The following is a 57,080-nucleotide window of genomic DNA, read 5'->3' as shown; positions in this document are numbered from 1 at the left end:
CGGCCAAACAAGATGACGCCGCCCGTTAGCGGATGCAAAATACGACGGCGATCTTCGGCGCTTAACTCAAGACCAACGACATCCAATGTAATCGGGCCCGGGTTCATGGTTGACTTACTCATCTCTTCCCCGTTATTTCTCTTTTTAGATCTGATTTAATTTTGCACTTACTTCTGAACGACGATGACATGAGCTATTGCCATATCCTGCTCGTCACTCACTGTTACCTGAGCTTCCCAGTTTTTCTCTTGCATAAATAGCGCTAGTGCCCCCAAATAGGAAGTGACAGGTTTACCGCTGGGTTCATTCAATGTCTGCAAAGAGCGCCAGGTCATGGGCATGCGCATACCCAAGCCAATGGCTTTCGAAAAAGCTTCCTTAGCCGCAAAACGCGTTGCCAAGAATGCAATCCCCCGCTTATGATTTCTGGCAAGACGATGCTTAAAGACCAGCATCTCATCGGGACCCAGAATTCTCTCTGCTAAGCGACCATTGGTGCGGTCATAAGCTGCTTGTAAGCGCTCGATTTGCAGGATGTCTGTACCAATGCCAATGATCATTTTTTATCTGCTTTAAATATTCTAGGACTTTGCTCTGCCCTGAACCATAAGAGCCTTCATATCCACAATGGCTTTTTGCCAACCCTTGAACAAGGCTTCAGCAACAATGGCATGTCCAATATTGAGCTCAGATAATTCAGCAATGGCAGCTATCGGCAATACATTGCCTTCATGTAAGCCATGCCCTGCATTGACTCTGAGGCCAATGTTGACGCCGAACTGTGCAGCTTTTTTAATGCGCTCCAACTCTTGTACTTGAGCATCGCCATCTAGATCTGCGTAACGGCCAGTATGTAATTCCACCACGGTGGCACCAACATCCTTAGCCGCCTGAATTTGCTTTTCTTCTGGGTCAATAAATAGCGATACCCGAATGCCCGCATTTTGTAATTGCGTGGTAGCTGCTTTAACGGCCGCAAAATGGCCTATTACATCTAAGCCGCCTTCAGTAGTGACCTCTTCACGCTTCTCAGGGACCAGACAAACATCATGTGGTTTAACCTGACAGGCAATATTCAGCATCTCTGGTGTTACGGCACACTCGAGATTCATACGCGTTTTGATTAGTGGGCGCAGCGCTAATAAATCCGCATCCTTTATATGACGACGGTCTTCGCGTAAATGTAGAGTGATTAAATCGGCCCCAGCTTCTTCGGCTAAACGTGCCGCTTTGAGAGGATCAGGGTAAATCGTCCCGCGCGCATTACGCAATGTCGCTACGTGATCAATATTGATGCCGAGCTCGAGGGCTTTAGAGTGACTCATTTGAGTAGATTACTAGATTTTCTTGAGATCAATCAAAATTTGACGGGTTGTCAAAACCTGATCTTGCAAGTGCAAGCCCAAAAGGAAGCGCATGAGCTGCTTACTCTCAGAGAGTGTCTCTGGATCAGAAAAATCCCCTACCGCTATCGCTAAAAGAGATCTGCCCGCTAGAGTAGGCCAATGGCCAGGATCATCTGCCTGCAATGGTCGAACGCCACGCTCAGGCTGATAGACATACTGTCGATCAAGCACTGGAGGCTCATTAGTCTCAACACATCGATCCAATGCTGCCGCATAACCCGTCTCTTGCAATAAGGACAGCTCAAACGGTCGAAGGATTTCTTCTAAGCCTTTAGATTCAAACTCTAGATTGGATAGAGCGGAGATAGTTTCCGTATAGCGATCGTAAAGTTTTTCGTAATCATCTTCACGCGCCAGAAATTTAACCAACAATTCATTGAGATAGAAACCACAAAGCAAAGCATCGCCGACTAATGAGGGTGTGCCACCAACCCACTCCGATTTAGTGAGGGTGCGGAGTTCTGATTTACCACTCCAAGATACGAGTAGCGGCTGGAAGCGTTGCAAAACAGGGCGTAAGACAGAGTGTGGACGCTTAGCGCCTTTAGCAATCAAGGCAATGCGGCCATATTGCCGCGTAAACACATCCAGAATTAAGCTAGTCTCTTTATAGGGGATGCTGTGCAATACAAAGGCAGGCTCGTCAGCAACACGAATCGAGGCCATGAGCGTTACTCCAGACCCTGCGCCCGAAGTTCAGCACGATCATCAGCCCAGCCACGCTTCACTTTGACCCAAGTCTCCAGGAAGACCTTGCCATCAAATAGTTTTTCCATATCGATACGGGCATCTGTAGAAATCTTTTTCAGGCGCTCGCCTTTTGCACCAATAATCATCGCCTTGTGGCTGTCACGATCGACCAAAATGGTTGCAGCAATGCGACGCATCTTGCCATCCATCTTGAACTGATCAATGACTACCGTGCTGGTGTAAGGCAACTCTTCACCAGTAAAGCGGAATACTTTTTCACGCAGAATCTCAGCAGCCAAGAAACGCTCACTACGATCCGTTACGGTATCGACGTCATAAATTGCCTCGCCTTCGGGTAAATATCCCTCTAAGACATCTAACAATCTTTGCACATCTGCAGGACTCTTTGCGCTCATTGGCACGATTTCAGCAAACTCACATTTGTCCTGATCTTCGTGGCCACCAAGCTGGCTCCACGGTACAGACATATCCTTCATAAAATTGAGCAGCGCCTGGTCACGCTCCGAAGGCGTCTGAAAACGACTATTAAATAAATCAAGCTTATTGAGCACGAGCACCACTGGTAGATCTGATGGCAACAGCTTTAATACCTTTTTATCATCCTCGCCAAAGTAACCGGCTTCTACTACAAAGCAAGCAACATTGACATCTTGCAATGCGGTGGTGACTGTGCGGTTCAATGCTTTATTCAAGGTGTTCATGAGACGGGTCTGGAAACCAGGCGTATCAATGAAAATGAATTGCGCCTCTTCACGATTCTGAATCCCCAGAATGCGATGGCGCGTGGTTTGGGCTTTGCGTGAAGTAATGCTGATCTTCTGACCAACTAAAGCGTTCAGTAAAGTCGATTTGCCCATATTGGGACGCCCAACAATGGCGATAGTGCCGCATCTAAACACGATTAGCCCTTCAGCTTAAGATTGAACTGCTCTTCGGTCACTTCTTTCTTTGCCGCTTTCTTTTTGGCGGACCGAGTCTTCTTGGGTTTGCGAGATTCTTGTGGCAAAGCTTTCATCATTGCAATTAAAGCCAACTTCGCAGCCGCTTGCTCAGCAGCACGGCGCGAAGCACCCTCACCCTTTACCGCCACTTTATGGCTTGGTATAAGGCACTCAACTTCAAATTGTTGGTTGTGCGCAGCGCCAGTGGTGCCGGTAACGTTATAAGTTGGCAGAGGTAGTTGATAGCCTTGTAAACATTCTTGCAATAGCGTTTTGTCATCTTTACCCAAGGTCTTAGGGTCGACCTGCGACAAAATAACGGAATACAGTTTACGCAAACAAGTCTTGGCAGCATCAAAGCCGCCATCTAAAAAGATGGCACCAGTAACCGCTTCGAGTGTGTCAGCCAAAATAGAAGGCCTGCGGAATCCGCCGCTCTTGAGCTCGCCTTCACCTAAACGCAAGTAATCAGATAGAGATAGGGTTTGTGCAATCTCATATAAGGCCTGTTGCTTAACCAAGTTCGCGCGCACACGAGAGAGATCACCCTCATCTAAGTCGGAGTAGCGCTCGTAAAGCAGATCCGCAACAACGCAATTAAGAATTGAATCGCCCAAAAACTCCAAACGCTCATTATTTTTCTTGCTATGGCTTCGATGCGTCAACGCCTGATTGAGGAGCTCAATCTTTTTAAAACTATACCCAAGCCGCTCTTGTAGCGGTGCAGTATCGATAACGGTGCGCGCGTTCATGATTTACTGAAATCCACCAATACGACTCAATGAACCTAGGTTGAGCCAAACAAAAAACGCTCTACCCACAATGTTTTGGTCTGGCACAAACCCCCAAAAACGGGAATCCGCACTGTTATCACGGTTATCACCCATAGCAAAGTAATGACCAGCTGGGATCTTGCAAATTAAACCTGCATTTTGATATTGGCAGTTCTCAAATCCTGGGAAACGCTCCGCTGGAAAATTACCGGCCGGACGATCAGGATTATTCAGGATCTGGTGACTATTGGCGCCTAAATCAATTGGAAAGGTCTCGGTGAATTCTTTGGCATAACGCATGCTCTCAGGATCGAGATAGGCTTCGCCGCCGCTGTAACCCAAGGGCTGACCATTGATCGTGAGGCGCTTATCTTGATACTCAATAACATCACCTGGCAAACCCACAATGCGCTTGATGTAATCAACGGATTCATCACGGGGATAGCGAAACACCACAACATCGCCACGCTTAGGTGAGCCTAATTCAACTACTTTCTTATTGATGACTGGTAAACGAATCCCGTAAGTGAACTTATTTACCAAAATAAAATCACCAATTTGTAGCGTTGGAATCATCGAGCCAGAAGGGATCTTAAACGGCTCAACCAAGAATGAGCGCAATACAAACACTGCACAAATCACTGGGAAGAAACTAGCCGAGTACTCTAGCCATAGCGGCATGCGCTCAATACCGGCAATGCGTCTTTGCGGTGCAAAGTAGAGTTTGTCAGCAACCCAGGCGATGCCCGAAACAACCACTAGAACAAATAGGGTCAGAGCGAAGTTCATTAACCCTCCACCTGCAAAATAGCCAAGAAGGCCTCTTGTGGAATCTCTACGTTACCGACCTGCTTCATGCGTTTCTTACCTTCTTTTTGCTTCTCTAAGAGTTTGCGCTTACGGGAGATATCGCCGCCATAGCACTTGGCCAACACGTTTTTACGTAATGCCTTCACATTCTCACGCGCCACGATGTTGCTGCCAATCGCTGCCTGAATAGCTACATCAAACATTTGGCGGGGAATAATGCCGCGCATTTTTGCCACAACCTCGCGCCCGCGATGCTGACTATTGCTACGATGAACAATCACCGACAATGCATCAACACGTTCACCGTTAATTAGAATATCGACCTTCACTACATCGGCGGGACGATACTCTTTGAACTCGTAATCCATTGAGGCATAACCACGTGATATGGATTTCATTCTGTCAAAGAAATCCATCACAATCTCGGCCATTGGTAATTCATAGGTCAGCTTTACTTGGCGACCTAAATAATTCATATCCGTCTGAATACCACGCTTACCAACACACAAAGTAATCATCGCGCCAACATACTCTTGCGGCATGTAGAGGTTAACGGTAACGATCGGTTCCAGAATGGTAGCGATCTTGCTAGGCTCCGGCATCTTCGATGGGTTATCCACCATCATCATCGTGCCATCTGACTGCTCCACCTGATAGACCACAGTTGGCGCTGTAGTGATGAGGTTCATGTCGTACTGGCGCTCTAAGCGCTCTTGCACGATCTCCATATGCAGCAGGCCCAAGAAGCCGCAGCGAAATCCGAATCCCAGTGCTTGCGATACCTCAGGCTCATACAGCAGTGATGCATCGTTGAGTTTTAATTTCTCAAGTGATTCACGCAACTGATCGTACTCGCTAGCTTCAACGGGATAAAGGCCAGCAAATACCTGTGACTTCACCTCTTTAAATCCTGGCAAGGGAGCAGCTGCAGGTGTGCGCCCTTGCTGTCCGGGCGCATGGGTAACCGTATCACCCACTTTTGCAGCTTTCAACTCTTTGATGCCAGCAATCACAAAGCCTACTTGACCAGCCGACAGCTCTGGGCGATCAATCGACTTCGGACTAAATACACCAACGTGCTCAACTAAATGTGTTGAGCCATTCGCCATTAATAAAATTTTATCTTTGGGCTTTAAAGTGCCGTTCACCACGCGGATTAACATCACCACACCCACGTAGTTATCGAACCAAGAGTCGATGATCAGGGCTTGCAACGGATCACTAGCGCTTCCCTTTGGCGGCGGAATGCGACGAATCATTTCTTCAATCACTTCGGTCACGCCAAGACCGGTCTTAGCAGAACAAGTAATTGCATCACTGGCATCAATGCCAATCACATCTTCGATTTCTTGTTTAGCGCGCTCAGGATCCGCTTGCGGCAAATCAATCTTATTGAGTACGGGAACAACTTCAACCCCTAGCTCAATGGCGGTGTAGCAATTGGCAACTGTTTGCGCCTCAACGCCCTGACTTGCATCGACTACTAATAGCGCGCCTTCACAAGCAGACAGTGAGCGACTCACCTCATAAGAAAAGTCTACGTGCCCTGGGGTGTCAATCAAATTGATGTTGTAAGTTTTGCCGTCTTTGGCTTTATAACTTAAGGCTGCTGTTTGCGCCTTAATGGTGATGCCACGCTCACGTTCGATATCCATCGAATCAAGAACTTGGGCTTCCATTTCACGGTCAGAAAGTCCGCCGCACAACTGAATAATGCGATCTGCGAGCGTAGATTTGCCGTGATCGATATGGGCGATGATAGAAAAATTGCGGATTAAATCCATAGCGTATTTATTGGTCATTCAAAAAACGCCTTGTCAGAACGCACCACAATGATGCGCTGCAAAAAGTCGTCTTAGAGGGATTGTAATGGGTGGCGCCCGAATGCCGCCGAACCCTCTTTTTTAGCCTAAAAAGGGCTTATTTTGGCTTAACCGGGATAACCAGGGTGCTATCGGCCCGACGTACAAATACCGGCACAGCCTTATTGGCATCTAAGCCTTTTACAAGGGCTTCAAACTGCTTTACCCCAGTAATGTCAGCATCCGCTATGCGAATAATGACATCCCCAGGACGAACGCCTGAACGCGCTAAGGGGCCCTCATTTAAGCCTGTAACCTCAACACCACCCCGAATGTTGAGCTCTTTTTTCTTGGCGTCAGAGACGTCCACGACTGCAACGCCAAAAGCATTAGTACTGCCGCCATTAGAGTTTGGGCTCTCAGGCTTTTTAGCGCCCGCAACAGCAGCCTCACCATCGGTAACTACAACTGTTAGGTCCTTCGTGCTACCTTTGCGCCATACCTGAACCGTGGCACTGGTACCAGGCTTAGTGTCACCAACTACTCTAGGTAAATCTGTCGATTTGGCAATGTCACGGCCATTGAAGTTCAAAATCACGTCGCCAGATTCAATTCCGCCAGTAGCAGCTGGGCCACCAGGCTCAACATTTCGAACATAAGCCCCACGTGGTTTACCCAAACCAAGACTTTCGGCAACCTCTTTAGTCATCTCACCCAAGGCCACCCCAATACGACCACGCACCATTTTTCCGTTGGAGCGCAACTGATCAGCAACACGCATTGCCTCATCAATCGGAATCGCAAATGAAATTCCCATGTAGCCACCAGAGCGACTAAAAATTTGAGAGTTAATACCAATGACTTGACCGGCTGTATTTAACAAAGGCCCACCAGAGTTACCAGGATTGACTGCAACGTCGGTTTGAATGAATGGCAAGTAGTCACCGGTATCACGACTCTTGGCAGAAACAATCCCTGCGGTCACCGTATTCTCAAGACCAAAAGGTGAGCCAATGGCTAGAACCCACTCACCCACTCTGACGCGAGACGAATCGCCTAGCGGTAATTTAGGCAAATCACGCGCATCAATTTTGACAACTGCCACATCAGTACGTTTATCCATACCAAGGAGCTTGGCTTTGAACTCACGCTTATCAGTGAGAGTGACGTAGATCGTAGTGGCACCCTCTACAACGTGCGCATTAGTCAGGACTAAACCATTGGAGTCAATAATAAAACCAGAGCCTACTCCACGATCAGCCTCTTGTGGTTTGCCAGAATTTGGTTGTGATTGCTTTGGCTGATTAGGTATGCCAGGAATAGGTACACCAAAGAAGCGGCGAAAGAATTCTGCTTGATCATCAGGAAGACCAGGAATCCCGCCCTGAGCTTGCTGAACCGCCACCTTTTCGGTAGTGCGAATATTAACCACGGCTGGACTGGCACGCTCAACCAAGTCTGCAAAGTCCGGAATACTCACACGTGGCGTTTCGGCAAATGCGCTCGGAATAAATGAGAGCTGACCCAAGCTAAAAATAGCCAAGATGGCAATAAGATACTTTTTCATGATGCTGTAGACCTAACTAGCAAAAACCAATAAATCAAAGATAAAACTAATATTAGGTCAGTTTGCCAAAAATCAAGGTGCCGTTAGTACCCCCAAAACCAAAGTTGTTTTTCACGGCATGGTCAATCTTCACGTCTCTAGCGGTATTGGCGCAGTAGTCCAAGTCGCATTCAGGGTCTTGATTAAAGATATTGATCGTTGGTGGGGATTTCTGGTTATGTAAAGCCAGAATAGTGAAAACAGATTCCAAGCCGCCGGCACCGCCTAAAAGGTGGCCCGTCATGGACTTGGTGGAGTTAACGAGAACCTTCTTGGCGTGATCGCCTAAGGCTGCTTTAATAGCGCCAGTCTCATTCTTGTCACCCAAAGGTGTAGAAGTACCGTGCGCATTGACATACTGAATTTGCTCGGCGTTGAGGCCAGCATCGCGCATAGCATTCAACATGCAACGGCGTGGACCATCCATATTTGGGGCAGTCATGTGATACGCATCGCCACTCATGCCGAATCCCAAAAGCTCACAGTAAATTTTTGCACCGCGAGCTTTTGCATGTTCGTATTCTTCAATCACCACAACACCAGCGCCCTCGCCCAAAACAAAACCATCGCGGTCTATATCCCAAGGACGTGAGGCAGTTGCAGGATCGTCATTGCGTGTGGATAAAGCGCGTGCCGAAGCAAAACCGCCAACACCTAATGAAGAAATAGTAGATTCGGCGCCACCAGCTACCATCACATCAGCATCACCGTACTGAATTAAGCGAGCCGCCAATCCAATACTATGCAAACCAGTGGTGCAAGCGGTCACAGCAGCGATGTTTGGTCCTTTGAGACCAAACAAAATGCTGAGATGGCCAGAAATCATATTAATGATTGAGCCAGGCACAAAGAAAGGAGAAATACGACGAGGACCACGAGCTAACAACTCAGCGCCAGTCTCCTCGATCATTGGTAAGCCACCAATACCGGAGCCAACCATTACGCCAATACGCTCTGCATTCTCTTCTGTAACCTGAATACCGCTATCGCGAATAGCTTGCGTGCCTGCAGCGATGCCATAGTGGATAAACGTATCCATGTGGCGCGCTTCTTTGGCAGAAACATATTCTTCGACATTGAAATCTTTCACCTCTCCAGCGAAATGCACGCTTAACAGAGAGTGGTCAAATTTAGTGATCGTAGCAATGCCAGATTTGCCCGCGAGCAAATTAGACCAAGCTACATCAACTGAATTACCAACAGGTGAGATGAGGCCTAAGCCGGTGATGACAACCCGGCGTCGGCCATTTGATGCTGACACAGTAATAGCTAAGTATTTACTAAACTAGGGAATTAACCCTGAGCTTTAGATTTAGCGAAGTCGATCGCGAGCTGAACGGTAGTGATCTTTTCGGCTTCTTCATCAGGGATTTCGATGCCAAATTCATCTTCTAAAGCCATTACAAGCTCAACAGTGTCAAGAGAGTCTGCGCCTAGGTCATTTACAAAAGAAGATTCATTCTTGATATCTGCTTCTGCTACGCCCAATTGCTCAGCGACGATCTTCTTAACGCGTTGTTCGATGTTATCCATTAATTCCCCCAAGGGTTGTAAAAAAACGATGGAAGGATTTTATCAGCATGGCGGAGCAAATCAGCAAAATCCGCCAAAAAATGAGTAAATCCTTGCTTTGCCGTTAGGCTAAATATAGTCCGCCATTGACATGTAGGGTATTACCCGTAATGTAACTGGCTGCTGGAGAGGCCAAAAATGCCACCGCCTGGGCCACATCTTCTGGGCTACCCAGTCTGGCCAAAGGAATGTTCACTTTTAGGGCATTTTGCTGCTCTTCGCTCAAAGCGCGGGTCATATCGGTGTCAATAAAGCCTGGAGCTACACAGTTCACAGTAATGTTACGGCTACCGATTTCACGGGCTAGTGCACGGGTCATACCAGAAACACCGGCTTTAGCAGCGGCATAGTTAGCCTGCCCTGGGTTACCCATATGCCCAACGATAGAGGTGATATTGATAATGCGACCGCCGCGCGCCTTCATCATTGGTCGCATCACGGCCTGAGATAAGCGGAAAACAGCGCTCAAATTAGTATCAATCACATCTGTCCACTCGTCCACCTTCATGCGCATCGCCAACTGATCACGGGTAATGCCAGCGTTATTGACCAAAATATTGATGCCGCCGTGTTCTTTCACAATGCGATCAATGATTTCTTCACAAGCATTTGGCGCAGTGACATTCAACACTAAACCGCTGCCGCCCGAAGGCTTTAAACGCTCGTCGATGGCTTTTGCACCGTCAGCAGAAGTGGCCGTGCCAATCACCTTGGCACCACACTTCACTAATTCGTCGGCAATCGCCTGACCGATACCGCGCGATGCGCCCGTAACTAATGCAATTTGTCCGCTGAGGTCGAGATTCATATTTGTCTTCCGTTCTTACTTTGTTCTTTATTTGAAGCTTGCCAACACTTCATTCAAGCTTGCTTCATCAAACACTGGCACACCAGTGACTTGATCGTTAATACGCTTGGTGAGACCAGCCAACACTTTGCCCGGGCCACATTCCACCACTTGCGTAATACCCTGTGCAGCCATAGCCTGAATCGTTTCATGCCAGCGTACTGGTTTCGCGGCTTGGCGAACTAAAGCATCTTTAATGGCAGCTGGATCATTCAACATTACTACATCAACGTTATTAATTACGGCGATGCTTGGTACCTTAAATTCAATATTAGCCAAGTAAGCTTTGAGTTTTTCTGAGGCTGGTTGTAACAATGAAGAATGAAAAGGTGCAGATACAGGCAATGGCAGCGCACGCTTTGCGCCAGCAGCTTTTAATAACTCACATGCTTTAGTGACAGCATCGCTTGAGCCAGCAATCACCACTTGTCCAGGGGCGTTAAAGTTCACCGCCTCAACGACACCACCCGAAGCAGCAGCCGCCTCTGCACATACCTGAATAACGCTTGCATCATCTAAGCCCAAGATGGCGGCCATGCCGCCCGTGCCGACTGGTACAGCGGTTTGCATTGCCTCTGCACGAAAACGCACCAAAGGAACGGCATCTTTAAACGAGATCACGCCAGCGGCCACTAAAGCGGAGTACTCGCCTAAGCTATGACCGGCTAACACCTTCGGCGCTGGACCACCAGCAGCCAACCAGGCGCGATAGAAAGCAACACCCGCCGTCAACATCACTGGCTGTGTATTCGTTGTCAGAGATAAGGCTTCAGCAGGACCTTCTGCAATTAACTTGGCGACATCCTCACCCAAGGCTTCGGAAGCCTCCTGCAAGGTGGCGCGCACCTCTGGACGTTCAGCTATAGAGTTCAACATCCCAACTGATTGGGAGCCTTGTCCTGGAAATACGAATGCAAATGTCATGAGAATAAGTTTAGTTGGTAATCATTGAATGGTGAATCAATTACTTAATACTTCAGAGCAACAGCACCCCAAGCAAAACCGCCTCCGACACCTTCTAATAAAAGGTGTTGGCCACGTTGAATTTGACCAGAGCGAATGCCAACATCTAAAGCTAGCGGAATGGAGGCTGCAGAAGTATTGCCGTGCTCATGGACAGTGACGATCACTTTGTCCATTGACATCCCCATCTTACGAGCCGTGCCCTCCATAATGCGAATGTTCGCTTGATGTGGCACCAACCAATCAATTTGCTCTGGCTTGAGATTGGCTTTTGCTAAAGCCTCATGTGCCACCTGCTCTAAAACCTTAACAGCCAATTTAAAAACCGCCTGACCATCCATCGTCATGAAGGGAGATCCGTGAACCTCGCCATTTCCAGAGCGTCCAGGCACACACAAAATATCACGCTGGCTACCATCGGCATGAAGTGCAGTCGAGAGAATGCCGGGCTCTGCAGAGGCTTCTAAAACGACCGCGCCGGCGCCGTCGCCAAACAAGACACAAGTGCCACGATCTTGAAAATCCAGAATACGCGAGAAGGTCTCGGCACCAATTACCAATACTTTTTTATAGCTACCAGTACGAATAAAGGCATCGGCAATAGCCAGTGCATAAGTAAAGCCGGCACAAACAGCTTGTACATCAAAAGCAGCACAGGCCGTGTGAGCACCTAGCTTGTCTTGCACAACACAAGCTGTACTTGGAAATCCACCCAAATGATCAGGCGTAGATGTCGCCAGAATAATGAGGTCTAAATCTTCTGAAGTAATGCCGGCGCTTGTTAAAGCAGATTGCGCAGCCTTCGTGGCTAAATCACTCGTCAGTTCATTTTCAGCAGCAAAGTGACGCGCAGAAATTCCGCTACGAGTGGTAATCCACTCGTCACTCGTTTCTAAACCTGTCTTCGCCAAACGCTCAACCAAATCCTGATTGGTTAAACGTAGTGCTGGAAGATAGCTTCCAGTGCCAGCGACTCTTGCATACGTACTCATTCTTTCGTCTCCACTACAAAGGCTGCGGCAATGCGCTCTACCATGCGATTTTTCGCAGCTTCATAAGCGCGATCCAAGGCAAAGCCAAATGCAAAACGGTCCGCTGAGCCATGGCTCTTAATCACACAACCGCGTAAACCTAACAATACAGCACCGTTGTAGCGACGATGATCAACACGCTTGCGAACCCTTAATAAAGGCACCATTGAGCAGAGTGCCATTAATTTGGTCAGCCAAGAACGGTTAAATTCTTGACGAATTAAACCGCTCATCATTTTTGCCAAGCCCTCGCTGGCTTTCAAGACAACGTTGCCAACAAATCCATCGCACACGACGATATCTGTCGTGCCCTTAAAAATATCGTTACCTTCGACGTTGCCATAAAAGTTTAAGTTGCTGGCGCGTAAAAGTTCACCAGCCTGCTTAACAACCTCGTTACCCTTAATGACTTCTTCACCAATATTTAGGAGGCCAATTGAAGGGCTTGGTTTTCCATCCATCACCTGCACCATCACATTGGCCATCTGGGCAAATTGCAATAAATGCATCGGCTCGCAATCGGCATTGGCACCTAAATCCAACATCGTGGTGCCGAGCCCTAATTCATTTGGAATAGCGGTAGCAATAGCAGGACGATCAACGCCATCCAATGTTTTTAGGATGTAACGTGAAATTGCCATTAAGGCGCCAGTATTGCCAGAAGAGATGATAGCTTCTGCCTTACCCTCTTTTACCAACTCAATGGCCACGCGCATCGATGAATCTTTTTTGCGACGTAAAGCAACTTCAATGGGGTCATCCATCAAAACAACTTCACCAGCAAAAATAATTTGAATGCGCTCCATAGGAGCAGCGGGAAACTGACTCAAGGCCTGCTTGAGCATTTCCGGATCACCAACTAAGGCAATCTTCACATCGGCGTGTTTTTCTAGAAAGTCGCAACAAGCAGGGACAGTAACAACCACACCATGATCTCCGCCCATGGCATCGATAGCAAGAGTGACGCTCATAAAGTCGTTAGATGCTGCAAGTGGTTTTTTCCAAGAAAAAAGCGGCTTTTTCTGGAGCCGCTTCTATCTATTTAGACTAAAAAAATTAGTCGTTTTTGGTTTTAACAACTTTACGACCACGGTAGTAGCCGTTTGGTGAAATGTGGTGGCGCAAATGAGCCTCACCAGTTGTGGCTTCAACAGCCGTAGCGGGTGCGGTCAAAAAGTCGTGCGCACGGTGCATGCCACGTTTGGAAGGTGATTTTTTATTCTGTTGGACGGCCATATTGAACTCCTAAGCAAGGCGATATTCTAACATGAAAAACCCCATAAATGCTTGATTTACTGGCGAAGTAATTCTGAGCTGGACCCCGCCTTAAGAGTTTTTCTTGATACTTTTCAATATGTTAAAGGGGTTTTCACGTGTTTCAAGCACCCCAGATGCGCCTGCATCTGCTCCAAATGTGGAGGCATGTGCCTCACACACCCCCTCAGGATGCTTCGGAATTAAGGGTAAAGACAGCAAAATCTCATCCTCTATCGTTTCCAAGACATCAAAATGCTGGCTGACTACCAAGGGTTCTTGCTGGTCATCCTCCATCGGAAAGGCATCGGCCTCATCCTCAGACCCCACCAAGGCAAAACGCCGTACCTCTGACAACTCAACAGGACAATCTCTCAGGCAGCGCTGGCAAACCAAGTGGATTTGCCCTTTCAACTCTAAATTCATAAACTGACGTGGCTCAGACCCCGGGGAATCCTCAAAATAAGTCTCCAATTTCCAATGAAAACCGTCTCCAGCCTCCACTATAGAAGCGCCTTCGGCAACTCTTGGAAGATCCCGGATACCCAAAAATCCATAGCCCTTGTAAGCTTGATGTGCGCAAAGATCGACCTTGCGCAGACCGCCAACATCCGAAGAGAGTTCAACTTGAGGTAAAACTTGATTACGATTCATGGCATCAGTCTAAATGAAGGCATTAGTGAAAGTACATGCAGCAATGAGTAATTCATCCAATCCGAGCCTTATCCTCGCCTCAACCTCGGTTTATCGCCGCGAACTGCTTGAGCGCTTAGGGATACCGTTTACCGTGATTTCACCAAAGGTAGACGAAACACCCCTCCCAGGAGAAAGCACGCTGGATTTAGCACTGAGACTGGCTAAAGCCAAGGCAGCAGCCGTTGCCAAAGATCACCCCAATGCTTGGGTCATTGGTTCAGATCAGGTTGCCGATCTATGTGGTGCGGCGATTGGCAAGCCAGGTAATTTTGAAAGAGCAATGGCGCAACTGCAGTTAATGCGCGGATCAACAGTCACCTTTCATACGGCTCTGTGCGTCATGAAAGGAAATATAGAAACCACTCTGAGTATTCCTACTGAAGTCACCTTTCGAAAATCATCCGATGAGATTTTAGAGTCTTACCTTCTCACAGAAGAGCCGTATGACTGTGCCGGTAGCGCAAAATCCGAGGGAATGGGAATCACCTTACTGGAAGCAATTAAGAGTGATGATCCAACTGCACTGATTGGATTACCCTTAATTGCTTTAACTGGATTACTTCGGGACGCAGGTTTTGTGATCCCCCAAAAGAAATCCACCTCCGAAAATACTTAAAACAAGCAGCTCATGAGTTCAAAGCTAGGTACCCTCTTTTTAATTCCCAACACTTTGGGTGAGCACGCACGCGAAGAGCAATTGGCTTGGGTATTGCCAAGCGAAACGATCACACAAACAGCCAAGCTCAAACACTGGATTGTGGAAGACGCTAAAACAGCACGGGCCTTTCTGAAGGCGGTTGACAGTGTTTCACCATTGGTGTGCACGATTCAAGAAATGCAAATGAATGAATGGCGTGGCGCTGCTCGTAATGCAAAGTATGGCGACACAGTTAAACCCGCAGATTTATTGAAACCACTACTTGCAGGAAATGATGTTGGCTTAATGTCGGAGGCTGGAGTACCAGGCGTCGCAGATCCAGGCGCCGAACTGGTCCTGGCTGCACATCAACTTGGCGCAAAAGTGAAGCCACTCGTAGGTCCTAGCTCCATTCTGCTAGGCTTGATGGCGAGTGGACTGAATGGCCAGCGCTTTGCATTTCAGGGATATTTGCCACACGAGACTCATGAACGGAGTGCACGACTCAAGCAACTCGAAACAGAATCTAAGAAATTGCAGCAGACTCAGATCTGGATTGAGACACCTTATCGCAATACTGCAATGCTGATGGCTTGCTTAAATTCTTTAGTGCCACATTCCTTGCTGTGCCTTGGAATGGATCTTAGCCTGCCATCCGAAATGATTGTTACCTTGAGTATTGCCGAATGGCGCAAGCGCTACCCCAATGAGGCCGCTTGCGCATCTTTGCAAAACCGACCAGCTATATTTTTGTTGCTGGCCTAGTTTTTTATTGATCCTTTTACTTCAAATCCGGGCTATTGATTAAAGCTTTGCCTGCTGCAGAGCCTGCTTCTGCACCAAAGCGTTTTGCCACGCGCTCAGCAAAATTTTCTTTCACGGTGTAATCCAAAATATCTGGTGCCTTAAAGATATCGCGCGCCACTGAGTCAACCGTGCCATAGCCATCAGCTAATCCAATCTTGATAGCTTGTTCACCACTCCAAACGCGACCAGTAAATAATTCAGGATTATCTTTTAAGCGATCACCGCGCCCTGCTTTTACAACGGCGATAAATTGCTGATGAATTTCATCGAGCATGCCCTTAATCATTTCTACTTGCTTGGGATTTTCTTTGCTAAACGGATCCATCATTCCTTTATTTGAACCTGCGGTAATCATGCGACGTGTGACGCCTAATTTATCCATCAAACCCGTAAAGCCAAAGCCCTCCATGATGACACCAATAGAGCCTACTAAGCTGGCCTTATCAACCAGAATTTGATCGCCAGCAACAGCAACGTAGTAACCACCTGATGCGCAAATATCTTCCACAACCACATAGAAAGGTTTGGCTGGATAGAGCTTGCGTAAGCGATGAATCTCATCATTCATCATGCCGGCTTGTACTGGTGATCCGCCAGGGCTGTTGATGCGCAACACTACGCCAGCACTATGTTCATTTTCAAAAGCAGCTGTTAGAGATGCATTAATGTCTGCCGCATTAGCCATCGAGCTCGAAGAAATCTCACCCTCAAGCGCTACCAGGGCGGTATGTTTTTCTGTAGTCATTCCACGACCGGGAAGATGAACATCAAATACGGCTAACACGACAGCAATCATGACGAGTAATGTCAGGACTCTAAATACTGCTTTCCAACGGCGCGCCTTGCGAGTCTCTTTTAAGTTCTCCAAAAGCAAATGCTCAAGTGCTTGACGCTCCCAGTTTTGATTGGCATTTTCGTTTTGATTGCGATCCATCTTTTACAGCTCCTCAGTCTTGCGAGTGCACATTAAGTTTGCGCAGTTAAATTTTCTTTTAGCCATTGAGACAATTGCTCAACATCATCAACATGCGCTAACGATGGTGAAGTCTTTAAAGTGTCGGGTGGATGGGCTCCATAAGTCACTGCTACAGCATCCACGCCAGCATTTGCCGCCATATCTAAATCATGTGTGGTATCACCAATCATCAGCATGCGACGCACCGGTACTTGGGTAACATCTGATAACTCTAGCAGCATCCCAGGGTGGGGTTTTGAGAAGGACTCATCAGCCGTTCTGGTTTCATGAAACAAATGCCCAATGTCGTGAAACCCCAAGGATCGGTCAAGCCCCACGCGAGACTTGCCCGTGGCAACGCCGAGCAAATAACCATCGGCTCTCAATTGCACAAGTAACTCGCGTATGCCGGTGAATAAATGGAGCTCATGGTCTTTCGCTAAATAGTGATAACGAAAGCGATCGGTTAATTTAGGGAAGTGGGTTGGCTCAATCCAAGGGACGGCCCTGCGTAATGAATCATGAATACCCAAACCAATCACTGAGCTCGCCAAAGAATCATCTGGCTCTTTAAAACCCAAGTCCCGACAAGCTTGCTGAATACAGTGCACGATGGTTGGCGTGGAGTCCATGATGGTTCCATCCCAATCCCACACTACCAGGTCATACCGTCTATCGGGCTTCGTTGTTTCTGTCATCTCTACTGAAGTAATTCTCTTAGTCAGCACTTTGAACTTCAAAGGTTTTCATCATCGCCGCAAACTCGGCAGGCAATGGCGACTCAATGCGCATCTTTTCACCGGTGCGGGGATGCGTAAATCCAGCTAAGTGGGCGTGTAAATAGAGTCTTTTGGATTTAATCAACTTATCCTGATCTTCAAAGCCATACTTGTCATCACCCAAAATCGAGTGGTCTAGCTTTTGCAAGTGAACCCGGATCTGGTGGGTGCGCCCTGTTTTTAATTGGGCCTCAGCTAAGGTAATGACGGCATCTCCACGCTTCATCGTTTTGATCACGCGTAAAGCAGTATGGCTAGGCAAACCATCAGGATCTACGCGCACCCGGCGCTCGCCATTGGCTAATAAATACTTATGTAATGGGAATTTCAATTGCATGACGCCCGTTCCCTGCTCGATCTCGCCATGTGCCAACAGGTAGTAACGTTTATCCGTCTGCCCTTCTCGGATCTGGCGATGCATCTCCACTAAAGCACTCCGCTTCTTAGCCAGCAATAAAACGCCTGATGTATCCCGATCTAGGCGATGCACCAATTCTAAGAAATGCAATTCTGGACGGGTAATCCGTAAAGTTTCGATCACACCTAAGGCAATTCCAGAACCACCATGGACAGCTAATCCGGATGGCTTATTCACAATCAAGAGCGCTTCATCCTCAAAAAGGATGGGCATTTTGTCTGAGTAGCCCCTGGCACGGGATTTGGTTTGGGCGGTATTCACCGCAGCCATCTGAGCAGGTTCAGCCAAACGAACGGGCGGCAACCTCACGATATCCCCCTCAATTAAGCGGGTAGTGGGTTCAGCGCGCTTCTTGTTTACCCGAACCTCGCCAGAGCGAATAATTCGGTAAACATGGCTTTTGGGAACGCCTTTCGCCCAACGCAGTAGATAGTTATCTAGGCGCTGACCAGCCTCTTCTGGGCCAATAGTCTGCATCAGAACCACTGCAGGAGTGGTGGTTTTAGGGTTTGCGGACTTGGGAATGGATTCGGGTTTCATGATTTATCTCTCTCGCCACCTCGGCGAGGGACTCAACAATACCCCATTGTCATTCAACTTGTGCCGTATAATCAACGCTCTAGCCAATTTATTGGCCCGAGACCAGCCTGAAGTCAGGCTTGAATCGTGGAGCTTGGAGTCGCTCTTAATAGGCTCCCAGGGTTGCCCCTCCCCTGTTTAATGAGGCGCAGGGTTGGTGTGCCGTATGCCGCGACCCGCGATTAGAAGACAGTTTTCAGGCGCGCGCCTGCATTGATGACCTAAAGGAGGTCTCTGCGGCGATCGTCAAGTGTGGCACCGATTGAACCAAGGTTTAAACCGGTGTACTAGGCAAGATATGCCTAGATTTGCTTGATCCACACTCATAAAGCCACCGGTGGGCTATGCCCCAAGTGCTTATAACTGCCCCTAACGCACCGCCGCAACGACGCCCTCCCCCATAGGAGAGAGTGTTATGAAACGCATGTTGTTTAATGCAACTCAACAAGAAGAGTTGCGAGTTGCCATCGTTGATGGTCAAAAACTCATTGATATTGATATCGAAGCTGCCGGTCGCGAACAGCGCAAAGGCAACATTTACAAAGGTGTTATTACTCGCATTGAGCCATCGCTCGAAGCTTGCTTTGTAAATTACGGTGAAGAGCGTCATGGCTTCCTGCCATTTAAGGAAGTTGCGCGCACCTACTTTAAAGAAGGTATCGACGTCCGCAATGCTTCCATCAAAGAAGCGCTGCGCGAAGGTCAAGAAATCATTGTTCAGGTAGAAAAAGAAGAGCGCGGCCAAAAAGGCGCTGCCCTCACCTCTTTCGTCTCCCTAGCAGGTCGTTATTTGGTTTTGATGCCAAACAACCCACGTGGAGGCGGCGTATCCCGTCGCATTGAAGGTGAAGACCGTCAAGAACTCCGCGACGCAATGTCCCAATTGGATATACCAGATGGCATGAGCATCATTGCTCGTACTGCTGGTATTGGCCGTGATGCCACTGAATTACAGTGGGATTTAAGTTACCTCATGCAGTTATGGGGCGCCATTGATGAGGCCGCCAAAGGCAACTCAGCACCATTATTGATTTACCTTGAGTCTAGTTTGGTGATTCGCGCAATTCGCGATTACTTCCAGCCTGATATCGGCGAGATCCTCATCGATACCGATGACATCTATGAGCAAGCTGCAGCATTTATGTCGGTAGTCATGCCAGACAATCTGCCAAGAGTGAAGCGCTATCAAGATGATGTGCCTTTGTTCTCACGCTTCCAAATTGAACATCAAATTGAAACAGCCTACTCACGCACAGTGCCATTGCCATCTGGCGGCGCCATTGTGATCGACCATACCGAAGCCTTGGTATCAGTTGACGTGAACTCTGCACGCGCTACCCGCGGCTCTGATATTGAAGAGACTGCTACCCGCACCAATTTAGAAGCTGCCGATGAAATCGCTCGTCAAGCACGTTTACGTGACTTGGGTGGCTTGATCGTCATTGACTTTATTGATATGGAATCGAGCAAAGCGCAGAAGGATGTTGAGAATCGCCTACGCGATGCTCTACGTCATGACCGTGCTCGCGTTCAAATGGGCAAGATCTCCAAATTTGGCCTGATGGAAATGTCACGTCAGCGTTTGCGACCTGCCCTCTCTGAAGGTAGCCATGTCACCTGCCCACGTTGTAACGGTACAGGTCATATTCGTGATACTGAATCATCAGCATTGCAAGTCTTGAGGATTATTCAAGAAGAGGCAATGAAAGAAAATACGGCGGCGATTCATACTCAGGTGCCAGTTGAAGTAGCGGCATTCCTGCTCAACGAGAAACGCCCTGAAGTTATCAAGATTGAGACTCGTTTCAAGGTCAATGTCTTAATGATTCCTAATAAGCATTTAGAAACGCCGCATTACAAGCTTGAGCGCTTACGTCATGACGACCCACGTCTTGACGATCAAAAAGCCAGCTATGTAATGGCTGAAGAAGCTGCCCGCGAACTCGAGACCGACACCACTGTTAGCAAAAAAGATGCAGACGTGAAGGTTCGCCCAGAGGCTGCTGTTAAGGGTATTACACCTAATGCTCCAGCGCCTGTAAGTCAGCCGCGCCCAGCACGTGGAGAGCCAGCTAAAGTAGAAAGCTCGGGCGGATTCTTTGGCTTTATTAAGAGCCTCTTCTCCTCATCAACGCCAGAAGCAAAGCCTGAACCTGTTGCACCGCGTGGTCGTAATCAAGGTCGCAATGGTGATCGCAACAACCGCAACGGTAATCGTGGTCGCCGTGGTGAACGTGCTGAGCGTCCGGCAGTTGCTGCTACCGAAGGTGCAACGACTGAAGGTGGCAATCGCAACCGTAACGGTCGCAATGGCAACCGTAACCAGAATGGTCCAAAGCCAGAGCGTACAGAAACACCTCGTAGCCAAGCCGCTGTAACACCAGCAACTGAAGCCGCTCCAAACGGTGAAGCTGCCCCAAGCGCAGAAGGTGATGAACAGCGTCGTGGTCGTGGTCGCAATCGTCGCGGTCGTGGTCGTGGCCAACGCGAGCGTACTGATGCCAATGGTGAGGCAGTGATTGCTTCTGTTGTTGCAGTAACAACTTCATTTACTGGTCCTCCTGTAGGTATGGCTGGTGTTTCAGCAACAATGCCAACCAAGGATTTAGCGCATAGCTTTGGCAATAACAAGCCGGCTGCCAGTGAGCCTAAAGAAAGATCAGAAAGAGCACCACGTGGAGAAAAAACTCCACGCGCACCTCGTCCTGCTCAAGTTGCCACTCCAGCTCCAGTTGCGGCACCCGCAATTGAAGTGATCGCAAAGCCAATGCCAGAACTTCCTAAGGTTGCCTTCCAGGCGCTAGAAGAAACTCCTTTGCATAGCGTTGTGCAATCTGCTGGAATGATTTGGGTAGCAACCGACTCCAGCAAACATGCAGAAGCGCAAAGCCAGATTAAGGCTGAGCCAGTGGCTTCTAATTTAGGCAGAGCACCTAAGCCAGCGGCAAGCTTGCCTGATGGCCCAATGGTTTTGGTTGAAACCGGCGGTCAAGAAAAAGCGGTCTAAAACGATTTCTCCAGGTTGCCATTTATCTCACAAGGGTATTTGGCAACTTGGCAGAAACTCCGTTTCAAAGCCATAATCCCCTTATGGTTGATAAAGTAATCCCTATTCGGATCGATGAAGGCAAAGGCCTTACGCCGTCCATTCCTGGGAAATTAGTTCCAGCCCATTCCCACACCAAAGATTTACGTGGGCGCACTCTTCGTGACTTACGCATATCGGTAACTGATCGCTGCAACTTCCGCTGCACCTATTGCATGCCAAAGGAAGTATTTGATCAGAGCTACCCCTACCTCTCTCACCAAGAACTTCTCAGCTTCGAGGAGATCGCGCGACTGAGCTCTATATTTGCAAGTTTGGGCATTGAAAAAATTCGGTTAACAGGCGGAGAACCTTTACTTCGCAAGAATCTAGAAGTACTCGTTGAGATGTTGGCAACGATTCGCACGCCATCTGGAAGCGCGCTAGATCTCACCCTGACAACCAATGGCAGCATCTTGCGTAAAAAAGCACGCGCGCTAAAAGATGCTGGTCTAAATCGCATCACTGTGAGCCTTGATGGTCTGAACGATGAGATCTTCAAAAAAATGAATGACGTGGATTTTCCGGTACATGATGTTTTAGCTGGCATTGCTGCAGCCCAAGAAGTCGGCTTCTCTAGCATCAAAGTGAATATGGTGGTTAAGAAGGGTACGAACGACCATGAGATCTTAGCCATGGCAAAGCACTTCAAAGGCAGCAACATTGTTCTGAGATTTATCGAGTTTATGGATGTCGGTAGCTCTAATGGCTGGGATATGACTCAGGTCCTCCCATCCAAAGAAGTCATTGCCAGAATTCATGCAGCATTTCCGCTAGAGCCAATTGATGCGAACTACCAGGGTGAAGTTGCACAGCGCTGGCGCTATGTCGATGGTTCTGGCGAGATCGGCGTGATTTCTAGCGTCACTCAAACTTTCTGTCACGAATGCACACGTGCACGCATCTCCACTGACGGACAAATGTATCTTTGCTTATTTGCTAATGAGGGTTTTGATTTCAAAACCATGCTTCGTTCAGATAAGACAGATTTAGAAATCGCCAATGCCATCATGTCAACATGGGCAGGTCGTGATGATCATTATTCTGAAGTGCGTGGTTCTCATACTGCAAGTCCAGCCTCTGGCCATCGCAAGGTTGAGATGTCTTACATTGGCGGCTAATGATTTCTGCAGATCACATTACTGGACTGATTTTGGCTGGTGGCCGCGCCCAGCGTATGGGTGGCATTGATAAGGGCTTAATTCCCTTTCATGGCAAAGCGTTGATTGAGTCAGCGATACAGGCCCTAAAGAGTCAAGTTGGTCAAATTCTGATTAACGCAAACCGCAATATCACCAAATATTCTATTTATGGATATCCAGTGATTGTGGATGAGGCACCTGACTTTTCAGGTCCCTTAGCTGGATTCCTCGCAGGCTTAAAGGTCTGCAAAACGCCTTACCTAGTGACCTCGCCTTGTGACTCGCCACTGATGCCACCTGACCTATGCGCAAAGCTTGCAGAGGAGCTTGAAAGCGGTAACTACCAATTGGTTTACGCCTCAACCAAAGAAGCCAGTGGAAAAATCTGGGCGCAGCCTGTCTTTTGTTTCATGCGTAGTGATGTAAAGAGCTCATTAAAGGAATTTCTCAGTAAAGGTGATCTCAAAATTGACAATTGGTTTAAGGAGCTACGCACTAGCACTGTTATCTTTGAAAATGCTAAAGCCTTTGCAAACGTGAATACCCCAGAAGAACTGCAGCATTTAGAGGCGATGTCCAAATGACACATTCTCCCAATGATCCAATCCTCTTAAGCTCTTCATTACATGTTGATGAAGCGCGCAAAGCAATTTCCGACTTAGTTAAAGATCTACTTGCAGAAGCTCGTAACATTACTAGCCAAAGCGCTATTGAATTGGTTTCTTTAGACCAAGCGATCAATCGCATTTTGGCTGAAGATTTGCTATCACCAATCGATGTGCCATCTGCAGATAACTCGGCAATGGATGGCTATGCCTTTCATGGGAATTGCCTTGGAAATTCTGAAGATATCGTTTCATTAAAGGTGATTGGCACTGCTTATGCAGGAAAGCCTTTTGAGGGCAATATCGGTGCCGGAGAGTGTCTCAAGATTATGACTGGGGCCCTGATGCCCAATGGCTGTGACACCGTTATTCCACAAGAACTCACAAGCACTCCAAGCGATGCATCGATTGAGTTCAAACAGAGCCTACTAAAGCCTGGCGAGAATCGCCGCCTTCGCGGTGAGGATCTGCAAAATGGCAAGCCAGCAATTGAGGCCGGACGACTCTTGCGCCCCTCTGATTTGGGCTTAGCGGCTTCACTAGGCATTGCTACTCTGAAAGTGCATCGCAAACTCAAGGTTGCTATCCTCTCCTCCGGTGATGAATTACGTACCCTTGGAGAAGCTTTAGACGCGGGTAGCATTTACGATAGCAATCGCTACAGCCTCACTGGTTTATTAAATCGCTTAGATCTCGAGATCATTGACTGCGGTATCGTCCGCGATGATCCCGTATCTCTCAAAGAGGCATTTTGTAATGCAGCCAAAGTTGCCGATGTGCTCATTTCCTCGGGAGGAGTCTCTGTTGGCGAGGCCGACTTCACCAAGCAAATCATGCAAGATCTGGGTGATGTTGGATTCTGGAAAATTGCAATGCGCCCCGGTAGACCGATGGCATTTGGCACCCTCAAGCCTATAGCAGGCCAATCATCACCTCACAAGACCCTATTCTTTGGGTTGCCTGGCAACCCAGTTGCCGTCATGGTCACCTTCTACCAGTTTGTCCGTGCAGCACTTTTGCAACTCAATGGCGCCGCACAGACTGAACCACCATTAACCCAAGCTATCTCGGAGTCGGCAATCCGCAAGAAGCCTGACCGTACAGAATTCCAACGCGCCATTTTGGGGCGTGGCAAAGATGGCAAACCCACAGTCAAACTCACCGGCAGCCAAGGCGCTGGAATTTTGCGCTCTATGAGTGAAGCCAACTGCTTTGTGATTCTTCACCACGATCAGGGAAATATTGCGGCTGGGGATTGGGTAGATGTAGCGCTTTTTGATGGACTGCTTTAAGATTGTTCCTCATGAAACTTAGCAAAAAAGAAATCGTCTTCCTAGACCCAATGCACACCGCCAAAACACTCGTTTTGGTTTATCTATGTTTTTCTGTTCCAATTGTTTTGTTGGCTCTCTTTGTAGCCTTCATTCGAGATGGTGCGATCCCTGGATTTACCGTGCTTTCTGCACTCATCCTCAATGCCTTGCTTGGCTTTGGTTTGCTGTGGATTGCATGCAAGGTCTACAACTGGGTTGCAGATACCTTTGGTGGTATTGAAATCGCAATCAAAGAACTTCACGAAGAAATTGAAACTGAGTAGTTTCAATTTTTAGTTCTCTAAGCCTTAAATAATTCCTTATTAATTAAACTTGGTGGCGTCTTGCCATCGAGAGCAGCACGTAAATTTTCAATCGCAAGATCAACCATTGCTCTACGTGTTGTTTCAGTTGCACTTGCAATATGCGGAGCCAAGACAACATTACTCAATTTTAGTAACTCTGGATTGACTTTGGGTTCGCCCTCAAACACATCCAAGCCGGCAGCAAAAATGGTTCCTGCTTTTAAGGCTTGAGCCAAAGCCAGATCATCCACAATCCCCCCGCGCGCAATATTGACAAGGGTTGCAGTCGGTTTCATCAAGGCAATTTCTTTTGCGCCAATCGTATGATGATTTTCAGCGGTGTAAGGCAAAACCAAAACCACATGATCTGCATTACGCAATAAATCTTCCTTAGAGACATAACTTGCGCCACATGCCTTTTCATCTACCTCGGAGAGGCGGCTGCGATTGTGATAAATCACTTTCATTCCAAAACCTAATGCTCGCTTTGCAATGCCTTGACCAATGCGTCCCATGCCAATAATGCCTAGCGTACTGTGATGCAAATCCATCCCTAGAGGATTATTCACAATCGACCACTGATCCCATTTACCAGCACGAATCCAATGTTCAGACTCGGTGATGCGACGCGCTGTTGCCATTAAAAGAGCAAAGCCAAAATCAGCAGTGGTATCGGTTAATACATCTGGTGTGTTGGTTGCTATCACTCCAGCAGCGCTCATAGCCGTCACATCAAAATTGTTATAGCCAACAGAAATATTAGCCACTACCTTTAAACCATTTGCTGCCGATAAGGCATTGGCATCAATTCTTTCGCTCCCCGTTACTAAAGCCCCTACAACTCCAGCAAGCTCCTTTTGTAGCTCTGCAGGCGTAAAAATTTGGTCAGATTGGTTTGATCGAACTTCAAAGGATTCCTCCAATTTAGCAAGCGCCTCAGGGAATATGGCTCTGGCCACCAAAATTTTGGGTTTATTGGTCATAGATTGGGTATTTGTTGAAATAGTCATGTCTGGAACTTTACCTTAAGTAAATTGCAGCTTTTGCCTGAAAAACAGGCTAATTCGGCTAAAATTGAACTTTTATAAATACTAGCCCATGCAACTCGCGGGCCCTTAATCCAAAAACATCATGACTTACGTTGTTACTGAATCCTGTATCCGCTGCAAATACACTGACTGCGTTGACGTTTGCCCCGTTGACTGCTTCCGCGAAGGTCCTAATTTTTTAGTGATTGACCCAGACGAGTGCATTGACTGTGCCGTGTGCGTTCCAGAATGTCCCGTAAATGCCATCTATGCAGAAGATGATGTTCCTGGCGACCAACAAGATTTCATCAAGCTCAATGCCGACTTGTCCCCATCGTTTACCTCTATCACCAAATCCAAAGCTGCATTGCCGGATGCGGATGAGTGGAAAGATGTTAAAAACAAGCTTGATCAACTAGCTAAGTAATTAGCCAAGAGATTTAGCATTGCAACAGCCTATTGAAACCGACGCAGTCATTATTGGCGCCGGTCCAGTAGGTCTCTTTCAGGTCTTTGAACTAGGCCTTCTAGAAATCAAAGCACACGTGATTGACTCGCTACCATTACCGGGTGGTCAATGCGTAGAACTGTATCCCGATAAGCCGATCTACGACATCCCAGCAATACCGGTATGTACAGGGCAAGAGCTCACCAATAACCTGCTTAAGCAAATTGAGCCATTTAACGCACAATTTCATCTGGGGCAAGAAGTCATATCTCTTGAGCAACAAGAGGATGGCCGTCTCAAACTAGTCACCTCACTTGGTAAAGAATTCATCAGCAGAACAGTTTTCATTGCAGCTGGTGTTGGCGCCTTTCAGCCTCGCACCCTTAAGTTAGATGGCATTGAGGCTTTTGAGGGAAAACAACTTTTTTATAGCGTCAAAGATCCAGAACGATTTCAAGACAAACGTATTGTGATTTTTGGTGGCGGTGACTCAGCCCTAGATTGGGCGCTGCATTTTGTTGGCAAGGCTAAAAGCGTTGTTCTGATTCATCGCAGAGATGACTTCAAAGCGGCACCAAAATCGATTACCAGAATGCGCGAACTTTGCGCCACACATGCGATGGAGTTCATCGTTGGGCAACCTACTGGCTACGAAGTTCTCAATGATCGCCTGAGCGAAGTGAGTGTGGCTGATATTGATGGCAATACCCACCAAATACCAGTGGACGATGTATTGGTATTTTTTGGCTTATCTCCAAAATTGGGTCCTATTGTGGACTGGGGTCTGGAGATCGATCGCAAACAAATCACCGTCAATACCGCCACCTTTCAAACTGGCACCCTCGGAATTTATGCAGTGGGTGATATCAATATCTACCCGGGGAAAAAGAAGCTTATTTTGTCTGGCTTTCATGAGGCAGCACTGGCAGCCTTTGCAGCCGCTGAATATCTTCACCCTGAGAAACAGATTCAACTGCAATACACCACCACCTCCCCCAAGCTTCATAAAGCACTTGGGGTAAAAAGTCCTACATTCGAGTAAGCTCTATCTACATCATTTACCTTTAGACAATATTTATGCACCAATATCACGATCTCATGAAGGAAGTCCTAGCCAAGGGCGTTAAAAAGTCAGATAGAACGGGTACTGGCACGCTGTCCGTATTTGGGCATCAAATGCGCTTCAATTTGGCGGATGGCTTTCCGATGGTCACGACCAAGAAGCTTCACCTCAAATCCATCATTTATGAATTATTGTGGTTTCTCAAAGGCAGTACTGACAATAATTGGCTAAAAGAACGTGGTGTTTCCATTTGGAATGAATGGGCTGCTCCAGATGGAGATCTCGGCCCTATCTATGGCTACCAATGGCGCTCTTGGCCTGCACCCAATGGTCAGCATATTGATCAAATCTCTGAGATTCTGGAAACGATTAAGAAAAATCCAGATTCACGCCGCATTATTGTGTCGGCATGGAACGTTGCTGATATTCCTCGCATGGCCTTGGCACCTTGTCATGCCTTCTTTCAGTTTTATGTGGCCGATGGCAAGCTCTCTTGCCAGCTCTACCAACGCAGTGCAGATATTTTCCTCGGCGTACCCTTCAATATCGCTAGCTATGCCTTGTTAACGCATATGGTCGCCCAGCAATGCAACTTAGAGGTTGGCGACTTCATTTGGACTGGTGGTGATTGTCATCTATACAGCAACCATTTAGAGCAAGTAGATCTTCAGCTCTCCAGGGATTTTTATCCACTACCTAAACTCAAAATTCTTCGTAAACCAGACTCGCTATTTGACTATGAGTTTGAAGATTTTGAGATTGCCGGCTATGAATCTCACCCACACATTAAAGCTCCAGTAGCTATTTAAGAAACTCAGCTAGTCATGACACAACCTGCTATCTCGATGATTGTGGCGCGCTCGCGCAATCATGTCATTGGTCGCGACAACCAAATGCCTTGGAAGATTTCTGCAGATTTGCAATTCTTCAAGCGCGTCACCATGGGACACCCTGTCATCATGGGCCGCAAGACCTGGGAGTCCATTGGCCGCCCCCTCCCTGGTAGACGCAATATTGTTGTGAGTAGAAACCCAGACCTTCAATTAACCGGCGCAGAATTAGCAGGCTCACTCGATGAGGCACTCAATCGCTTAAGTGAATTTCCCCGTGTTTTTGTGATCGGTGGTGAGCAACTTTTTACGCAAGGCTTTAAAAAAGCAGATTGCCTTTATCTTACCGAGATTGATATTGATGTAGAAGGTGGTGACACCTTCTTTGAAGTGCCTAATCCATCCGAATGGCAAGAGATAGAACGAACGCCGGGCAGTGAAGGCGACATCTCTTTTCATTTTCTAAAACTTGAACGAAAATAAATAAAAAGGGCTCTTAGGAGCCCTTTTTATTTCACCAAAAAAATATATTGATCAAAGTTTCTTGCTAAAGCTATATTGCGCAAACGCTTGCTCTGCTAAACCAAACCACTGCGCTTCCATATTTCTGAAGGCTCGGTAGTCTTCAAAGATCTTTTTGAACTGCGGGTTCTTGGCGGACTCTTCGGCATAGGTTTCTTGCGAAGCCTTAAAACAAGCATCCATTACTGAGGTATTGAATTTGCGTAATACCGCTCCATTCTGAACAAGCCGTTGCAGGGCCGGTGGATTGAGCGCATCGTACTTGGCGCACATATCGGTATGCGCCTCAAAGCATGCCGCTTCCCAAGCTGCCTGATATGAAGGTGGCAGTTCATCCCACTTCTTCTTATTGACCAAGAATGAAAGCGCCGCACTTCCTTCCCACCAAGCTGGGTAGTAATAGTTCTTAGCTACTTTAGCCAAGCCTAGCTTTTCATCATCGTATGGGCCCACAAACTCAGCAGCATCAATCGTGCCTTTTTCAAGCGCTGAATAAATCTCACCAGCCGGTAGTTGCTGAGGTACCACGCCGAGCTTAGCTAAAACCTGGCCGGCAAACCCAGCAATACGAAATTTGAGGCCTTTGAAATCTTCAGGTGATTTAATTTCTTTACGGAACCAGCCACCCATTTGAGTACCAGTCTGACCGCCCAGAAAGTTCACCAAGTTATAACTGGCATATAGCTCACGTATCAACTTCATGCCATTACCCTGCAGCATCCAAGCAGTTTGCTGACGAGCTGTCATACCAAATGGTGCTGCGGTATCAAAAATGAATGCGCTATTTTTACCAAGGTAGTAATAGCTTGCAGTATGTCCACACTCGACAGTGCCATTTTGAACGGCATCTAACACCTGAAGCGCAGGCACGACTTCACCAGCTGCAAACACTTTGATATTAAATTTGCCATCCGTTGCCTTGCGCAAAGAATTAGCAAAAACCTCTGGCGTGCCATATAAGGTATCTAAAGATTTAGGAAAACTGGAAACTAAACGCCAATTTAGCGTCGGCAAGCTTTGTCCAAGCGCAGGGGCGGCTAAAGCAGCAGCGCCAGCTCCTAAAGTGGCCTTCTTTAAAAAGGAACGTCTTTGCATACTGATCTCCCTTAACTTTTCTGATGAAGTTCTAAAAGTATATCTATTCCAAATCGCTGGACTATTTACCGCCCACCGTCATAGATCTAATCAAGATTGAGCCGGTTTCCTTGGTTCCGCGAATCAGGGTATCGCCACCAATTAACTCAATATTGAGCAACATGTCTTTTAAGTTTCCAGCAATAGTGACTTCTTCAACTGGATACTGAATTTCGCCATTCTCTACCCAATAACCAAAAGCGCCACGCGAATAATCGCCAGTGACATAGTTCACGCCCTGCCCCATTAACTCGGTGACTAATAAACCTGTTCCCATTGCCTTTAGGAGTGCTGGTAAGCCACCCTTGGGAGTTTTTGTACTCTCTAAAGTCAAATGGTGAGACCCACCCGCATTACCAGTGGTTTTCATGCCTAACTTACGAGCGGAGTATGTGGACAAAAAGTAGCCTTCTAGAATGCCTTTATCCACAACAGTGCGGGCCGCAGTCTTGACCCCTTCCTCATCAAAAGGAGCGCTACCCGTCATCGATTTCATGTGAGGATTCTCAAACAAACTTACATGCTTAGGTAACACTTGCGTACCAAGACTATCCAATAAAAAGCTGGAGCGGCGATACAAAGATCCACCAGATACTGCCTGCACTAGACCGCCCAATATGCCCGCAGCCAAGGGTGCTTCAAAAATAACTGGGCAGCGACGGGTTGTCAGGGATCGAGCTTTAAGTCTTGATAGTGCACGTTGCGCAGCATACTTTCCAATGGCAGCAGGATCTGCAAGTTCTTCCGGGATTCGTGAACTGGAATACCAATCATCGCGCTGCATGGCGGATTTTTTTCCACCCTCACTGGCAATTGGTGCACAGGAAATATAGTGCCTAGAAAAAGGATAGCCACCCATAAACCCGTGAGTGGTGCCCATCATGAAATGCGCATGATGCGCAGATACTGAAGCGCCATCACTATTTTTAATTTGTTTACTGACGGCAAATGCTGCGCCTTCAGCAGTGCGTGCAATATCTACCGCCTGCTCAGTGTCCAATAACCACGGATGGAATAAATCGAGATCTAAGGGATGCTTCTCTAAAAGCTCAACTTCTGCAGGACCAGCGCAATCATCCTCGGCTGTATGTTGGGCAATATGGTACGCAGCCTCAACTGTCGCTTTTAAGGAATGTTTAGAAAAATCGCTGGTACTGGCATTGCCACGGCGGTGCCCCAAAAAAACAGTAACGCCCACCTGTTTATCGAGACTTTGCTCGATGGTCTCCACTTCGCCTTTGCGAACTGTGACAGAGAGGCCTTGGCCCTCTGAAATTTCCGCAATAGCGTCGGAAGCACCCCGCTTACGGGCCTCTGAAAGCATGAAATCAATGATTTCTGTGAACTGATGTGATGTGTAAGTAAACATGCCCTAATAATAGCTAGAATAGAAGCATGAAGCATACCGAAGCTTGGAAGCGCAATACTCCAAATGAAATCAAAATTGGTCTGATCTCCATCTCTGACCGAGCGAGCAAGGGCGTCTATAGCGACGAAGGCATTCCTGCCCTGCAAAGCTGGTTAATGAGCGCTATCAGCACGCCTTGCGTCTTCCATGAGCGCCTCATAGCTGACGAGCAAGAAATCATCACTGAGACGATTGTGGAGCTTGTGGATGATTTGGGATGTGACTTGGTATTAACTACTGGGGGGACTGGGCCATCCCGCAGAGATGTCACCCCAGAAGCCACCTTAGATGCCGGAACACGGGAAATGCCTGGCTTTGGTGAGCAAATGCGTCAAATTAGCCTACGATTTGTGCCGACAGCGATTTTATCGCGCCAAACTGCTGTTCTTCGCGAAATTGAAGGGCATGCTGCTCTCATTATTAATTTGCCCGGACAACCAAAAGCGATTGCTGAAACGCTTGAAGGGCTGAAAGATGCGGATGGAAAATCCATCGTTCCCGGTATCTTTGCTGCCGTTCCTTACTGCATTGATCTCATTGGTGGGCCGTACATCGAAACCAATGAATCCATCATCAAAGTCTTTAGACCCAAAAGCGCTATTCAGAAATCTTAAGCTTGCTCTGGCAATGGGACGATGAATTTGTCTCGGTAGTACTTGAGCTCTTCAATGGATTCTTCGATGTCAGCCAATGCCGTATGCGCTTGTTTCTTGGTGAAACCCTTCACTAACTCGGGATGCCAACGTTTGCAGAGTTCTTTCAAGGTCGAAACATCAATATTTCGATAATGAAAGTACGCCTCTAATTTGGGCATGTACTTAGCCATGAAGCGGCGGTCTTGGCCAATCGTATTGCCACACATTGGCGCAACGCCAGCTTTAACGTACTGCTTCAAAAAAGCAATACATTCAGCCTCTACAGTCACCTCATCTTGGGTGGCAGTCTTGACCTTATCAATCAAACCCGAACGTCCATGGGTACCCTTATTCCAAGCATCCATGGCGTCTAGCAAAGTGTCCTCTTGATGCACCACCCAAACAGGGGCAGTCGCAATCGTATTGAGATGGGCATCCGTCACAATGATGGCAATTTCTAGGATGCGTTCAGACTCTGGGTCTAAACCTGACATTTCCATATCAACCCACACCAGATTCTCGCTGGCAGGTGCTGACTTTGGGTCCGGGGTATTGGTTTTTTCGCTCATAACTATAATGATCTCATGACATTCACAATTGCTTTTCTAATTGCCTTTCTTGCAAGCTTTGGCCTGCGCCACTGGTTAGCCCAACGTCAAATGCGCTTTGTTGCCAAACATCGCGATAGCGTCCCAGCAGAGTTCGCCGAAAAAGTGACTTTAGCCGAACATCAAAAGGCGGCTGACTACACCATCGCTAAATTAAGGTTAGGTGTTTTAGAGAATGGTGTCAGCGCCATTATTTTAATTGGCTTCACCCTTTTAGGTGGCCTGCAGATTTTGAACATTTCCCTCTCGCAATTATTGGGCGATGGGATTACCCAGCAAATCGCTCTCCTAGGATCGATTGCGATTATTTCCGGAATAGTGGACCTGCCTTTTTCTTGGTACAAGCAATTTCATTTGGAAGAGCGCTTTGGGTTTAATCGCATGGGTAAACAACTCTTCTTTATCGATATGATTAAAGGCCTTGGAGTTGGCGCTGCTATTGGCATTCCATTGCTATGGGTCATTCTGAGCTTGATGGCTAAAGCAGGCGATCTGTGGTGGCTTTGGGCGTGGGTTGTATTGACTGTATTCAGTCTCTTGATGCAGTGGATTTTCCCTAGCTTCATCGCGCCTCTATTTAATAAATTCCAACCTCTACCGGATGGTGCCCTAAAGACTCAGATAGAGGCCCTCTTGGCTCGCTGTGAGTTTGCTAGTCAGGGATTATTTGTGATGGATGGTAGTAAGCGTAGCGCTCATGGCAATGCATTCTTTGCGGGCATGGGTAAAGCTAAGCGTATTGTGTTCTTTGACACATTGATTGAAAAATTAAATCCCGGTGAAGTTGAGGCAGTTTTAGCGCACGAACTCGGGCACTTCAAGTGCAAACACATTCGTAAACGTTTATTGGTGTCCTTTGCCTTGAGCTTTGGGATGTTCGCCTTATTGGGTTGGATTAGCACTCAGGTATGGTTTTATACTGACCTAGGTGTGATGCCAAACTTGAATGGTTACAACGGCGGCCTAGCGCTGGCACTCTTTATGCTGGTGTCACCAGTGTTCAGCTTCTTCTTCACACCATTGGCAAGCATTGCATCACGTAAACATGAATACGAAGCAGATGGTTTTGCGGCGACTAAATCTTCTGCTAAAGATCTGATCTCAGCACTGGTCAAACTCTATCAAGATAATGCCTCTACCTTGACGCCCGATCCGATCTATACCGCGTTTTATAGCTCGCATCCTCCTGCACCACTACGCATTGCCAATCTTCAACGTCAAAGCTAGAAATCCATGGAGCAATTTCACGCGCTACTAACGGCTTCTTATGGAAGACATTATTTAGCGCAGCGTTTGGTGAAAGATACCCAAGACAATGAATCGCCTGATGGCCCACTGATTCAGGTAAGCACTCCAGCTAAGCAGCACATCGGTGCTGTAGGTGATCGCATGTTGCTGGAGATGACTTCGGCAGATCAAGCACGCATTATTCGTATCGAGCCTAGAGAAAATCTTCTCTATCGATCAGATGCCTTTAAGAGCAAATTAATCGCTTCTAACGTTGATCAAATATTAGTAGTGCTGGCTACGCAGCCAGCTTTCTCCCCCGATCTACTAGGAAGGGCCGTAGTTGCTGCTGAAACCAATCAAATTGGTTTGCATATTCTGCTCAATAAATGCGATCTGCCAGATAACCTAGCTCATGCTCGCAAAATCATTGAGCCCTATGCCCGCATGGGCTATCCAGTGAGTGAAGTTTCTGCAAAATTTGATCCTGCCTCTATTGAAGCGCTGCGCCCTGCTCTGCAAGGGAAAGTTTCAGTATTTGTTGGGCAGTCCGGTATGGGTAAGTCGAGCCTCCTGAATGCCTGGGTACCGAATGCTGCCGCAATCACACAAGAGTATTCAGTACGCTTAGACACTGGCAAACACACCACCACAGCATGCCGTTACTTCGAACTACCCGAAGCATGGGGAAGAGATTCTCATGGCAAGCTCGGGGCTCTGATTGATTCACCAGGCTTTCAGGAATTCGGATTAGCTCACATGTCAGTCAGCGAACTTGAGCATGCCTTTAGGGAGTTCAAAGAACTTATCGGAAAATGCCGCTTTCATAATTGTGCGCACGAAACTGAACCAGATTGCGCAGTACGAGATGCCGTCGCTAGAAATGAAATAGCGCCAGAAAGACTAGCGCTATTTAGACAATTGCGCTCTGATTCAAAAACAGCAGATACGCAGATTCAAGGCATTAGCCAAGCCAAAGAGAGATGGTCAGCATTAGCAATAAAGCCATCCAAGCGATAATTAAGCGCCACACCAAGCCAATTGCGGAACGCATTGTCCGTTCGGTTGGCTCAAGACCCACCTCATAAACAATAGGCTCACCAGCTTCAGCCATCCGCAAAGCTTCATCACTATCAGGCTCACTCAAGGGCTCACCTAAACGTACGCCAAGTGCACCGCTACCAGCAGCCAGAATCACTGCAGATAAAGAATCAGCCCACTTGCCAGTGAGATAACGCCAGCCATAAACCGCACCCTCAAAATTACCAACGATAGCAAAGCCCATCGCAGTAATGCGGGAAGGAATCCAATCCAATACGTAGAAGAAATGTCGAGCCGCTTCACTTAAATTGAAGTCACCTCTTTCTGACCAGCGTTGCGAAGCGGTGTCAGCCAAGCGATATAGCACTACGCCTGCTGGACCCATCGGCATCATGAACCAAAACAACACGCCAAAGACATGGTGATGAGAGCCAACAATTGCACGCTCTAACGCCAATGAAATAACTTCAGTCTCACTGAGATTTGATGCGTCTAATTCAGGGCCATACCACTCAGCCAAGGCTAGACGAGCCGCAGGTAAATCATGATTCTGAATGGCTTCATGAACTGCAGTAAAGGAATGACTAAATTGACGAAAGCCAAAAAATAAATAGGCAATGGTGACATTCCAAATGAAACCCAAGATTGGATAAGTCAGCATGCAAGCAACATAAACCACAAAGACAAAGAAAGTTGGGAGAATGAAAGCTACCAAACAGGCCATGCGGGCGCCTACAGGACTCGCGCCATCCTCAGTCTTGCCGCCAAATTCACCAGCAACCCAATCCAACCAACGGGCACCAATTCGGTGGATCCAATGATTAGCCGATACCGGACGATATTGTTCGGCAATCAGGGCGAAGAGAATAGAAAAGAAAGTCATACTTTTAATAGATGATAAAGGTTACGTAACATTCCTGCAGTTGCTCCCCAAATAAAGCGACCTTCATAGGGCATCGAATAAAAACGGCGGCTACCTTGCTCACTCTGCCAAACCCGAACCTGATGATTTGCTGGGTCCATCAAGAAACTCAAGGGCACTTCAAATATATCCGCCACTTCAAATTCATCTAAGACATATTCTGCCTGAGGTTTAACCAAACCGATAATTGGTGTGACGCTATAGCCTGAAACCGTCAAATACTCGGGTAATTGACCAATAATCTCAACCCGCTCACGCTCTAGACCGATTTCTTCTTCGCTTTCGCGTAAAGCCGTCTCATTGGGGCCAGCATCCTCGGGATCCATGCGACCACCCGGAAAACTGATTTGCCCACCATGATCTCGCAAGTGCGTCGTTCTCTGAGTCAATAAAACGGATAAGCCATTTGGTTGAAGTAGTAAAGGAATCAAAACAGCTGCGCGAGTCACCTTGCCCGCAGCCTGACGCTTTGCAATGATGTCAGCAGCCATGACATGCCGGTTCTCATCTGTAATCTCTATCTGCCAAGCTGGAGGCGATAAAAGGCGTTCTTTTAGCTGATAAGGATCGAGCAATCTATCCAACACCTTTTGCTGACCGATGCACACTGATTCAATGGGCACAGCCTGGGCATCAAAACCCGCAGGGGCTGCAACATTGATTGCATCTTCTTCAGGTTTAGAGATCTTTGACATGTTCTTATTTTAAGGCAACAAAAAAGGCGACCAAGGCCGCCTTTTTTACTTCAAGCCGATAGCTTATTCAGCGGCTGGAGCTGGAACAGCTGCTGCTTTACGAGCAGGAAGCTTTTCTTTAATACGTGCAGACTTACCTGAACGATCGCGCAAGTAATACAACTTCGCACGACGCACATCACCTCGACGCTTTACTTCAATGCTAGCGATCAATGGTGAGTAAGTTTGGAATGTACGCTCTACACCTTCGCCAGAAGAAATCTTACGAACGATAAAGCTGGAATTAAGTCCGCGATTGCGCTTAGCAATCACAACGCCTTCAAAGGCCTGAGTACGTTTACGTGTACCTTCAACTACGTTCACGCCAACGACTACTGTATCGCCAGGAGCAAAACTTGGAAGAGTTCTGTTGGCGCTTAAGCGAGCAATTTCTTCTTGCTCAATTTTTTCAATCAAATTCATTTTCAATCCTTAAACATCTTGTCAGCGTTTAATCCCGAGATATAAATCAACGGACCAGACAGAGGATGTAGTTAAATCAATTTCACTAAACCAAAATACAAACTTTTTATTCAACCCTGAGATTACTCACAGCGTACGAAGAAATTGCTCATCTTCTTGGGTTAGCAACCCGTTGGTTCGAGCGGATTCAATTAAATCCGGTCTTAACCTTAACGTCAGCTCTAAAGACTTCTGCCGACGCCAATCCGCTATTTTAGCGTGATGTCCGCCCAAAAGCACGTCTGGAACAGATAAATTTTCATATATTTCAGGGCGGGTGTAGTGCGGATGGTCTAAAAGCCCGTTTACGAAGCTATCCTGGACCGCAGAATCATCATCCCCAAGAGCCCCGGGGATAAGCCGTATAACCGCATCCATCATGGCCATAGCGGGTAATTCGCCCCCAGAAACCACAAAATCACCCATTGAAAGCTGTAAATCGACGTTCCGGTCGACAAAACGTTGGTCAATTGCCTCATAGCGGCCACAAACAAAGCTAATATTGCCGTGATTGAGGATATCTGTCGCAATCTTTTGAGAAAAACGCTCACCTTGGGGTGCCAAAAGGCAAATTGGGCCAGATGGAATATGTTCCGCTTGATGGGACGCCTTAATCGCATTCACGGCATCTTCTAGCGGTTTAACCATCATGACCATCCCAGGGCCCCCACCATAAGCACGATCATCTACCGTTTTGCGGGGATCACTGCAATAGTCTCGGGGATTCCAAAGTTTGACGCTGGCTAGGCCTTTGTCACATGCGCGTCCAGTCACCCCCCACTGCGTTAAAGCTGGGAACATTTCTGGAAATAGAGTTACAACATCAAAGCGCATAGTGAAATAAAAAGTATTGGCTAACGTATTGGAAAGGCTACCAGTCAGATTGCCAATCTAGGGTAATGGATTTATTCGGCAAATCGACGTTTTGCACTACTTCCTTAACAAACGGTACGAGCTGCTTAACTACTTTGCTTATAGAATCCCCAATCGCAATGACGCCATGAGCGCCATTTTCGGTGACGTCCAAAACCTCACCCAAATGTTCGCCTTGCAGATTGTTTGCTTGGCAACCAATTAAATCTACCCAGTAATAAGTATCTTTGTCCGCTTTTGGAAAATCATCGCGCCCCACTAAAATGCGGGCACCCTTTAATGCATGAGCTTGATCGCGGTCTGTTACACCCTCTAAAGCGAGGACAACCGTGCCACTATGCATCTTTGCTTGTTTGACTTTGTAAGCACGTAAGGAAGCCTGCTCTTGAGAAGCAGAAACGCCAGCATCCCGACGAGGAATGAGGGAAAGCCAAATTTCTTTTGAAGATAGAAGCGCTACAGGATCTGAGGAGTGAGGGCGGACCTTCACTTGTCCTTGCAGGCCTTGAGCTTCAGCAATTGCACCAAGCTCAATCAAATCATTTAGGGAGGGTGTACTCATATTAATGCCACCTATTTTCCCTAAATAAAACTACCAATGAATCCTATCGCTAGAAGCCCCATCATGAAGACAGGGTTTCTAGAAAGTCAGTTTTAAACTGCAGGATTATTCTTGATCAAACGAACAACGGTTGGGGATACTTGCGCACCAACACCAGTCCAATAAGTCAAACGGTCTTGAGCAATACGCATTGCTTGCTCGGACTCAGCTGCCTTAGGATTGAAATAACCAATACGCTCGATAAAGTTCGAGTCGCGACGATTGCGCTTGTCAGTAGCAACGATACTGTAAAAAGGGCGCTTCTTAGAACCGCCGCGTGCTAGTCGAATGACGACCATAGTTATTCCTTAAAATCTAAAATTAAAAACAGGTTGATTACAACCCAATGAAATTTCTACAAAAATCTTGGGCTCCAGCCGACTGAGCAAATGAATAAAACAAATGCACGGTATAGCGGAAAACCTCATATTCTAGACGAAAACCCCTACTTATTCCACCTATTTCAACCCCTAACTCAGTAGAATAGTGAGTTCAAGGTGATAAAAATTGATTAAAAAACAACGAGTTAGATAAATATGCCCTACAAAAATAACCCCTCTAGTTCGTTTAGAAGCAGATTAAATCGACCCCTTCTGGCAATTTCCTGCCTAGGTTTAAGCCTTTTGACAGCTTGTGCCAGCGTCATCCCTCCTTGCGGAGCTAAGATCAGCCCCCCGACCCGAGAACTCAGAAATACCCAGTGGGAACTCATTCGCTGGAATCTCACCCCTAATGTCAATGGCGAAGTGCGCGCAAGGCAAATCCCACAAGGCGAGAGCAGCAACCCCATCCAAATCGCATTTGATGCAAATGGTGAGCGTCTTAGCGGGTCTACCGGCTGTAATCGATTTACCGCCCAGATTAGTGAAGATGAACGCGGCTTTACCTTAGAAAAAATCGCCAGCACCAAGATGGCCTGCAGTCCACAGCGCATGGAATTGGAAAATGACTTTCTCTATGAGCTCAACGATTACCGTACGATTGTTCGTGATGGTGATCGGCTCCTAGTTATTGGGCGGGATCGTGAAGTGTTGAGCTTTGCGCAACGTGATGTCAATCAGAAGTCATCGACTCAAAATAAATAATCACAAAGGTTTTAATGAAACGTTCTAAATTTATTTTCTGCGCACTCGGGATACTCTTTCCAGGCACCGGTTTTAATTGCTTTTACTTATTAGGCTTTAAATCTTTTTGGGCATGGGCTCAACTATTTTCTTTGATTGGCGGTATTGGCGGCTGGCTCCTCTTAAAAGCCGCGCACTTTCACTCCGCACCCGGCTGGATTTTGCTGACCTTGGGTTTTATTGCGATGGAAGCCAGTTGGTTAACCACCATTGCATTAGGTTTACGCGCAGATGAAAAGTGGGATGCCCAATTTAATCCAGCAGGTAAATCCAAGTCCGGGTGGCCGACAATCCTCACCGTCATTTTCTCGCTAGTATTTGGAGCTGGAGTAATGATGACCTTCTTGGCTGTTTCCTTTGAGCAATTTTTTATCTCTCAAATTGCAGAAGCAAGAAAGCTATCCCAGTAATGCGGATAGCTTAATAAAACAGAAACTGATTAGAAAGTCTTAAAACTGCTCCACTTCTAAAGCATTGGTGGAATGACCACTTTCCACAATAGAAGTTGCTAAGGCTTGCGCTTGTGGCAACAAGTTCTCAGCAAAGAAACGTGCAGTAGCAATTTTGGCGCCATAGAAACTTGGATCGCTAGAACGCAAACCTTCGGCAGCCAAGAGCGCACGAGCCATTTGCCATGCGCCCAAAACCAATCCACACAAACGCAGATAAGCAAAACTACCCGCGTAGACAGCTTTCACTTCTGTTTTGGCATTGGCTAAGATATAAGAAACGGAGGCTTCAAAAGCTTCACGTGCAGGAGTTAATTGCTTGAGAACAGCTTTAGCATCGGCACTACCAGCAGATGCTAGATTCTTTTCTGTCTGCTTGATTTTTCCAATCAAGACTTGAGCAGTTGCGCCACCATCACGCACCGTTTTTCTACCAACCAAATCATTTGCCTGAATTGCAGTTGTGCCTTCATAAATTGTCAAAATGCGGGCGTCTCGATAGTACTGGGCAGCGCCAGTCTCTTCAATAAAGCCCATACCTCCATGCACTTGCACGCCCAGACTAGCAACCTCAATCGACATCTCTGTAGAGAATCCTTTAACAATCGGAACCAAAAATTCATAAATTGCTTGGCTACCCTTGCGAGCAACCTCATCGGGTGAAGCATGCTGGGCATCGTACTCAGCCGCTGCGTAATACGCCAGCGCCCTAGATGCCTCAACGTAGGCGCGCATCGTCATCAACATCCGCTTGACATCAGGCTGATGAATAATTGCCACAGGACCAGCGGAACCGGCAAGATCACGGCTTTGTACGCGATCTTTAGCATATCGCACAGCCTTTTGATAAGCGCGCTCAGCGACAGCGACACCTTGCATACCAACAGCAAATCGGGCGGCATTCATCATGACAAACATATACTCAAGACCGCGATTTTCCTCGCCCACTAAATAACCAATAGCGCCACCATGATCACCAAACTGCAATACCGCAGTAGGGCTCGCCTTAATACCAAGCTTATGCTCAATAGAAACGCATTGAACATCATTGCGATTGCCTAGAGAGCCATCAGGGTTCACGATAAATTTTGGCACTACAAATAAAGAGATACCCTTTACGCCCTCAGGTGCATCAGGAGTACGAGCCAATACGAGATGGACAATATTCTTTGCCATATCGTGATCGCCATAGGTAATATAAATTTTGGTGCCATAAATCTTATAAGCACCATCATCCTGCGGCACGGCGCGCGAACGCACCATCGATAAATCAGAGCCCGCTTGTGGCTCAGTTAAGCACATTGATCCAGTCCACTCACCCGCAATCATCTTTGGAACAAATTGCTCCTGTAATTCTGGACTGGCTGCAGTAAGCAAAGCCTCAATCGCGCCATCTGTCAACATTGGGCACAAAGCAAAAGAAAGACTGGCTGAGTGAACCATTTCAAAACAGGCAGTAGCAATTAACTTGGGTAGGCTCTGACCACCAAACTCAGCAGGATGAACAACGCCCTGCCAACCAGCAGCAGCAAATTGCTCAAAAGCCTCTTTAAAACCGGGGGTGGTAGTAACCACTCCATCTTTTAGTGAGCTTGGATTTTGATCGCCAGGCCAATTGAGTGGTGCCACTACATCTTGATTGAATTTTGCAGCTTCTTCCAAAATAGCTGGCGCTAAATCAACATCAGCACCCGCTTCGGCATACTGAGGATAGGCGACAACATCTGATAGCCCAGCCAATTCATTCATCACAAACAGCATGTCTTTGACTGGGGCTACATATGGCATTACAACTCCTCTTTATTCAAATCGAATTGATTGAATGAATGTATCGACGACCTAAGAAAGCGCCTTAGTTAACTCTGGGACCGCAGTAAACAAGTCAGCCACTAAACCATAGTCAGCAACACTAAAGATTGGTGCTTCTGGGTCTTTGTTAATGGCTACGATGACCTTGGAGTCTTTCATGCCTGCTAAGTGTTGGATGGCTCCGGAGATGCCAACAGCGACATACAGTTGGGGAGCCACAATCTTGCCCGTTTGCCCTACTTGGTAATCATTGGGTACATAGCCTGCATCGACGGCTGCACGTGATGCACCCAAGGCAGCCCCTAAGGCATCAGCCAGCGGCACAACAACTTCTTGATACTTCTCACCAGAACCTAAACCACGTCCACCAGAGACAATGATCTTGGCAGCAGTAAGCTCAGGGCGATCTGATTTAGTCAGCTCGCGCCCAACAAAAGAGGATGAGGAAGTATTGCTTGCTGCAGCATCGCCAGATTGTTTTTCAATGGTGGCTGACCCGCCTGTAGCAGCCACTGGATCAAAGCCTGTCGTGCGCACAGTGATCACCTTGATTGAATCAGCCGATTGAACGGTAGCAATCGCATTACCTGCATAGATGGGACGCTCAAAGGTGTCAGGTGAGACAACCCTGGTGATGTCCGATAACTGAGCCACATCCAACTTAGCTGCCACTCTAGGGAGGACATTTTTACCGTTCGCAGTGGCTGGAGCCAAAATATGGCTATAGTTTTTAGCAATCGAGAGGATCTGCGCTGCTAAAGGTTCGGCCAATTGATCTGCTAAAGCTGGGCTATCTACTTGAATGACTTTACGCACGCCAGCGATTTGACTTGCTGCTTGGGCAACAGCATCAGTGCCATTGCCCGCTACGAGGATGTCTACCTCTGAGGAAATTTGCAGGGCAGCAGCAACGGCATTGAGGGTTGCCGCCTTTAAGGATTGATTGTCGTGTTCAGCAATCACTAGAGAGATCAGAGCGGCCATTTAAATCACCTTCGCTTCATTTTTGAGTTTTTCAACCAGAGCTGCTACATCGGCCACCATGACACCAGCGGTACGTTTTGGCGGCTCTTCTACTTTGAGTGTTTTCAGACGTGGGGCAATATCAACGCCCAACTCCTCTGGCTTAACAATCTCTAAAGTCTTTTTCTTGGCCTTCATGATGTTAGGTAGAGTCACATAACGTGGCTCATTTAAACGTAAGTCAGTCGTGATGACCGCAGGTAAGGTGAGCGCAATGGTTTCTAGGCCACCATCAACTTCACGGGTCACAGTGGCTTTGCCCTCAGCAATCACTACCTTAGAGGCAAAAGTGGCTTGCGGGATATCTAGTAAAGCAGCTAACATCTGACCGGTTTGATTGCTATCGTCATCAATCGCCTGTTTACCCAAAATCACCATCTGAGCCTGCTCTTTATCAGTGAGGGCTTTAAGAATCTTCGCAACGGCTAAGGGCTGCAAGTCAGCATCACTCTCTACTAAGATAGCGCGATCTGCGCCAATAGCCAAAGCAGTACGTAATGTTTCTTGGCATTGCGTGGGGCCCGCTGATACCACAATGATCTCAGTAACAATTCCCGCTTCTTTTAAACGGACGGCCTCTTCAACTGCAATCTCATCAAAAGGATTCATACTCATTTTGACGTTAGCAATATCAACACCAGAATTATCTGACTTCACACGAACTTTGACGTTGTAATCAACGACACGTTTTACAGCTACTAAGATTTTCATCTTCGGATCTCAATCTTCACAAAAACAATATTTATTTATCAAAAATCGGGGTAACTATCTATTTTATCTGCCTCGAGCAGTGTTTCTATTAAACGTCGATAGCAGAGGCAGAACCAGCCTTCTTGCGCAATTCAAACTTCTGAATCTTGCCGGTGGAGGTTTTGGGCAGGTCCCCAAAGACCACGGCCCTGGGAACTTTAAATCCAGCCAAATGTTTCTTGCAATGGGCCACAATTTCTTCAACTGTAACCTCAACATCAGGCTTTATTTCGAGAAATGCACAAGGGGTCTCACCCCACTTTGGATCAGGCATCGCCACAACCGCTGCTGCAATCACTGCTGGATGGCGGTAGAGTACATCTTCAACCTCAATCGAGGAGATGTTTTCACCACCAGAGATGATGATGTCTTTACTGCGGTCTTTGATCTTCACATAGCCATCAGGACTCATCACAGCCAAGTCGCCAGAATGAAACCAACCGCCTGCGAAAGCTTCTTGAGTGGCTTTCTCGTTCTTCAAATACCCTTTCATGGCGATGTTGCCCTTGAACATAATCTCACCCATGGTTTCACCATCGGCAGGCACAGGCTCCATTGTTTCTGGGTTCAATACAGCAATTGCTTGTTGCATGTGATAGCGCACGCCCTGTCGCGCATTCAAACGCGCGCGCTCGCCGATATCTAAATCATTCCACTCATCTTGCTGAACGCAAACTGCGGCGGGACCATAGGTCTCCGTTAATCCATAGACATGAGTCAAATCAAAGCCTAGCTTTTCCATGCCCTCAATAATGGATGCTGGAGGCGCAGCACCAGCAATAAGACCCTTAACACCTGCTGGCACGCCTACCTTCATCTCAGCTGGGGCATTTACCAATAAATTATGAACAATAGGGGCCGCACAATAATGGGTGACCTTGTGCTCTTTAATTGCGGCAAAGATATGTTGCGCATCAACACGACGCAAGCAAACATTAATACCAGCACGAGCCGCTATAGTCCATGGGAAGCACCACCCATTGCAGTGAAACATAGGTAATGTCCATAAATACACTGGGTGCTTAGCAATATCCCAATCTAAAATATTCGATACCGCATTAATTGCCGCACCACGGTGATGGTAGACAACTCCTTTTGGATCACCAGTAGTACCAGAGGTGTAGTTTAGACAAATCGCCTGCCACTCATCTACTGGAACCTGCCACTCATATTGCGGATCACCTTCGGCCAATAATTGCTCGTAAGTGAGTTTGCCCAATCTTTCTCCTGGCACATCAAACTCTTTTTCCTCGACATCAATCACCAGAAACTCGCGACCACTTTCCTTTTTGGCAATCTCCAAGGCTTTCTTCATTGTTCCCGAAAACTCAGGGTCAACAATGACTACTTTTGCTTCGCCATGGTTCAACATGAAAGCGATGGTTTCTGGGTCCAAGCGGGTATTCAGGGAATTTAATACAGCGCCAACCATCGGGACGCCGAAGTGCGCCTCAACCATTGGGGGTGTGTTCGGCAACATCACAGCCACCGTATCACCAAGGCCGATACCATGCTTACTCAAGGCGCTGGCAAGACGACGGCAGCGATCATAGGTCTGTTGCCAAGTTTGGCGCAGCTGCCCATGGATGACCGCCAAACGATTTGGGTAAATCTCGGCAGAGCGCTCTAAAAATAATAGCGGGGTAATGGGGGTAAAGTTTGCTGAGTTGCGCTCTAAGCCTTGCTCGAAAATATTTGCCATCTCTTTACCCTTGCTATTGTTCTTTTTTATTAGAGGTCTGCTAAAGCTTTAACGTGAGCCACAACACTGCGACCCAAGGCAGAGAGGTTGTAGCCACCCTCCAGACAGCTCACTATGCGGCCTTGAGCATATTGATCGGCTACTACTTTCAATTGATTGGTAATCCATGCGTAATCATCTTCCACTAAACCCATTTGCCCTAAGTCATCTTCTCTGTGAGCATCAAAGCCGGCAGAAATAATCACGAGCTCTGGCTCAAAGTCTCGTAGACGTGGTAGCCACTGCTCTTCCACAATAGAGCGCACGACATCGCCGCGAGTTGAGGCCGGCAAGGGAACATTCACCATATTCGTTGCCCCATCTAAACCGCTGTAAGGGTAAAACGGGTGCTGAAAAAAGCTGCACATCAAGACATTAGGATCATTGAAAAATGCCGCTTCTGTGCCGTTGCCATGATGTACATCAAAATCAATGATTGCTACGCGCTCAATGCCATATTGCTCCATGGCGTAGCGTGCTGCGATGGCCACATTATCAAAAACACAAAATCCCATAGAGCGCGTTGGCTCAGCATGATGTCCTGGTGGCCGTACCGCGCAAAAAACATTTTTTACTTCGCCTTTCATTACAGCATCGACACCAGCTATCGCAGCGCCTGCTGCACGTAAGCAAGCCCTCCAAGTGTGGGGATTCATGATGGTGTCACCATCAAGCATGAAGTACCCACTCTCGGGAGAGCGTTCTTTTACAAACGCAATATGGTCAGGGCTATGCACTAATTCCAATTGATCTTCTGTGGCCAGGGGCGCATCGAGATGATGCAGAAAGGGATCTATTCCGCTACGAATGAGTTGGTCATTAATCGCTTGAATGCGTTCTGGACATTCTGGATGATGGCTACCCATCTCATGTTTTAGAAAATCTGGATGAGTTATGTATCCTGTAGTCATTACTTAAAACTTTCAATAACAAAACGGCAATTTTTTTAATTTAATAAACGTGCAATCTACTCAACGCCAACTTCACTTGAATATACGTTTCCTTGTCTCCAGCATCGTCCTCGCTTTGCTTCTAGGGGCTTGCTCTAGCAACCCTACGCAACAAAGCAACACTACTCAAGCTATCGTAAACCAAACCGAAGAGGCGGTGTCCGAAGCCCTCTTTTCCGAAAATATTCATGAATTACTGGCCCAGGTGGCTCAAACCCAAGAAATACCCCTTCCCGCACTTGAATCTGGCTTTTTGGATGTTAAGACCATTCCCTCAATACGCAAATTAGTATTACCCCCATCCGGAACCTTTAAAAAGAATTGGGTGGCGTACCGCAAGCGTTTTGTTGAGCCAGTCAGATTAAAGGCAGGTAAAGCCTTTTGGGAGCAGAACCATGCATTTCTTACTCAAGTTGAACAAGAGTCCGGAGTGCCAGCTGAAATCATCGTGGCGATTATCGGCATTGAAACCATCTATGGACGCCAAACCGGTAACTTCAGGGTTAAGGACGTTTTATCTACCCTTGCATTTAGCTACCCCGACACCCCAAATAAAGCGGTTCGTGAGCGGTTATTTAAAGACCAACTAAAAGAGCTCATCTTGATGTGCTGGTCAGATGCTGGCGGCAAGCTTCCAGCCAAAAATGGCGCCCAAGGCTTAAATGGTGCCCGCTTTAGCGCGTGCCTCAATCAAAACAGCTCTTATGCGGGCGCGATTGGCCTACCTCAGTTCATGCCCAGCAGCATTAGAAGCTTTGCAGTAGATGGGGATGGGGATGGTCGCATCGATCTTCGTCAAAGCCCCAAAGACGCCATTGCCAGCGTTGCCAACTTCATGAAACAACATGGCTGGGAACCAGGCATGCCAATCTCCTTCCCAGTGCTCAGCTCCGGTATAGCTGAAGCTAAATTATTAGCTGACGGTGAACCCAAACTCAAATACTCTGTTGAGGAACTCATCAATAAAGGGATCCTCAAGCCAGAGCAAGGAGATCTACAAACAGGTGGTGTTACGCCACAAAGCAAAGCATTTATTGTTGATCTTCCCTACCCTGATACAGATGGTAGCGATCAAGTTCACTATGTTGTGGGCTTAAATAACTTTCTAACGATTGTGCAATATAACCGCAGCTATTTTTATGCACAAAGTGTTGCTGAATTTGCAGAAGCATTAGGTTATAAAAATCAGAGTGCTGTGCCTACTAGCAATACAGCAAAAGAAGCAAAGCCTACTGAAACTAGTGGGGCGAAAACCAAGAAATCGAAAGCCAAGAAAAAGCCTAAGCAATCTTGACTTAGCCTAGACTGGGAAAACTCCAGTAGATAAGTAGCGATCACCCCGATCACACACAATAAATACAATCGTTGCATTCTCCGCCTGACGAGCAATACGCAAAGCCACCACTAAAGCCCCACCAGCAGAAATCCCACAAAAAATACCTTCTTGCGCAGCCAAGCGACGCGCCATTTCTTCGGCATCAGCCTGCGTTACGTACTCAATACGATCTACTCTATCGCCTTGGTAAATTTTTGGTAGGTACTCTGGCGCCCATTTGCGTATCCCCGGAATTTGCGAGCCCTCTTCCGGTTGCGCCCCAATGATTTGAATATTCGGGTTCATCGATTTGAGATAAGTCGATACCCCAGTAATCGTTCCCGTAGTACCCATTGCTGAAATGAAATGGGTAATCTGCCCATCAGTATCTCGCCAAATTTCAGGGCCAGTCGATTCAATATGTGCACGTGGATTATCTGGATTAGCAAACTGATCAAGCAACTTGCCACGACCTTCTTTTTGCAGTTGCAAAGCATAGTCTCTTGCAAACTCCATACCACCAGAAGCCGCCGTCAGAATGAGTTCGGCACCGTAGGCAGCCATACTTTGACGACGCTCAATACTCTGGCTCTCCGGCATCACTAAAACCATTTTGTAGCCCAACATCGCAGCGGCCATTGCCAGCGCAATACCAGTATTGCCACTGGTTGCTTCAATCAAGGTATCACCGGGTTTAATTTCACCACGCTCTTGCGCGCGTGTGATCATCGACAGCGCAGGTCGGTCCTTCACCGACCCGGCTGGATTGTTTCCTTCTAACTTGCCCAAAATCACATTGCCACGGGCCTCATTCTCGGGACCGGGAATACGTTGTAAACGAACCAAAGGCGTATTGCCAACAGTTTGTGAAATAGTTAAGTAAGAAGGGGTGCTCATTCAGGCATTTTAGCCGTAAGCACGCCTATACGCGTATGGGTCTAGTTACGGCGACCCGCTCCCTCACGATCCGCATGAGGACGAGAACTGTTTTGACCGCGAGAACCACGTCGACTAGCACCAGAGCCTTCTTTCTTGGTCCTGCCATTGGGTTCGCGAAATGAGCCCGGGGCCTCGATGGTTAAACCGTTATCCACCATTTTTTCCACTGATCTCATGCCAATGCCTCGTACCCGCTTTTGCAAATCATTAGCATCCTGAAAGTGGCCGCCATCGAGTCGCTCAGAAATAATCGTTTTAGCTTTAGAGGGGCCGATTCCTTTAATGCTTTCTAACTCAGTTTGAGTGGCGGTATTGACATTAATTGGTGAAGCAAAAGCAGCAGAAGCCCCCAAACCAGAAGCAGCTAATAATGCTGAAAAAGCTAAGGCTTTAATGAAGCGGTGGGTACCACCTTGTCGTGATTGATAAGTCATTTTTTCTCCAGTCATAAAAATCCGCAGACATGAAATATGTGCGGATCAATTACAACGAAGCAATCACCCACCTGTTGACACCCTTCAGCGAATTCAGAAAATGTTTACGAGCAGGGAAGAAAAAACACTTATCTCATACAGTTTTTGATCCAAATCAAAAACTAAGAGCCACAATTATTTTCCAGCCGAAATACTCGAGATTGAATATCTATACTCAATCCAGTTCTATTTAACTCATTGGATACAGCATGAATGTCGATATTGTTATTGTTGGAGCAGGTCCCTCAGGGCTATGCCTTGCCAGGTCACTAAGCGGGCAAGGGCTAACAATTGCAGTTATTGAACAGCAGTCTCTAGATGCCATTTCAAATCCAGCGTTTGATGGCAGGGAGATCGCCCTTACCCAGAGCTCTGCCAGCGCCATGAAAGATCTTGGACTGTGGCAATTAATTGAACCGCAGGCAATTTCACAATTACGCGATGCCAAGATTCTGGATGGGAGATCCCAGTTTGAAATGCTCATCCCTCACCAGCTCAGCAAATACCAAGAACTGGGGTGGTTAATTTCAAATCACGTCATTCGCAAGGCAGCCTACGATGCCACACAAGAAGCCAATGATCTCCATCACGACATTACGCTCATTCCCGGCCGGAAGGTGATCAAAGTCAAAACGAGTCAGCAAATCGCAGGTGTAGTCTTAGATGATCAAACAGAAATTAGCGCAAAGTTAGTGGTGGCGGCTGATAACCGATTTTCCACTACGCGTCGCATGATGGGCATTGCTGCTGACATGCATGACTTTGGTAGAAACATGTTGGTCTGCTGCATGACTCATGACACACCCCATGACCATATTGCTTGGGAGTGGTTTGATTATGGGCAAACGCTTGCACTACTCCCCATGAATCCAGACCCAGAAACGGGTCGCTATAGAAGCTCAGTGGTTATTACTGTTGCCAGCGATGAAGCTGAGGAACTCATGAAGTTGAATCCCGAGGCGTTCTCTAGAAATGCAAAAGAACGATTTGGCAATCGCCTTGGAGAAATGGACCTAGTGAGCACTATTCACTCCTACCCCCTAGTATCGGTATACCCAAAAAGATTGGTGGGGACTAGATTTGCCACTGTTGGTGACGCCGCGGTTGGGATGCATCCAGTAACAGCACATGGATTTAACTTTGGCCTCCTAGGCGTGCAAAAACTTTCAAAAGAAATTCTAGGTGCCCATAGAGTGGGCAAAGATATTGGCGATCAGGCACTCTTACTGCGCTACGAAAGAACGCATAGACTCAAAACCAAACCACTCTTCTTGATGACTAGATTAATTACTGAGATCTATACAAAAGAATCACCACCTGCGAAGTTCTTAAGAAAGGCGCTACTGCATGTTAGCGAGAAGCTGACCCCATTTAAGAAGTCGATTGCCTTATCGCTAACAGGACGATAACCAGAAATCAGTGGCTCAAGATAAATTGAGCAGCTTTCTTAATAAACTCTGGCTCGGTTTGATTGAAGCCATGATAAGCAAATGATTCGCAGACGCCACCCTCAGTAATACCACCGTCAATGATTTCTAGTTTTGATACAAGTTTTGGAGGTCTACCTTCTATCACTCTAGAAGATGCGCTAACAGGAGTTCCTGCACAAGAATCTTGTCGATGGTGAATCGCTAGTACCGGAAGGGTAACCTCATCATCCAAAGATGCCGTCGTGATTGTTCCCGCAATAATAATTCCGGAAATCGGCCGGTCTTTGAAATGTTTATTAGCAAAGTAGGTTGCAGTAGATGAGCCCATGCTATGGCCAAATATCCAAATCGGCAAATTCGTTTTGGTTTTATAAAAATTCACCACCTCAGCAACCCTTGTAAGGTGATCTTCTCGACCCCGTAAATTACTTCTCCGCAAGTCGCCCAAGTCATATGGACTGTCTACGAGTACAGCATCGATATTGTATTGAGCCCAAAGCTCTTGAGATCGCACGAAGGTGTGACGACTGATGACTGAGCCATCATCTTGAATCTTCGCCATTCCGCCACCACCAGGAAAAAGCAACACTAGCGCTTTAGGTTTAAGTGCTTCAACTAAAAGGGTTTGGGTAGGTGGATCGCTTCCATGGGGAATGCTCATAAGCTGAGCACTCACGCCTCTAGCAACAAAGAAAAAGATGAGCGCAATCCAGAATTTACTCACCCTATCTGCCTCTTATTTCGTATCTAGAGGGCTCGCCAAGAAATCCGCATTAGTCACTAACCAGTTAATGTAGCGGCTAACACCCTGCTCGACATTGAGGAAGGGCTCTTGATATCCAGCAGCGCGTAGCTTAGTTAAGTCAGCTTGTGTGAAGCATTGATATTTACCTTTGAGCGCCTCTGGAAATGGAATGTACTCAATAGCCTTTTCTTTTATCAACTCTTCCAAGCTGGCTGGGTTGGCTTTATCAAGCTTACGCATGGCATTAGCCACTGCATGAGCCACATCATTAAATGGCTGTGCACGACCACTACCTAAGTTAAATATGCCACTGATTTCTGGATGGTCCAAGAAAAATAGATTTACTTTGACGACATCTTCAACAGAAACAAAGTCACGGCTTTGCTCGCCAGCAGCATAGCCGCCATACTCACCAAATAATTTGACTTGGCCATTGGCTTTGTACTGATGGTATTGATGAAAAGCGACTGATGCCATGCGTCCCTTATGGGATTCACGTGGGCCATAAACGTTGAAGTAGCGGAAACCCACTACTTGAGCGCTATTGGCATTCTCAGCAAAACGCTTACGCATCACCTGATCAAAGAGGAATTTGGAATAGCCGTAAATATTTAATGGCTTCTCATGTTCGCGGCTCTCGACGAAGACATCTGAACCACCATAGGTTGCGGCAGATGATGCGTACAAAAGCTGTACCTTTTGCTCTGTGCAGATATCCAACAAATCCATTGTGTAACGATAATTATTCGCCATCATGAAGATGCCGTCAGTTTCCATCGTATCGGAGCAAGCCCCCTCATGAAACACTGCCTTCACCTTGCCAAAGCGACCACTTCTAAAGGCTTCTAAAAACTCATCTTTATCCAAGTAATCAATGATGTCTAAATCCGCTAAGTTGCGATACTTATCAGCAGGACGTAGATCATCAACCGCAATGATATTTTTCTCACCACGCGCATTTAGGGCTTGAACAATATTGGCGCCAATAAAACCAGCTGCGCCAGTAACGATGATGGTCATTGCAATTCCTCAGAAGTAACAGTTGCCGTTCCCAGCTTACCAACCACAATACCGCCAGCGCGATTCGCTAGTGCCATGGCCTTTTCTAAAGGCCACTGAGAGGCTAGCGCAACAGCCAAGGTGGCAATCACAGTATCGCCAGCGCCAGATACATCAAATACTTCACGCGCCTGGGCTTTCACATGACTGACACCAGCATCCGTAAACAAACTCATGCCGTCTTCAGATCTTGTCAGCAACAAGGCTTGTAGGTTCAAAGATTTTCGGAGATCTTGTGCTCTACGCGTTAAATCCTCTTCGCTGGTCCACTGCCCCACTACCTGACGTAATTCACTACGATTTGGGGTTAAGACTGTGGCCCCACGATACTTCTCATAATCCTCACCCTTAGGGTCTACAAGAATGACTTTATTTTTTGCACGAGCCTGCTCAATCATCAAAGCAACTTGGCCCAAAGCACCCTTGCCGTAGTCGGACAAAATCACAACATCAGCGTCACCGAGTGATTTTTCAAAACGCTCCAGCTTATGAGCTAAAGCAGTTTCACTAGGTGCCTCTTCAAAGTCCAAACGAATCAGTTGCTGCTGCCGTGCAATCACACGCAACTTTACTATCGTTGGAACTTTGCTATCAATTTCTAACTGGCTATCAACGCCGCTAGATTTAAGCAATTCAGTAACGCGACGACCAGCCTCATCATTGCCAATGACACCCAGAATCGTGGTCTTAGCACCCAACGCAGCTACGTTACGAGCTACGTTGGCGGCGCCACCTAAACGCTCATCAATTTTACCAACCTGAACCACAGGAACTGGCGCTTCTGGAGAAATGCGATGGGTATCACCAAACCAGTAGCGATCCAACATGACATCGCCAACCACAAGTAAGCGGGTTTTGGAGAACTGTTCTCGGTTAGCTTTTTCCACAGGCAGACTTTTTCTTTGATTAAATTACTTTTAATTATGACGGCCAATGCCTTGGTACTCAATACCCAATTCTTGCATAGCTGAAGGCTCATAGAGATTGCGGCCATCAAAAATAATAGGTCGCTTGAGCTTTTGCATGAGCGCATCAAAATCTGGACTGCGGAACGCCTTCCACTCAGTCACAATCACGAGAGCATCGCAACCATCAACTGCTGCCATGGGGTCTTCCACCATTGAAATCTTCTTTAAGCCCTCGGGATTGCCTTTAAAGTCCTGCTCAAGGCAATGCTTTGCCTCTGGCATCGCAACGGGATCATAGGCCACTACTGAGGCGCCACGCTTCACTAATTCACCAATGATGATGCGGCTTGGCGCTTCGCGCATGTCGTCCGTATTTGGCTTGAAGGCTAAGCCCCATAAGGCAAATTTCATATTAGAAAGGTCTTTACCAAAACGCTTTTCAATCTTTTCAACCAAAATGGTCTTTTGCGCTTCGTTAACTGCTTCAACTGCATCCAGAATCTTGAGGTCTCTGCCGAACTCCATAGCAGTCTTGGAGAGCGCGGAAACATCTTTTGGAAAGCATGAGCCGCCGTAACCCGTACCGGAGTACAAGAAACCATAACCAATACGAGAGTCTGAGCCAATTCCCTGACGTACAGATTCAATATCAGCACCAACGAGATCAGCTAAGTTCGCCAATTCATTCATAAAGGAGATGCGGGTGGCTAACATAGCATTGGCTGCATACTTTGTTAACTCCGCACTCTTCACATCCATGTAATAGGTACGCTCATGGTGACGATTAAATGGTGCATAGAGTTTGCGCATTTGCTCTTTGGCATGCAAACCAGATGGTGTGCTCTCAGTACCGATCACAATGCGATCTGGACGCATAAAATCTTCGACTGCAGCGCCTTCTTTTAAGAACTCTGGGTTAGAGACTACTGAGCAAAGCTCTGGATCGAGATTGCGCTGAGCCAACTCTTCTTTGATAGCGGCGGTAACCTTATCTGCAGTACCTACGGGAACAGTGGATTTGTCTACGATCACTTTAGGAGTGGTCATATGGCGGCCAATATTGCGAGCTGCAGCCACTACATATTGCAAATCTGCAGAACCATCTTCATCGGGAGGTGTACCAACAGCAATAAACTGAACATCACCATGAGCTACTGAAGCCGCTATATCAGTAGAAAACTGTAAGCGTCCTGCTGCGCGATTGCGCTCAATCATTTCCTTAAGACCGGGCTCGTAAATCGGCACACCACCAGAATTGAGAATCTCAATCTTTTTAGGATCCACGTCTACACAAAAGACATTGTTGCCCTGCTCAGCAAGACAAGCGCCGGTCACTAAACCAACATACCCACTACCAATAATGGTGACTTTCAAGTGAACTCCAATATATTTCTAATTGATCTACTGCTATTAAACACAAAATTCATTACGGTCTTGTTAATGTATTACATTGAAGGTCCGCTGGGTACAGCACCCTCACTGCGTCTTGGGGAATAGGCCTCCCAATGATTGCAGCCAGGGCATTGCCAATAAAAACGTCTCGCACGGAAACCACAATTCCCGCAGGTATAGCGCGCCAAACTATTGGTTCGTTGCTTTAACAAGCCTAGGATAGATTGGATTTCTGAAATCTTCTCAGGAGTCCCATTACTTTCAGCGAGAGTTAAACGTGTCTCAGCCAATTTTGATAAAGCGCTTAAGCTCGGAGAATGTTGCATCACGTCTACCAGCATTAGCTCGGCTGCTTGAGGCCCACGCATCTGAGTCACGTGTTTCTGAACAATCTCCAGCAATTCACCAGAAGCTTGTGTCTTTAACAACTCGCAAAGTCTCTCTAGACCAGGCTCTGCTTTATCCAGCGCAGTATGTGCAGCCATCCAACGATCAGCAAGTAAATGCATATAAGCCGGATGAGTGTCTGCAACAACACTCCAAACTGCTATAGCTTGACCAGGGCGATCCGACGCCACTAAATAGTCGCCTTGCAATATCAATGCACGCGCGTGATTTGGGACGGCCTGAAGTGCCCGTTCAATAGACTGCTCAGCTTCTACTAAATCCTTACGACGCAGAGCCTCTTGTGCCAACTCACAATGAAACTGGGCGATCTCAGTTTGATGGGATTTACCTTGTAAACCTTCAAGCTCAGCGGCGGCAATGATGGCCTTTTTCCAATCCCGCTCTACTTGATACATCTCCAAGAGACTCTCTTTAGCGGGAGCTGCATATTTTCCATCACCCACCCGATTGAGAGAAGCTTCTGCACGATCTAATAAACCTGCGCGCAAGAAATCACGTCCCAGCTCATAAGCGGCATGATCACGATCACGTGGTTTTAAATCATCACGGTTAGCCAAGTGTTGATGCACCCGAATTGCACGCTCTGTTTCACCACGGCGACGGAATAAATTACCCAAAGAAAAATGTAGTTCAATAGTTTCTGGGTCTAGCTGTGCAATCTTGACCAAAGTCTCGATGGCTTGATCGGGCTGCTCATTCAAGAGAAGACTTAAACCTTTAAAGGTCGAGCGTTGCTGACGCATACGCTCGCGTTCATCCATGCGATTCTCAAGACGCAAATCCCAGCGTGATGCCAACCAACCCAATCCAAACAAGATGGGTAATAACAATAGCCAGGATGTTGCAATTTGAATCATCGTGGAGATAACTTAAATGAAGGGCTTAAATAAAAAATGGTCCAAACGGACCACTGACGTGCTTGCTGATTAAGCACCAGAACCCTCTTTAGGGCCCGCCTGCTTTAGTGGCTTGTAATCAACGCGCTCACGCAACTCCTTGCCAGGCTTAAAGTGTGGAACTCGTTTTTCTGGGATCAATACTTTTTCGCCAGACTTTGGGTTACGGCCAGTACGCGCAGGACGATGATGCAATACAAAACTGCCAACGCCACGCAACTCAATCCGCTTGCCTTCGGCCAAAGCGTGAGTCATCGTATCTAATAAAGTTTTTACCGCCAACTCCACATCCCTAGGTAGAAGCTGCGGAAACTGTTCCGCTAAGCTCTCCACTAGTTCGGAGCGGGTGATTGCTTGTTGCTCTTGATCTGTCATGATCTATCAATAAAAACCGCCGCTCTCCTAGTGGAAAGCGGCGATATTGATTTAGCCTTGATTGTCCATTTTTGCTTTTAACAAAGCGCCCAAATTGGTTGTGCCAGACTGCGCATCACCTTGGAGCTTGCTCATAGCATCTTGTTGATCAGAGCTGTCTTTTGCTTTGATTGAAAGATTGATAACGCGTGACTTACGATCAATGTTAATGATCATGGCAGTTACGCTATCGCCTTCTTTCAATACATTGCGTGCATCTTCAACGCGATCGGTTGAGATCTCAGAAGCGCGCAAATAAGCTTCAACTTCGTCAGCCAAGTGAATCGTTGCACCCTTAGCATCAACAGCTTTCACAGTGCCAGTTACAAGGCTACCCTTGTCGCTAACGGATGTGTAGTTATTGAATGGGTCACCAGACAATTGCTTGATACCGAGAGAGATACGCTCTTTCTCAACATCAATTGCCAATACGGTGGCTTCAATTTCATCACCTTTTTTGAATTTCTTAACGGCTTCTTCACCAGGCTCATTCCATGAAAGGTCTGAGAGGTGAACTAAACCGTCGATGCCGCCAGGCAAACCAATGAACACACCAAAGTCAGTAATTGACTTGATTGCGCCAGTAAGCTTGTCGCCTTTTTGCTGAGCACGTGAGAACTCTTCCCAAGGATTGGCTTTGCACTGTTTGATGCCCAAGCTAATACGACGCTTGTCTTCATCA

61 protein-coding genes and 1 pseudogene (2 of these 62 cut by a window edge) are annotated in these 57,080 nt (G+C 47.2%); 18 read left to right on the top strand and 44 right to left on the bottom strand.

Going from position 1 to position 57,080, the window contains the following annotated elements; genetic code table 11:
* From nagZ to ICN49_RS02720, 17 genes are all read right to left on the bottom strand, one after another.
* On the bottom strand, positions 1 to 122 hold the beginning of the coding sequence (gene nagZ / locus ICN49_RS02800; RefSeq protein ID WP_216165594.1) for a beta-N-acetylhexosaminidase. 952 nt of this gene lie to the left of the window's left edge; the window shows 122 of its 1,074 coding nt (coding positions 1–122); its start codon is at positions 120 to 122; its stop codon lies off the left edge, out of view.
* Positions 123 to 167: 45 nt separating this feature from the next.
* Positions 168 to 560: a holo-ACP synthase gene (gene acpS / locus ICN49_RS02795; RefSeq protein ID WP_216165592.1), complete on the bottom strand. Its 393-nt coding sequence runs from the start codon at positions 558 to 560 to the stop codon at positions 168 to 170.
* Between the two features lie 21 nt (positions 561 to 581).
* Positions 582 to 1,325, bottom strand: coding sequence for a pyridoxine 5'-phosphate synthase (pdxJ, locus tag ICN49_RS02790; protein WP_216165590.1), 744 nt, complete (start codon positions 1,323 to 1,325; stop codon positions 582 to 584).
* A gap of 12 nt (positions 1,326 to 1,337) precedes the next feature.
* Positions 1,338 to 2,072 carry a DNA repair protein RecO gene (gene recO, locus ICN49_RS02785; RefSeq protein ID WP_216165588.1) on the bottom strand — a complete coding sequence of 245 codons (735 nt, stop codon included), beginning with the start codon at positions 2,070 to 2,072 and terminating at the stop codon, positions 1,338 to 1,340.
* 5 nt (positions 2,073 to 2,077) lie between these two features.
* Positions 2,078 to 2,974 (bottom strand): GTPase Era, encoded by an 897-nt coding sequence (gene era, locus ICN49_RS02780; RefSeq protein ID WP_216861091.1) that lies wholly within the window; start codon positions 2,972 to 2,974, stop codon positions 2,078 to 2,080.
* A 44-nt stretch (positions 2,975 to 3,018) separates the two neighbouring features.
* Positions 3,019 to 3,810 carry a ribonuclease III gene (gene rnc, locus ICN49_RS02775; RefSeq protein WP_216165584.1) on the bottom strand — a complete coding sequence of 264 codons (792 nt, stop codon included), beginning with the start codon at positions 3,808 to 3,810 and terminating at the stop codon, positions 3,019 to 3,021.
* A gap of 3 nt (positions 3,811 to 3,813) precedes the next feature.
* Positions 3,814 to 4,620 carry a signal peptidase I gene (lepB, locus tag ICN49_RS02770; RefSeq protein ID WP_216165582.1) on the bottom strand — a complete coding sequence of 269 codons (807 nt, stop codon included), beginning with the start codon at positions 4,618 to 4,620 and terminating at the stop codon, positions 3,814 to 3,816.
* Entirely contained in the window at positions 4,620 to 6,425 is a 1,806-nt protein-coding gene (gene lepA / locus ICN49_RS02765; RefSeq protein ID WP_216165783.1) for a translation elongation factor 4, read from the bottom strand. The genes lepB and lepA overlap by 1 nt, the downstream gene beginning before the upstream one ends.
* Before the next feature lie 136 nt (positions 6,426 to 6,561).
* The gene (locus tag ICN49_RS02760) at positions 6,562 to 8,010 is read right to left on the bottom strand and encodes a DegQ family serine endoprotease (protein ID WP_216165581.1); all 1,449 of its coding nucleotides are present in this window, start codon (positions 8,008 to 8,010) and stop codon (positions 6,562 to 6,564) included.
* Between the two features lie 52 nt (positions 8,011 to 8,062).
* Positions 8,063 to 9,310, bottom strand: coding sequence for a beta-ketoacyl-ACP synthase II (fabF, locus tag ICN49_RS02755; protein ID WP_216165579.1), 1,248 nt, complete (start codon positions 9,308 to 9,310; stop codon positions 8,063 to 8,065).
* Between the two features lie 32 nt (positions 9,311 to 9,342).
* Positions 9,343 to 9,582, bottom strand: a complete 240-nt coding sequence (acpP, locus tag ICN49_RS02750; protein WP_215324024.1) for an acyl carrier protein — start codon at positions 9,580 to 9,582, stop codon at positions 9,343 to 9,345.
* Between the two features lie 103 nt (positions 9,583 to 9,685).
* Positions 9,686 to 10,429: a 3-oxoacyl-ACP reductase FabG gene (fabG, locus tag ICN49_RS02745; RefSeq protein WP_216165577.1), complete on the bottom strand. Its 744-nt coding sequence runs from the start codon at positions 10,427 to 10,429 to the stop codon at positions 9,686 to 9,688.
* A gap of 27 nt (positions 10,430 to 10,456) precedes the next feature.
* Positions 10,457 to 11,392 carry an ACP S-malonyltransferase gene (gene fabD, locus ICN49_RS02740; RefSeq protein WP_216165576.1) on the bottom strand — a complete coding sequence of 312 codons (936 nt, stop codon included), beginning with the start codon at positions 11,390 to 11,392 and terminating at the stop codon, positions 10,457 to 10,459.
* A 44-nt stretch (positions 11,393 to 11,436) separates the two neighbouring features.
* Positions 11,437 to 12,423 (bottom strand): beta-ketoacyl-ACP synthase III, encoded by a 987-nt coding sequence (locus tag ICN49_RS02735; RefSeq protein WP_216165574.1) that lies wholly within the window; start codon positions 12,421 to 12,423, stop codon positions 11,437 to 11,439.
* Positions 12,420 to 13,433 carry a phosphate acyltransferase PlsX gene (gene plsX, locus ICN49_RS02730; RefSeq protein WP_216165572.1) on the bottom strand — a complete coding sequence of 338 codons (1,014 nt, stop codon included), beginning with the start codon at positions 13,431 to 13,433 and terminating at the stop codon, positions 12,420 to 12,422. The genes ICN49_RS02735 and plsX overlap by 4 nt, the downstream gene beginning before the upstream one ends.
* A gap of 85 nt (positions 13,434 to 13,518) precedes the next feature.
* A complete protein-coding gene (gene rpmF / locus ICN49_RS02725; protein WP_011902241.1) occupies positions 13,519 to 13,698 on the bottom strand; it encodes a 50S ribosomal protein L32 in 180 nt (59 codons plus the stop codon).
* Between the two features lie 90 nt (positions 13,699 to 13,788).
* Positions 13,789 to 14,370, bottom strand: coding sequence for a YceD family protein (locus tag ICN49_RS02720; RefSeq protein WP_216165570.1), 582 nt, complete (start codon positions 14,368 to 14,370; stop codon positions 13,789 to 13,791).
* Between the two features lie 43 nt (positions 14,371 to 14,413).
* On the opposite strand from ICN49_RS02720, the gene ICN49_RS02715 reads away from it, so the two are divergent.
* Positions 14,414 to 15,028 (top strand): Maf family nucleotide pyrophosphatase, encoded by a 615-nt coding sequence (locus tag ICN49_RS02715; RefSeq protein WP_216165568.1) that lies wholly within the window; start codon positions 14,414 to 14,416, stop codon positions 15,026 to 15,028.
* Between the two features lie 12 nt (positions 15,029 to 15,040).
* A complete protein-coding gene (locus ICN49_RS02710) occupies positions 15,041 to 15,814 on the top strand; it encodes an SAM-dependent methyltransferase (protein WP_216165566.1) in 774 nt (257 codons plus the stop codon).
* Between the two features lie 16 nt (positions 15,815 to 15,830).
* Here the strand turns inward: ICN49_RS02710 and ICN49_RS02705 are convergent, their stop codons facing one another.
* The 3 genes from ICN49_RS02705 to ICN49_RS02695 are packed head-to-tail and all read right to left on the bottom strand — an operon-like array spanning position 15,831 to position 18,548.
* On the bottom strand, positions 15,831 to 16,790 hold the full coding sequence (locus ICN49_RS02705) for a S49 family peptidase (protein WP_216165565.1): 960 nt from the start codon (positions 16,788 to 16,790) through the stop codon (positions 15,831 to 15,833).
* A 32-nt stretch (positions 16,791 to 16,822) separates the two neighbouring features.
* On the bottom strand, positions 16,823 to 17,509 hold the full coding sequence (locus ICN49_RS02700) for an HAD-IA family hydrolase (RefSeq protein ID WP_216165781.1): 687 nt from the start codon (positions 17,507 to 17,509) through the stop codon (positions 16,823 to 16,825).
* A 19-nt stretch (positions 17,510 to 17,528) separates the two neighbouring features.
* Complete coding sequence (locus tag ICN49_RS02695) at positions 17,529 to 18,548, bottom strand: RluA family pseudouridine synthase (RefSeq protein ID WP_216165563.1); 1,020 nt, start codon at positions 18,546 to 18,548, stop codon at positions 17,529 to 17,531.
* A gap of 454 nt (positions 18,549 to 19,002) precedes the next feature.
* On the opposite strand from ICN49_RS02695, the gene ICN49_RS02690 reads away from it, so the two are divergent.
* From ICN49_RS02690 to ICN49_RS02670, 5 genes are all read left to right on the top strand, one after another.
* The gene (locus tag ICN49_RS02690; protein ID WP_216165561.1) at positions 19,003 to 21,594 is read left to right on the top strand and encodes a ribonuclease E/G; all 2,592 of its coding nucleotides are present in this window, start codon (positions 19,003 to 19,005) and stop codon (positions 21,592 to 21,594) included.
* A gap of 83 nt (positions 21,595 to 21,677) precedes the next feature.
* Positions 21,678 to 22,793, top strand: a complete 1,116-nt coding sequence (gene moaA, locus ICN49_RS02685) for a GTP 3',8-cyclase MoaA (protein WP_216165559.1) — start codon at positions 21,678 to 21,680, stop codon at positions 22,791 to 22,793.
* Positions 22,793 to 23,398, top strand: coding sequence for a molybdenum cofactor guanylyltransferase MobA (gene mobA / locus ICN49_RS02680; RefSeq protein WP_216165557.1), 606 nt, complete (start codon positions 22,793 to 22,795; stop codon positions 23,396 to 23,398). Before moaA ends, mobA begins: the two co-directional genes overlap by 1 nt.
* On the top strand, positions 23,395 to 24,711 hold the full coding sequence (gene moeA, locus ICN49_RS02675) for a molybdopterin molybdotransferase MoeA (protein ID WP_216165555.1): 1,317 nt from the start codon (positions 23,395 to 23,397) through the stop codon (positions 24,709 to 24,711). The genes mobA and moeA overlap by 4 nt, the downstream gene beginning before the upstream one ends.
* An 11-nt stretch (positions 24,712 to 24,722) precedes the next feature.
* Positions 24,723 to 25,016, top strand: coding sequence for a hypothetical protein (locus ICN49_RS02670; RefSeq protein ID WP_216165553.1), 294 nt, complete (start codon positions 24,723 to 24,725; stop codon positions 25,014 to 25,016).
* Between the two features lie 17 nt (positions 25,017 to 25,033).
* Here the strand turns inward: ICN49_RS02670 and ICN49_RS02665 are convergent, their stop codons facing one another.
* Positions 25,034 to 26,047: a 2-hydroxyacid dehydrogenase gene (locus ICN49_RS02665; RefSeq protein WP_216165551.1), complete on the bottom strand. Its 1,014-nt coding sequence runs from the start codon at positions 26,045 to 26,047 to the stop codon at positions 25,034 to 25,036.
* 121 nt (positions 26,048 to 26,168) lie between these two features.
* Here ICN49_RS02665 and fdxA point away from each other — a divergent pair, with 121 nt between their 5' ends.
* The 4 genes from fdxA to ICN49_RS02645 are packed head-to-tail and all read left to right on the top strand — an operon-like array spanning position 26,169 to position 28,889.
* Positions 26,169 to 26,492 carry a ferredoxin FdxA gene (gene fdxA, locus ICN49_RS02660; protein WP_216165549.1) on the top strand — a complete coding sequence of 108 codons (324 nt, stop codon included), beginning with the start codon at positions 26,169 to 26,171 and terminating at the stop codon, positions 26,490 to 26,492.
* Between the two features lie 19 nt (positions 26,493 to 26,511).
* Positions 26,512 to 27,555 carry an NAD(P)/FAD-dependent oxidoreductase gene (locus ICN49_RS02655; RefSeq protein ID WP_216165547.1) on the top strand — a complete coding sequence of 348 codons (1,044 nt, stop codon included), beginning with the start codon at positions 26,512 to 26,514 and terminating at the stop codon, positions 27,553 to 27,555.
* A gap of 35 nt (positions 27,556 to 27,590) precedes the next feature.
* Positions 27,591 to 28,385, top strand: a complete 795-nt coding sequence (locus ICN49_RS02650; RefSeq protein WP_216165546.1) for a thymidylate synthase — start codon at positions 27,591 to 27,593, stop codon at positions 28,383 to 28,385.
* 15 nt (positions 28,386 to 28,400) lie between these two features.
* Positions 28,401 to 28,889 carry a dihydrofolate reductase gene (locus tag ICN49_RS02645; RefSeq protein ID WP_216165544.1) on the top strand — a complete coding sequence of 163 codons (489 nt, stop codon included), beginning with the start codon at positions 28,401 to 28,403 and terminating at the stop codon, positions 28,887 to 28,889.
* Between the two features lie 51 nt (positions 28,890 to 28,940).
* Here the strand turns inward: ICN49_RS02645 and ICN49_RS02640 are convergent, their stop codons facing one another.
* Positions 28,941 to 30,023 (bottom strand): TRAP transporter substrate-binding protein, encoded by a 1,083-nt coding sequence (locus ICN49_RS02640; RefSeq protein WP_216165543.1) that lies wholly within the window; start codon positions 30,021 to 30,023, stop codon positions 28,941 to 28,943.
* A gap of 61 nt (positions 30,024 to 30,084) precedes the next feature.
* A complete protein-coding gene (gene pmbA, locus ICN49_RS02635) occupies positions 30,085 to 31,431 on the bottom strand; it encodes a metalloprotease PmbA (protein ID WP_216165541.1) in 1,347 nt (448 codons plus the stop codon).
* 26 nt (positions 31,432 to 31,457) lie between these two features.
* On the opposite strand from pmbA, the gene mog reads away from it, so the two are divergent.
* Complete coding sequence (mog, locus tag ICN49_RS02630) at positions 31,458 to 32,084, top strand: molybdopterin adenylyltransferase (RefSeq protein ID WP_216165539.1); 627 nt, start codon at positions 31,458 to 31,460, stop codon at positions 32,082 to 32,084.
* On the opposite strand, the gene orn is transcribed toward mog, so the two are convergent.
* Positions 32,081 to 32,674, bottom strand: coding sequence for an oligoribonuclease (orn, locus tag ICN49_RS02625; protein ID WP_216165537.1), 594 nt, complete (start codon positions 32,672 to 32,674; stop codon positions 32,081 to 32,083). The two genes, mog and orn, sit on opposite strands and share 4 nt — an antisense overlap.
* A 15-nt stretch (positions 32,675 to 32,689) precedes the next feature.
* Between orn and ICN49_RS02620 the strand changes: the two genes are divergently transcribed.
* Positions 32,690 to 33,940: a M48 family metallopeptidase gene (locus ICN49_RS02620; protein ID WP_216165535.1), complete on the top strand. Its 1,251-nt coding sequence runs from the start codon at positions 32,690 to 32,692 to the stop codon at positions 33,938 to 33,940.
* 6 nt (positions 33,941 to 33,946) lie between these two features.
* Entirely contained in the window at positions 33,947 to 34,960 is a 1,014-nt protein-coding gene (gene rsgA / locus ICN49_RS02615) for a ribosome small subunit-dependent GTPase A (RefSeq protein WP_216165531.1), read from the top strand.
* On the opposite strand, the gene ICN49_RS02610 is transcribed toward rsgA, so the two are convergent.
* From ICN49_RS02610 to rpsP, 6 genes are all read right to left on the bottom strand, one after another.
* Entirely contained in the window at positions 34,905 to 35,864 is a 960-nt protein-coding gene (locus ICN49_RS02610) for a CobD/CbiB family protein (protein ID WP_216165528.1), read from the bottom strand. The two genes, rsgA and ICN49_RS02610, sit on opposite strands and share 56 nt — an antisense overlap.
* The gene (locus tag ICN49_RS02605; RefSeq protein WP_216165524.1) at positions 35,861 to 36,598 is read right to left on the bottom strand and encodes a CoA pyrophosphatase; all 738 of its coding nucleotides are present in this window, start codon (positions 36,596 to 36,598) and stop codon (positions 35,861 to 35,863) included. The genes ICN49_RS02610 and ICN49_RS02605 overlap by 4 nt, the downstream gene beginning before the upstream one ends.
* Positions 36,599 to 36,661: 63 nt before the next feature.
* Positions 36,662 to 37,060 carry a 50S ribosomal protein L19 gene (rplS, locus tag ICN49_RS02600; RefSeq protein ID WP_216165522.1) on the bottom strand — a complete coding sequence of 133 codons (399 nt, stop codon included), beginning with the start codon at positions 37,058 to 37,060 and terminating at the stop codon, positions 36,662 to 36,664.
* Between the two features lie 126 nt (positions 37,061 to 37,186).
* Positions 37,187 to 37,933: a tRNA (guanosine(37)-N1)-methyltransferase TrmD gene (trmD, locus tag ICN49_RS02595; protein ID WP_216165519.1), complete on the bottom strand. Its 747-nt coding sequence runs from the start codon at positions 37,931 to 37,933 to the stop codon at positions 37,187 to 37,189.
* A 37-nt stretch (positions 37,934 to 37,970) separates the two neighbouring features.
* Complete coding sequence (gene rimM, locus ICN49_RS02590) at positions 37,971 to 38,534, bottom strand: ribosome maturation factor RimM (RefSeq protein WP_216165516.1); 564 nt, start codon at positions 38,532 to 38,534, stop codon at positions 37,971 to 37,973.
* A gap of 92 nt (positions 38,535 to 38,626) precedes the next feature.
* Positions 38,627 to 38,872, bottom strand: a complete 246-nt coding sequence (gene rpsP / locus ICN49_RS02585) for a 30S ribosomal protein S16 (protein ID WP_087909239.1) — start codon at positions 38,870 to 38,872, stop codon at positions 38,627 to 38,629.
* 324 nt (positions 38,873 to 39,196) lie between these two features.
* Here rpsP and ICN49_RS02580 point away from each other — a divergent pair, with 324 nt between their 5' ends.
* The gene (locus tag ICN49_RS02580; protein ID WP_255535370.1) at positions 39,197 to 39,658 is read left to right on the top strand and encodes an META domain-containing protein; all 462 of its coding nucleotides are present in this window, start codon (positions 39,197 to 39,199) and stop codon (positions 39,656 to 39,658) included.
* 14 nt (positions 39,659 to 39,672) lie between these two features.
* Positions 39,673 to 40,107, top strand: a complete 435-nt coding sequence (locus tag ICN49_RS02575) for a hypothetical protein (RefSeq protein ID WP_216165511.1) — start codon at positions 39,673 to 39,675, stop codon at positions 40,105 to 40,107.
* Positions 40,108 to 40,146: 39 nt separating this feature from the next.
* Here ICN49_RS02575 and ICN49_RS02570 read toward each other — a convergent pair whose 3' ends face one another.
* The 5 genes from ICN49_RS02570 to ICN49_RS02550 all read right to left on the bottom strand — a co-directional run bounded on the left by ICN49_RS02570 (position 40,147) and on the right by ICN49_RS02550 (position 46,380).
* Complete coding sequence (locus tag ICN49_RS02570) at positions 40,147 to 41,934, bottom strand: acyl-CoA dehydrogenase (protein WP_216165508.1); 1,788 nt, start codon at positions 41,932 to 41,934, stop codon at positions 40,147 to 40,149.
* Positions 41,935 to 41,985: 51 nt separating this feature from the next.
* Complete coding sequence (locus ICN49_RS02565; RefSeq protein ID WP_216165779.1) at positions 41,986 to 42,930, bottom strand: electron transfer flavoprotein subunit alpha/FixB family protein; 945 nt, start codon at positions 42,928 to 42,930, stop codon at positions 41,986 to 41,988.
* Between the two features lie 9 nt (positions 42,931 to 42,939).
* Positions 42,940 to 43,689, bottom strand: coding sequence for an electron transfer flavoprotein subunit beta/FixA family protein (locus ICN49_RS02560; RefSeq protein ID WP_216165505.1), 750 nt, complete (start codon positions 43,687 to 43,689; stop codon positions 42,940 to 42,942).
* 88 nt (positions 43,690 to 43,777) lie between these two features.
* Positions 43,778 to 45,430 (bottom strand): acyl-CoA synthetase, encoded by a 1,653-nt coding sequence (locus ICN49_RS02555; protein ID WP_216165503.1) that lies wholly within the window; start codon positions 45,428 to 45,430, stop codon positions 43,778 to 43,780.
* A gap of 29 nt (positions 45,431 to 45,459) precedes the next feature.
* A complete protein-coding gene (locus tag ICN49_RS02550; protein ID WP_216165500.1) occupies positions 45,460 to 46,380 on the bottom strand; it encodes a histone deacetylase family protein in 921 nt (306 codons plus the stop codon).
* 76 nt (positions 46,381 to 46,456) lie between these two features.
* Between ICN49_RS02550 and ICN49_RS02545 the strand changes: the two genes are divergently transcribed.
* Entirely contained in the window at positions 46,457 to 47,713 is a 1,257-nt protein-coding gene (locus tag ICN49_RS02545) for a lytic murein transglycosylase (RefSeq protein ID WP_216861083.1), read from the top strand.
* 6 nt (positions 47,714 to 47,719) lie between these two features.
* Here the strand turns inward: ICN49_RS02545 and cysM are convergent, their stop codons facing one another.
* Positions 47,720 to 48,631, bottom strand: a complete 912-nt coding sequence (cysM, locus tag ICN49_RS02540) for a cysteine synthase CysM (RefSeq protein WP_216165497.1) — start codon at positions 48,629 to 48,631, stop codon at positions 47,720 to 47,722.
* 41 nt (positions 48,632 to 48,672) lie between these two features.
* Entirely contained in the window at positions 48,673 to 49,107 is a 435-nt protein-coding gene (locus ICN49_RS02535; RefSeq protein ID WP_216165494.1) for a ComEA family DNA-binding protein, read from the bottom strand.
* A 248-nt stretch (positions 49,108 to 49,355) separates the two neighbouring features.
* On the opposite strand from ICN49_RS02535, the gene ubiM reads away from it, so the two are divergent.
* A complete protein-coding gene (ubiM, locus tag ICN49_RS02530) occupies positions 49,356 to 50,555 on the top strand; it encodes a 5-demethoxyubiquinol-8 5-hydroxylase UbiM (protein ID WP_216165491.1) in 1,200 nt (399 codons plus the stop codon).
* Between the two features lie 7 nt (positions 50,556 to 50,562).
* Here the strand turns inward: ubiM and ICN49_RS02525 are convergent, their stop codons facing one another.
* The 7 genes and pseudogenes from ICN49_RS02525 to rpsA all read right to left on the bottom strand — a co-directional run.
* Complete coding sequence (locus tag ICN49_RS02525) at positions 50,563 to 51,300, bottom strand: alpha/beta hydrolase (protein WP_216165488.1); 738 nt, start codon at positions 51,298 to 51,300, stop codon at positions 50,563 to 50,565.
* 12 nt (positions 51,301 to 51,312) lie between these two features.
* Positions 51,313 to 52,341, bottom strand: coding sequence for an ADP-glyceromanno-heptose 6-epimerase (gene rfaD, locus ICN49_RS02520; RefSeq protein WP_216165486.1), 1,029 nt, complete (start codon positions 52,339 to 52,341; stop codon positions 51,313 to 51,315).
* On the bottom strand, positions 52,338 to 53,267 hold the full coding sequence (gene rfaE1, locus ICN49_RS02515; RefSeq protein ID WP_216165484.1) for a D-glycero-beta-D-manno-heptose-7-phosphate kinase: 930 nt from the start codon (positions 53,265 to 53,267) through the stop codon (positions 52,338 to 52,340). Before rfaE1 ends, rfaD begins: the two co-directional genes overlap by 4 nt.
* Positions 53,268 to 53,297: 30 nt before the next feature.
* Complete coding sequence (locus tag ICN49_RS02510; protein ID WP_216165482.1) at positions 53,298 to 54,662, bottom strand: UDP-glucose dehydrogenase family protein; 1,365 nt, start codon at positions 54,660 to 54,662, stop codon at positions 53,298 to 53,300.
* A 71-nt stretch (positions 54,663 to 54,733) separates the two neighbouring features.
* The gene (gene lapB, locus ICN49_RS02505) at positions 54,734 to 55,945 is read right to left on the bottom strand and encodes a lipopolysaccharide assembly protein LapB (protein WP_216165480.1); all 1,212 of its coding nucleotides are present in this window, start codon (positions 55,943 to 55,945) and stop codon (positions 54,734 to 54,736) included.
* A gap of 75 nt (positions 55,946 to 56,020) precedes the next feature.
* A pseudogene (locus ICN49_RS02500) lies at positions 56,021 to 56,359 on the bottom strand (integration host factor subunit beta); the annotation flags it as partial.
* A 51-nt stretch (positions 56,360 to 56,410) separates the two neighbouring features.
* A protein-coding gene (gene rpsA, locus ICN49_RS02495) for a 30S ribosomal protein S1 (protein WP_216165478.1) crosses the window boundary here: on the bottom strand, positions 56,411 to 57,080 show its 3' end. It continues 1,004 nt past the right edge of the window; only the last 670 of its 1,674 coding nucleotides appear in the window; the start codon falls outside the window, past its right edge; its stop codon occupies positions 56,411 to 56,413.

It is taken from the genome of Polynucleobacter finlandensis, from assembly GCF_018881755.1.
GTDB lineage: Bacteria > Pseudomonadota > Gammaproteobacteria > Burkholderiales > Burkholderiaceae > Polynucleobacter > Polynucleobacter finlandensis.
The sequence above is the reverse complement of the archived record's forward strand: the minus strand, read 5'-3'. Positions and strand labels throughout refer to the sequence as shown.

Coding starts and splice junctions, on each gene's coding strand:
- acpS (WP_216165592.1), bottom strand. CDS start 560: ATGATCATTGGCATTGGTACAGACATCCTGCAAATCGAGCGCTTACAA.
- pdxJ (WP_216165590.1), bottom strand. CDS start 1,325: ATGAGTCACTCTAAAGCCCTCGAGCTCGGCATCAATATTGATCACGTA.
- recO (WP_216165588.1), bottom strand. CDS start 2,072: ATGGCCTCGATTCGTGTTGCTGACGAGCCTGCCTTTGTATTGCACAGC.
- era (WP_216861091.1), bottom strand. CDS start 2,974: ATGGGCAAATCGACTTTACTGAACGCTTTAGTTGGTCAGAAGATCAGC.
- rnc (WP_216165584.1), bottom strand. CDS start 3,810: ATGAACGCGCGCACCGTTATCGATACTGCACCGCTACAAGAGCGGCTT.
- lepB (WP_216165582.1), bottom strand. CDS start 4,620: ATGAACTTCGCTCTGACCCTATTTGTTCTAGTGGTTGTTTCGGGCATC.
- lepA (WP_216165783.1), bottom strand. CDS start 6,425: ATGGATTTAATCCGCAATTTTTCTATCATCGCCCATATCGATCACGGC.
- ICN49_RS02760 (WP_216165581.1), bottom strand. CDS start 8,010: ATGAAAAAGTATCTTATTGCCATCTTGGCTATTTTTAGCTTGGGTCAG.
- acpP (WP_215324024.1), bottom strand. CDS start 9,582: ATGGATAACATCGAACAACGCGTTAAGAAGATCGTCGCTGAGCAATTG.
- fabG (WP_216165577.1), bottom strand. CDS start 10,429: ATGAATCTCGACCTCAGCGGACAAATTGCATTAGTTACGGGCGCATCG.
- fabD (WP_216165576.1), bottom strand. CDS start 11,392: ATGACATTTGCATTCGTATTTCCAGGACAAGGCTCCCAATCAGTTGGG.
- ICN49_RS02735 (WP_216165574.1), bottom strand. CDS start 12,423: ATGAGTACGTATGCAAGAGTCGCTGGCACTGGAAGCTATCTTCCAGCA.
- plsX (WP_216165572.1), bottom strand. CDS start 13,433: ATGAGCGTCACTCTTGCTATCGATGCCATGGGCGGAGATCATGGTGTG.
- rpmF (WP_011902241.1), bottom strand. CDS start 13,698: ATGGCCGTCCAACAGAATAAAAAATCACCTTCCAAACGTGGCATGCAC.
- ICN49_RS02720 (WP_216165570.1), bottom strand. CDS start 14,370: ATGAATCGTAATCAAGTTTTACCTCAAGTTGAACTCTCTTCGGATGTT.
- ICN49_RS02715 (WP_216165568.1), top strand. CDS start 14,414: ATGAGTAATTCATCCAATCCGAGCCTTATCCTCGCCTCAACCTCGGTT.
- ICN49_RS02710 (WP_216165566.1), top strand. CDS start 15,041: ATGAGTTCAAAGCTAGGTACCCTCTTTTTAATTCCCAACACTTTGGGT.
- ICN49_RS02705 (WP_216165565.1), bottom strand. CDS start 16,790: ATGGATCGCAATCAAAACGAAAATGCCAATCAAAACTGGGAGCGTCAA.
- ICN49_RS02700 (WP_216165781.1), bottom strand. CDS start 17,509: ATGACAGAAACAACGAAGCCCGATAGACGGTATGACCTGGTAGTGTGG.
- ICN49_RS02695 (WP_216165563.1), bottom strand. CDS start 18,548: ATGAAACCCGAATCCATTCCCAAGTCCGCAAACCCTAAAACCACCACT.
- ICN49_RS02690 (WP_216165561.1), top strand. CDS start 19,003: ATGAAACGCATGTTGTTTAATGCAACTCAACAAGAAGAGTTGCGAGTT.
- moaA (WP_216165559.1), top strand. CDS start 21,678: ATGGTTGATAAAGTAATCCCTATTCGGATCGATGAAGGCAAAGGCCTT.
- mobA (WP_216165557.1), top strand. CDS start 22,793: ATGATTTCTGCAGATCACATTACTGGACTGATTTTGGCTGGTGGCCGC.
- moeA (WP_216165555.1), top strand. CDS start 23,395: ATGACACATTCTCCCAATGATCCAATCCTCTTAAGCTCTTCATTACAT.
- ICN49_RS02670 (WP_216165553.1), top strand. CDS start 24,723: ATGAAACTTAGCAAAAAAGAAATCGTCTTCCTAGACCCAATGCACACC.
- ICN49_RS02665 (WP_216165551.1), bottom strand. CDS start 26,047: ATGACTATTTCAACAAATACCCAATCTATGACCAATAAACCCAAAATT.
- fdxA (WP_216165549.1), top strand. CDS start 26,169: ATGACTTACGTTGTTACTGAATCCTGTATCCGCTGCAAATACACTGAC.
- ICN49_RS02650 (WP_216165546.1), top strand. CDS start 27,591: ATGCACCAATATCACGATCTCATGAAGGAAGTCCTAGCCAAGGGCGTT.
- ICN49_RS02645 (WP_216165544.1), top strand. CDS start 28,401: ATGACACAACCTGCTATCTCGATGATTGTGGCGCGCTCGCGCAATCAT.
- ICN49_RS02640 (WP_216165543.1), bottom strand. CDS start 30,023: ATGCAAAGACGTTCCTTTTTAAAGAAGGCCACTTTAGGAGCTGGCGCT.
- pmbA (WP_216165541.1), bottom strand. CDS start 31,431: ATGTTTACTTACACATCACATCAGTTCACAGAAATCATTGATTTCATG.
- mog (WP_216165539.1), top strand. CDS start 31,458: ATGAAGCATACCGAAGCTTGGAAGCGCAATACTCCAAATGAAATCAAA.
- orn (WP_216165537.1), bottom strand. CDS start 32,674: ATGAGCGAAAAAACCAATACCCCGGACCCAAAGTCAGCACCTGCCAGC.
- ICN49_RS02620 (WP_216165535.1), top strand. CDS start 32,690: ATGACATTCACAATTGCTTTTCTAATTGCCTTTCTTGCAAGCTTTGGC.
- rsgA (WP_216165531.1), top strand. CDS start 33,947: ATGGAGCAATTTCACGCGCTACTAACGGCTTCTTATGGAAGACATTAT.
- ICN49_RS02610 (WP_216165528.1), bottom strand. CDS start 35,864: ATGACTTTCTTTTCTATTCTCTTCGCCCTGATTGCCGAACAATATCGT.
- ICN49_RS02605 (WP_216165524.1), bottom strand. CDS start 36,598: ATGTCAAAGATCTCTAAACCTGAAGAAGATGCAATCAATGTTGCAGCC.
- rplS (WP_216165522.1), bottom strand. CDS start 37,060: ATGAATTTGATTGAAAAAATTGAGCAAGAAGAAATTGCTCGCTTAAGC.
- trmD (WP_216165519.1), bottom strand. CDS start 37,933: ATGCGCTTTGATGTTGTAACTCTATTTCCAGAAATGTTCCCAGCTTTA.
- rimM (WP_216165516.1), bottom strand. CDS start 38,534: ATGAGTACACCCTCCCTAAATGATTTGATTGAGCTTGGTGCAATTGCT.
- rpsP (WP_087909239.1), bottom strand. CDS start 38,872: ATGGTCGTCATTCGACTAGCACGCGGCGGTTCTAAGAAGCGCCCTTTT.
- ICN49_RS02575 (WP_216165511.1), top strand. CDS start 39,673: ATGAAACGTTCTAAATTTATTTTCTGCGCACTCGGGATACTCTTTCCA.
- ICN49_RS02570 (WP_216165508.1), bottom strand. CDS start 41,934: ATGCCATATGTAGCCCCAGTCAAAGACATGCTGTTTGTGATGAATGAA.
- ICN49_RS02560 (WP_216165505.1), bottom strand. CDS start 43,689: ATGAAAATCTTAGTAGCTGTAAAACGTGTCGTTGATTACAACGTCAAA.
- ICN49_RS02555 (WP_216165503.1), bottom strand. CDS start 45,430: ATGGCAAATATTTTCGAGCAAGGCTTAGAGCGCAACTCAGCAAACTTT.
- ICN49_RS02550 (WP_216165500.1), bottom strand. CDS start 46,380: ATGACTACAGGATACATAACTCATCCAGATTTTCTAAAACATGAGATG.
- cysM (WP_216165497.1), bottom strand. CDS start 48,631: ATGAGCACCCCTTCTTACTTAACTATTTCACAAACTGTTGGCAATACG.
- ICN49_RS02535 (WP_216165494.1), bottom strand. CDS start 49,107: ATGACTTATCAATCACGACAAGGTGGTACCCACCGCTTCATTAAAGCC.
- ubiM (WP_216165491.1), top strand. CDS start 49,356: ATGAATGTCGATATTGTTATTGTTGGAGCAGGTCCCTCAGGGCTATGC.
- rfaD (WP_216165486.1), bottom strand. CDS start 52,341: ATGACCATCATCGTTACTGGCGCAGCTGGTTTTATTGGCGCCAATATT.
- lapB (WP_216165480.1), bottom strand. CDS start 55,945: ATGATTCAAATTGCAACATCCTGGCTATTGTTATTACCCATCTTGTTT.